Genomic DNA, 50,000 nt, shown 5'->3' on the forward strand with positions numbered 1-50,000 from the left:
TTCTCGCACCATCAAGATCTATTATACCCACGCAACTCATACTCAAATAAAAAAAGCTTTGGAGAAATCTCCAAAGCTTAGTCTTGTTTATGGCGCATAGCAGGGAATAATAATACATCACGAATAGATGGTGCATTTGTTAATAACATAACTAGACGATCAATACCAATTCCTAATCCACCCGTAGGAGGCATACCGTACTCAAGAGCTTCAATATAATCGTCATCCATCATATGTGCTTCGTCATTACCTTGTTCACGCTCTTTTAATTGCGCTTCAAAACGTTCTTTTTGATCGATCGGATCATTTAACTCAGTAAATGCATTTGCATGTTCACGTGCAACGATAAATAATTCGAAACGATCTGTGAATCGTGGATCTTCATCATTCTTTTTCGCAAGTGGCGAAATTTCTACCGGATGACCGTAAATAAATGTTGGTTGGATTAATTTATCTTCTACTTTTTGCTCGAAGAACTCATTAATAATATGACCAACTTCCATTGTATCCTTAATTTCTACATTATGTTCTTTCGCAAGCTCACGCGCTTCTTCTACACTCATCGGATTCCAGAAATCCGCTCCAGAGTGTTGCTTAATTGCATCTACCATATGAAGACGTGTCCATTCTGGTTCTAGATTAATTTCATAATCACCATATTGGATTGTTGTTGTACCCAATACTTTTTTCGCAATATGAGCAACCATATTTTCTGTTAGTTTCATAATATCATTATAATCAGCGTACGCTTCATATAATTCAATCATCGTAAACTCAGGGTTATGACGAGTTGATACACCCTCATTACGGAATACACGGCCAATCTCATAAACTTTTTCTAATCCGCCCACAATAAGACGTTTTAAATGAAGTTCAATTGCGATGCGCATATATAATTCCATATCTAACGCATTATGATGCGTAGTGAAAGGACGAGCAGATGCTCCACCTGCAATCGCGTGCATCATAGGCGTTTCTACTTCAAGATAACCGTTGTCATCTAAATATCTTCTCATTTCACGAATAATTTTACTGCGAGTAACAAATGTTTCACGACTTTCCATACTTGTAATTAAGTCTAAGTAACGTTGACGGTATCGTTGTTCAACATCTTTTAATCCATGATATTTATCCGGTAACGGACGGAGAGATTTCGTTAAAAGCGTAAATCCCGTTGCTTTTACTGAAAGTTCTCCAACGTTTGTTTTGAACACTTTACCTTCAATACCTACTAAGTCACCTAAATCTGCTGTCGTAAATAACTCGTACTCTTCATCTCCAACAGTATCTTTACGAACGTAAATTTGAACTTGTCCGTGTAAATCTTGAATGTGCGCGAATCCAGCTTTTCCTTTACCGCGTTTTGTCATAATACGACCAGCGATAGAAACAGTGATTTCTTTCTCTTCTAATTCTTCTTTAGAGAATTCTCCATATAAACTTACTAAGTCGGTCGTTGAATTTGTGCGTTCAAATCGTTTACCGAACGGATCGATTCCTTGCTCACGTAAATTATGTAGCTTTTCACGACGAACAAGCAATTGGTCGTTTAATTCTTCGTGGTTCATGTTATCCATGATATTGATATCACTCCAGCTCTATTAATTTTTACAATATATACAGTATAGCATTTTCTACTCAACTAGAAAAACTGCCAGCAACTAACTGGCAGTTCTTCTTTCTTTCACGTAATTATAGGAAGTGTATAGAAGAATGTCAATCTCCTATGTTCCTTATTAACCAACGTAAATTGTTTGTTGTTTCGCTTCTACTTCTTCTACAAATGCACCTAACACATTCGCAAGGTCTTCACGTGTGTTACAAGCATTAATACCATTACGTACACTCGCATTACCACGAACACCTTTTAAATACCAAGCTGCATGTTTTCTCATCTCTCTTACAGCGACACTTTCGTTCTTTAAGTCGATAAGACGATCTAGATGCAACATACATACATCAATTTTCTCGCGCACTGTTGGTTCCGGCATTAATTCACCTGTCTCTAAATACTTTACTGTACGATAAATCATCCATGGATCCCCAAGAGCCGCACGGCCAATCATAACACCATCTACACCAATCTCATCAAGCATTCGCTTCGCATCTTGCGGTGTTTCGACATCACCATTTCCGATAACCGGGATATTCACAGCTTGCTTTACTTGTTTAATGATATCCCAATCCGCTTTACCTTCATACATTTGCACTCGCGTACGTCCGTGAACCGCCACAGCTTGTCCACCAGCACGCTCAATAGCTCTAGCATTTTCTATTGCGAAAATATGTTCTTCATCCCAACCGATACGCATTTTAACTGTAACCGGCTTTTCAACAGCATCTACAACCGCTGCTACCATTTCATATATTTTATTGGGATCTAAAAGCCACCTTGCCCCCGCATCACATTTTACGATTTTCGGTACTGGGCAACCCATATTGATATCAATAATATCTGCTGTCGTATATTTATCTACGTATTTCGCAGCATCTACAAGAGTTTCTTTCTCTCCACCAAAAATTTGTAAACTTAATGGTTTTTCTCTCTCATCGATATATAACATATCTAATGTTCTTTTGTTATTCAGTAATATTGCCTTATCACTTACCATTTCAGCACAAACTAGACCTGCACCAAATTCTTTCACTGTTAAACGGAATGCAGAATTACACACTCCCGCCATCGGTGCTAATACAACCGGATTTTTCATCTCAATATTTGCAATCTTTAACAATCAACCTACTCCTTCCTGCACAGTCACTTTGGCATTAATTCATCTATCGAAACATTTAATGCCTTAGCAACTTCTACTACAAAATCTTGAGAAGGTGATCGATTCCCTCTCTCAACTTCACCTAAAACAGATACAGATACCCCTAATTCTTTAGCAAAACCTTCTTGCGTGTAGCCTTTTAGCTTTCGAAAAGCACGAATGCGTCTTCCCCATTTTTCTGCTTCCATACCGTTACTCCCTCTCGCCTTTTCATTTCTTCTACTTGTGAACGTGAAATGTTTTGTTTTATGTCTTGATTAATCTCTAACAACGGAACGATAACAAAAGCTCTTTCAAACATCCGCGGATGCGGAACAATAAGATTCTCTGCTTCAATATTCTCTTGATTATAAAGTAAAATGTCAAGGTCGATAGTCCTCGGCCCCCACCTAATTTCCCTTTTTCTTCCTAGGTCATTTTCTACTTTTTGTGTTACTTTCAATAATTCTTGTGGTGATAAATTGGTAGAAATTTTTATAACTAAATTTAAAAAGCAACTTTGGTCAGTATAGCCAACTGGCTCAGTTTCATATACAGATGAAATATCATCAACCTGAATATAAGGATTTTTATTTAAGAACTGAATCGCTTCGGTTAGATACGTATAACGCTCTCCAATATTTGACCCTAATGCAATGTATGCTATATTATTCATGGACGTTCTCTCGTAATTTCTACTGCTACAGCACGATAATGACCTGGTATCGGTGGATCCGGCTTAATTACCTTAATTGTACATCGTGAAATACTTTCATATTGTTTTAATATATCTGCAGCAATATTTTCAGCGATACTCTCCACAAGCTTATACTTTCTATCTTCAACAACTTTTCTACATAATTCGAAAAGCTCTCCATAATTGACCGAATGCTCTAATTCATCACTTTCCCCTGCACGCTTTAAATCCAACTCCACCGTTAAGTCAACTTTAAATCTCTGACCTAATTTATTTTCCTCCGGGAACACACCATGATAACCGTAAAACTCCATATCATGGATATAAATTTTATCCAATTACTTTACCCCCTTACCAATCATTGCATCCATCATTTTAGCCATACGCGCCATTTCTTGCACATCATGGACACGAACAAACTCACAACCCTTTTCAATACCAAGACAAACAGTAGCTCCCGTTCCCTCAAGGCGTTCCTCTACTGGCAAATCTAATACGTGCCCAATAAAGGACTTTCTCGATGTACCTAAGAGAACCGGATAACCTAGCACATTTAACTGTTCTAAATTACGCATCACCTCTAAGTTTTGCTTAGGTGTTTTAGCAAAACCGATACCTGGATCTAAAATAATATTCTCATCTCGCACACCAGCATTTTTAGCAATTTTGATACTATCATACAAATCAGCAATCATATCCGCCATTAAATTACGATAATTCATATTATCGCGGTTATGCATTAAAATGATAGGTACATCATAATGAGCTGCGACTTCAGCAATTATTGGCTCCGCCTTCGCTCCCCAAATATCATTAATAATATGAGCACCAGCCTCAATTGCTTGCTTTGCAACTTCAGCTTTATATGTATCGATAGATATAGGCAATTTCACTTCTTTTGAAACCGCTTGAATCATCGGGACAACTCGCTTTATTTCTTCTTCTACTGATACTTTAGCAAAACCCGGGCGAGTAGATTCGCCACCAATATCAATAATATGAGCACCTTCACCTTGCATTTCTTTTGCATGACGTACCGCAGCATCTACCTCGTTGTAACTCCCACCATCAGAAAACGAATCTGGTGTTACATTTAAAATCCCCATAATTAATGTCTTTTCATTTAAATTCAATGTATATTCGCCGCAGCGTAAATCATAATCCCACTTCAAACTACACATCTCCTCTTCGTAATTCATTTCTGCTCCATAATTTCTCTCTCTGCATTCCATAAAGGTACATTAAACTTTTTGTAACTACTCCTACTTTACCCGGGAAATCCTGCGCTTCTATACGATAAAGCGGAACAATTTCTTGAATTGAGTTTGTTACAAAGACTTCATCTGCTGAAAGTAATTCATCTTTTGTAAAGAAACCTTCCTTTACTTCTATATTCAATTCTTCAGCACTTTTTATAATAAACGCACGAGTGATACCATTTAAAATCCCTGTTTTTAACGAAGGTGTATATAAAACATCACCTTTCACAAAAAAGAGATTCGAAACAATCCCCTCTGCAACATAACCTGCTTCAGTAAGGAAAATACCTTCCTTGCTCACTACATTTCCAATTTCACGCTTCCCTAAAATATTATTTAGATAATGATGAGACTTCAGACGAAATGCTCCTTCTGGTGTATTTCGCACTTGTTTTAAAATAACCCCTTCTTTTTCTACTACATCTCCTGGAGCTGTTAAAGGTTTTATAAAAACAATAACCGAAGGGTCTTCATACATTTCCGTTTGTAATCCTATTTCATCTACACCTGCTGATACATTAAAACGTACATACGCATGTTCCAATTCATTCTTAGCGAGTAGATTTTTCAAAATAAGCATCACGTCATCTTTTGTCATTGTCCATTTAATTTGCAATGCATCTAGCGCACCTATTAAACGGTTATAATGATCATCTAACAAAAAAGGATGACCATTATAAATACGAAATGTCTCAAAAACTCCCAGCCCATATAAATAACCATGGTCATAAGGGGAGATTTTCGCTTCATTCGCTTCTACATACTCGCCATTTACGTAAATTAACATGATGTCACACTTGGACTATATTTACGAATGAAGTTCTGTAGTAACTCTTTCCCATGAGAAGTCATAATAGATTCTGGGTGGAATTGCACACCCTCTATCGGCAGTGTCTTATGACGAATCGCCATAATTTCCCCTTCCTCTGTCCAAGATGTTACCTCTAAACAATCTGGCAATGACTCTTTCTTAACAATCAGGGAATGATAACGCGTTGCAGTAAATGGATTAGGAATATCTAAGAAAATCGTTTTCCCATCATGATGCATAAGTGACGTTTTTCCATGCATTAATCGCTCTGCACGAACAACTTCTCCACCAAATACTTGTGCAATCGATTGATGCCCAAGACAAACTCCAAAAATCGGAATCTTCCCAGCAAAGTATTTAATAACTTCCATACTAATCCCCGCTTCATTAGGACTACATGGACCTGGCGAAATCATTAAGAAATCTGGTTTCATATTCTCAATATCTGCAATACTCACTTCATCATTACGCTTAACAACAAGCTCTTGTCCAAGTTCTCCAAGAAACTGTACTAAATTAAATGTAAAAGAATCATAATTATCAATCATTAATATCATTTCTCTCACCTAACCGTTTCTTCGCTACTTTCTTTTGCACGCCATAAAGCAATTGCCTTTTTTAACGACTCTTTATATTCATTTTTCGGATTTGAATCAATTACAATTCCCGCTCCAGCTTGCACATGTGCTTGCCCATCTTTCGCAAGAAGCGTTCTAATGACAATATTTAATTCCGTATCTCCAGAATAACCAATCCAACCAATTGAACCTGTATAAATCCCTCGACGAACAGGCTCTAATTCTTCTATAATCTCCATCGTACGTATTTTCGGTGCACCAGTAATTGTTCCACCAGGAAATACAGCTTTCACTAAATCGAAAGCATCCTTATCTTCTTCCACCTCACCACGCACATTGGAAACGATATGCATAACATGTGAGTACTTTTCAATTACCATAAATTCATCGACTTCTACAGTACCATATTTACAAACACGTCCTAAATCATTTCGCTCTAAATCTACAAGCATCACATGCTCTGCTCGTTCCTTTTCGTTCTCAATTAATTCCCTTGCTAAGTCTTGATCCTCTTGTTCATTTGCACCTCGGGATCTTGTACCTGCAATTGGTCGTGTACTTACTTCTTGCCCTTGTTTTTTAATCAGCAATTCAGGCGAAGCACTAACAATTTGAAAATCCCCAAGCTCTAAGTAACCCATATATGGAGATGGATTAATTTTACGAAGACTTGTATAAATTTCTAGTGGATGCGTTTGTAAAGTTCTTTCCTGTCTTGTCGACAAGTTTACTTGAAACACATCACCATTTCCAATATACTCTTGAATACATTCAACAGCCTTCATAAAGCCTGCTTCTGTAAAGGCAACCGCTTCATTTTTCTTTTTAGGACGTTCAAACGGCATAGTCACTTCAGGCACTTCTGCCGTCCAAAGATCCTTCCATTCATTTAAACGTTCTTCCGCTTCTGCATGCTTATCTACATAATGTGTAATAATCCACAATACCTTTTCTTTTTGATCATAGACAAACACATCATCAAATAATAAAAAGTATATATCGGGTATATTCAGATCATCCTCTGCAAGAGAAGGGAGTTTTTCAATATAACGGATACAATCATAACTAAAGTAGCCCATTGCACCACCTTGAAAAGGTGGGTACTCTGGATTGTAGTCTGTTTTCCATTTCTCCATATATTCTTGCATTAAATCTAATGGATTCCCTTTTTTTATTGTTTCCTTACCACTTTCACTTATATGTAACTTTACACCCTTTCCTTGGATTACCGCTACCGGGTTTAAACCCACTATGTTATAACGACCGCCACGTCCACTTTCCAGCAAAATATGTTGCGGCTTATCCTGAGAAAGAAATTTATATTGCTTAAAGAAATCTAACTGATATGGAATAGAAAGCGCTAAAGATTTTCTTCGTTGCATATCAACACCCCGTCTTCTTTTATCCCACCCTCTTAGATGAACCACCTCAAACTACATAAGTTATTTATATAGAGATTGATTATACTCGAAGGCTAGTGAAAATAATTTAATTATACTACCTCTTATTTTACATGAAGTTTTCTAGTCATTCACTCTTTTCCTATTTCCAATCCAAAAAGAAAAAGCATCCTTTTTCAAGGATGCTTTTTCAATCGCATTTAATTATGATTCAAATTGATAAAGTGGTGTACTTAAATAACGTTCACCGTTACTTGGAATAATAACGAGTACCTTTTTCCCTTTACCTAACTTTTTCGCAACTTCTGTTGCTGCATAAATAACTGCTCCTGAAGAGATACCAACTAAAATACCTTCTTCTTTAGCCACTCTTCTCGCATATTCAAATGCTTGCTCTGTTTTCACTTGAATAATTTCATCATATACTTCTACATCCAATGTCTCTGGGACAAATCCCGCCCCAATTCCTTGGATTTTATGTGGACCTGGTTTCCCACCAGATAACACTGGTGAATCCGCAGGTTCTACTGCATAAATTTTAATACCTTCATATGCTTCCTTCAGCACTTCACCAGCACCAGTAATTGTTCCACCTGTACCAATACCTGCAATAAACGCATCTAATTGATCACCCATTTGTTCAACAATTTCTGGACCTGTTGTTAAACGGTGAATTTGTGGATTCGATTGATTTTGGAACTGTTGCGGTATAAAGTAACCATGCTCTTTTGCTAATTCAGTTGCTTTACGAATTGCTCCACCCATCCCTTCAGGACCTGGAGTCAATACTAATTCAGCACCGTAAGCACGTAATAAATTACGACGCTCAATACTCATTGTTTCTGGCATTACTAAAATTGCATTATATCCTTTAGCAGCCGCTACCATCGCTAAACCAATACCTGTGTTACCACTTGTTGGTTCAATGATTGTATCGCCCTCTTTTAACAATCCCTTTTTTTCAGCATCTTCAATCATAGCTAGTGCAATACGATCTTTAACGCTACTCCCCGGATTCATAAATTCTAGTTTTAAGTATATATCTGCGCTGTCTGATTCTACGATGCGGTTCAACTTAACGATCGGCGTTTTCCCGATTAATTCTGAAACTGATTGTGCCACTCGCATTCCTGTCACTCCTAACACCGAGTATTTTTATTGGTTTTATCTATATTTAGATTTTGTCAGAAAATTCCCTGTTTGTCAATCTATTCGGAGGGTTAATCCCCTTATTACAAATTCTCAATTAAATTTGTAATATCTTCTTTAGAGAACTTGTAACGTTCATTACAGAAATGGCAATGAACTTCTGTCTCTTCTTCTTCTTCACGAATTTGCTCTAACTCTGTTTTACCTAAACTAATTAACACACTCTCAATACGCTCACGTGAACACGTACAATTAAATTGAACATCCATTGTTTCTAATACTTTTACTTTATCTTCTCCAAGGACTGCATATAGTAGCTCTTCTGGAGAAAGGCCTCGTTCAATCAATGTTGATACAGGCGGGATTTTTTGCAAACGATCTTCAATGAATGAAATTGTTTCTTCCTGTGCGCCCGGCATAATTTGAAGGATAAATCCACCCGCCGCTAATACGCTGTCATCTCCATTTACAAGGACACCGACACCAACAGAAGAAGGCGTCTGCTCAGAAACTGCGAAATAATACGTGAAATCTTCCCCTAGTTCTCCCGAAACGATTGGGGATTGACCGATAAACGGCTCACGCATACCAATATCTTTAATTACTGTTACAAAACCTTCTGTACCTACCGCTTGATATACACGTAATTTCCCTTGTTCCGTTCCTTCAAAATCAACATGTGGATTCGTTACGTAGCCACGTACATCTCCATTTGCATGAGCATCCACTAAGATAGGGCCAATCGGACCATTACCTTCTACCTTAATCGTTAACTTTTGATCACCTTTTAACATCGCACCCATCATTGTACCTGCAGTTAAAGAACGACCAAGTGCCGCCGAAGCTGTCCTCCATGTATCATGACGTCTTTGTGCCTCACTTACTGTATTTGTTGTACGTACACTATACGCACGTACTTCTCCATCAAACGCTAACGCTTTTACTAAATAATCTTTCATACTTATTTATTCACCTTTCTCCTGCTGTAAATTTGCATTACGCTCATATAACATATACAAGCCTTTTAACGTTAAAAATGGATCTACAATATCAATTACATTCGATTCCTCTGAAATTAATTTCGCCAATCCACCTGTTGCAATAACTTTCGGTTCTTGTTTAGCTTCCTCTTTCATACGCTTAACAATACCTTCCACTTGTCCTACATAACCATAAAGAATACCTGATTGCATCGCACTTACTGTATTCTTCCCAACAACACTGCTCGGTTTTGTAATTTCAATACGAGGAAGTTTTGCCGCCCTACTATATAAAGCCTCTGCTGAAATCATAATTCCTGGCGTAATAACTCCACCCATATAATGCTTTTCTTCATTAATATAACAATATGTAGTAGCCGTACCAAAATCAACAATAATAAGTGGACTTCCATACAATTGGATTCCTGCTACTGCATTTACAATTCGATCTGCGCCTACTTCACGTGGATTTTCATATTTAATATTTAGCCCCGTTTTTATTCCAGGTCCTACTACAAGCGGTTTAATTTTAAAATACTTTTCACACATACGTTCTAAAGCGAACATAATTGGTGGTACGACTGAAGACACAATAATACCTTTCACATCTTCAAACGAGAGACCCTCATGATCAAGTAACTGTTTTACAAGCATTCCATATTCATCTTCTGTCTTATGACGATCTGTTTCCATGCGCCAATGCTGACGAAGTTCCCCCTCTTCAAACACGCCTAGTACAGCATTTGTGTTCCCTACATCCAATACAAAAATCATATTCTCACCACTTATCTTATTTAATCTATATTTGTGTAGTATGTATAAAACTTATAAAAACATCATATCACACATACTTATATAATCAGCTTTCCTATCCTCATCATTTTACAAAAAGATTGCTCTCTATTTCAATTTTTAATACTAGTTTTACTTAAATTACTTTATCCACTAAGCCCTCAATAGTAATTAGCAAAAATCTTAACAAATAAAAAAGGAGTGACGATAGTCACTCCTTCATTTCTTACTTATCTTCTTTATCTTCATCGTCTTTCTTCATATTGATGTTTACTTTCACATCATCTGAAGATGTTGGACGCTCAGGTAATCTGCCATAATCATATAAATGATTAATTTGCTCTGCATCTAATGTTTCTACTTCAAGTAACGTTTTTGCGATAATATCAAGCTTATCTCGTTTTTCAGTAAGAATTTGTTTCGCACGAGCATAACAGTCTTTAATAATCGTTTGCATTTCCACATCAATTTCATGCGCAATTGCATCACTGTAGTTTTGTTCTGAATGGAAGTCTCTTCCTAAGAATACCTGACCACCTTGTGAGCTACCAAATTGCATCGGTCCAAGCTTATCACTCATACCGAATTCCGTAACCATACGTCTTGCAATACCAGTCGCACGTTGGAAGTCGTTGTGAGCACCTGTACTTGCTTCACCAAATACAATCTCCTCAGCTACTCGACCACCAAGTAAACCAGTGATTTTATCAAGTAACTCTGGCTTTGTCATGAAGTAACGATCTTCCTTCGGAAGCATTACCGCATATCCACCAGCTTGACCACGAGGGACAATTGTTACTTTATGAACGACATCAGCCTCATCAAGAACAACACCAATTACAGTGTGGCCTGCTTCATGGAAAGCAACGATATTACGTTCTTTTTCAGAGATAACACGACTTTTCTTAGCTGGACCTGCAATAACACGATCCGTTGCTTCATCGATATCACTCATATCAATTTTCTTCTTATCTCGACGTGCAGCTACTAAAGCAGCTTCGTTTAATAAGTTTTCAAGATCCGCACCAGAGAATCCTGGTGTACGAGTCGCAATTGCTCTTAAATTAATATGCTCATCAAGCGGTTTATTACGCGCATGTACTTTCAGTACAGCTTCACGGCCATTTACATCTGGACGATCTACTGTAATTTGACGGTCAAAACGACCTGGACGTAATAACGCTGGGTCAAGAATGTCTGGACGGTTTGTCGCAGCAATGATAATAATACCTTCGTTTGCACCGAATCCATCCATTTCAACAAGTAACTGATTCAATGTTTGCTCACGCTCATCATGACCACCACCAAGACCTGCGCCACGTTGACGACCTACTGCATCAATTTCATCAATGAAAATGATACAAGGAGCATTTTTCTTTGCATTTTCAAATAAATCACGTACACGTGATGCACCGACACCGACAAACATCTCTACAAAGTCAGAACCACTGATAGAGAAGAATGGAACGCCAGCCTCACCTGCAACAGCACGTGCTAATAAAGTTTTACCTGTACCTGGAGGTCCAACTAATAGGACACCCTTTGGAATACGGGCACCAACTTCAGAAAACTTACGAGGGTCTTTTAAGAATTCAACTACCTCAACAAGTTCTTGTTTCTCTTCATCCGCCCCAGCAACATCTCTGAAACGAACTTTTTTCTTTTCATCATTATATAACTTCGCCTTACTTTTCCCGAAGTTCATAACACGGCTACCGCCGCCTTGAGCTTGGTTTAATAAGAAGAAGAATAAAATGAAGATGATGACAAACGGAATGATTGAAGTAAAGAATGTTACCCAAGCACTTGTTTCTTCTGCTGGTTGATACTTAACTTCGGCACCTTTCGCTTTATCATTGATTTTCTTTTGTAATTCCTCAGTATTTGGTGCATAAGTAACAAATTGTTCTCCTTGGCTAGAGTTATTGAATTGTCCTTTTACCTCAAATACACCATTTTTCGGTTGAAGTTGCACATTACGCACTTCACCGCTTTCTAGTTTAGTAATGAATTTGTCGTAGCTAACTGATGTCGTTTTTTGTGTCGAACCATTAAAATAGCTCACGATTCCAATTACTACTAAGAATATCAGTAAATAAAAGATGGTATTACGGAAGATACGATTCATTCCTAACCTCCTCTCACGGCATAAACACTATAGTAAATCGTAACATAGAAAAACTTTCCTATACAATTGTAAAGCCTGTATTTAATTAATTTGAGTAAACGCTTGGTTTTAATACGCCTACATAAGGAAGATTACGGTACTGCTCTTTATAATCTAATCCATATCCTACTACAAATTCATGTGGAACAGTAAATCCAACATAATCCGCTTTCAGATCAACCTTACGGCCTGTTGGCTTATCTAATAATGTAACAATTTTTACAGACTTCGCTTTACGATATTTGAATAAGTCTACTAAGTAGCTTAGTGTAAGACCACTATCAATAATATCTTCGACGATTAAAATATCACGACCTTCTACAGAAGTATCAAGATCTTTTAAAATTTTCACTTCGCCTGTTGAAACTGTAGAGTGACCATAACTAGATACAGCCATAAAATCCATTTCAAGATATGTATCTGTTCTCTTTAATAAATCTGCCATAAATGGCATTGCGCCTTTTAATACACCAATTGCAAGGGGTACTGTGTTTTTATAATCCTCTGCAATAACTGCACCTAGTTCGCGCACCTTTTCTTGTATTTGTTCTTCAGAAATTAATACTTTTTCGATATCTTGATTCATCATTTCATTATCCTCCCGGAAGACTCCTTGCTTTTGTAGTGAATAATCATATATTTACCCTTCTTTGCCATCTCTTTCGAAATTGCAAATGCAGATCGCTTCAACAAGGGTACCCAAATAATGTTCCCACTTGCATCACAAACGACCGGCCATTCTTCCCTTTTTTCTTTTGGTACTTTCGCTTCGATAAAAATAGCTTTTATCTTTTTCGTGCCATCCATACCTTGTATTGACATGCGATCTCCATTTTCCCTAGAACGAATACGAAGTGGATATGATATATCATTATACTTAGCAACAAATACTGTTTCATTCATGTTACTTGGTATATCTTCGCTCACCTCTGTTACAAATTCATCCCCGTTCAATAGCGTAATGATCCCGGGTACTGATAAATCTTGCAAAAAAGGAGAGACAATTTCTTGTTTAAATCTAAAGCTACACTCCTCGTATGTACGAACAATTTTCAAATCACCTGGAAAATCAAGTGAACCTGAAGGTTGTGTCCGCTTAAAAAACTCAATCACCTTGTCAATATGTATAGAAGAAAGAGAAGATGGAATCTTATATTCATAAAGATAGTTTAATATTAGTTGAATCCCTCTTCTTTGTAAAGGCATAGACATGGATTCAAAGGCAGGAATTGATAAGCTAATTTGTTTATCACTTTTTTTTGTAATTACTTTATTCATTTTCTCAAAAGCTAATTCCTGCAAATAAGCCTCATCCTCTTGCATCTGCACGCTAAATTTTTGGAATTTCTCATGCATTTGTGGATTTTCTTCTTTTAAGTGAGGAAGGACATATTTACGTAATCGATTCCTTGTATATACTTCCTTTTTATTACTCGGATCTATACGTGGAATTAAATTTAGCTTATTACAGTAATCAACAATTTCTTCCTTCGTTACCCCAAGTAACGGCCTAATTAAATATCCATTATGAAAAGGACGCTTCACTGCAATTCCTGCATATCCTTTCGGAGTACTCCCTCTTACAAGACGCATTAAAATCGTCTCTACTTGATCATCTCCATGATGTCCAAGAGCAACATATCTTGCATCATATTTCTTCATTATTCTTTCCAAAAATGCATATCTGCATTCCCTAGCAGCAACCTGTGCATTCATCCCGTATTGCTGTTGATATTGTGATACATTAATTCTTATCGTTTCACAAATAATTCCCAGTTCTTCACAAAGGTCCTGCACAAACTGTAAATCCTCTTGAGATTCATCACCTCTAAACATATGATCCACATGAGCTACTACAATTTCCAACTGTTTTTCCGCTCTTTTTTCTAATAAATAATATAAAAGGGCTAACGAGTCAGGACCACCAGAAACTCCCACAACAATTGTTGAATCATTCTTTAATACATCATGCTGCTTTACAAAGTCATCTACTTTTTCAACAAATGTATCTTTCAACTTCGCAATCACCTTTCATTAAACAAGAACAGCAACATTAGTCGCCTTGTCTATAATGGTACAACTTTTACAAACATTGTGCAAAAAAAAGATATACAAAAATTACATTTTTATCTTACATCCTCCGTCTGTATTCACAAAATCAATAGCATTACCTTTTCCCACAAAAAAACCTAGGTATTCGCCTAGGTTTTTAAAATCAAATTTTAGATAAACATTCCACTTACATTTTACTGCGCCTGCATGCCTACAATCGGAATCGTAGCCCACTTCGGCATATTTTTCTTCACTTTTGCCACTACAATAGTCATATCATCATTTATATAACCATCACAAGAGCGAATCACTTCTTCCATAATGATATCAGCAATTTCTTGCGGGTCTTCGGTTTGCAATTCTTTAATTTTTCGTTTCATCCACAATTCATGATTCTCTACATGCTGCGCTCCCTCAAAAATCCCATCGCTCATCATAATAAGGATATCGCCCGTTTTTAATTGTTCACCCACCACATCAACTTCAACATCTTCGATGATTCCCATCGGCAAATTACTTGCTTCAATTTTCAAAATATTATTCGCGCGTTTAACAAAACTCGGCGTTGATCCGATCTTTAAAAACCTTGCACTCGCATCTCGCAAATCTACCATAGCTAAGTCTAATGTCGTAAACATCTCTTCCGTCGTTCTCAAAGAAAGAATTGAATTAATAGACTTAATCGCTATTTCTTCGTCAATACCGGATTGGAGTATTTTTTGTAATAATTTCACCGTTTCCTTACTTTCCATATGAGCTCTTTGCCCATTCCCCATACCATCACTAATCGCAAGTGCATATTTGCCAACACTTAAATCCATCATCGCATAAGAGTCACCCGAAACAAATCCACCGCCCTTTGCGGCTGTGGCCAATCCCGTATCAAGAGAATACGTCTTCGCCGAACCGAATGATATTAAACTGTGGCCATTCGGATAAGAAGACTTTTCTTCATGTTTAACGACAATATTTTCTTTAAGGATATCCGAAAGCATCGGTGCAACTAACTTTTCACATTCACCATGTTCATTAGATGCAACGGGAATCAACATTTCAATATCAATACTTCCTCTATCTAAACAATAAATATCAACATGCTCTACTTCGACACCAAAATCACGGAACGCTTGCATAATCTGTTCTTCCTGCACCTGATGATTTTCACGCTCTCGTTGTATCTCCTTAGCAAAATCCTCCATAACCTTTGATACACCTAATAGTTGCTCCGCAACTATTCTACGATTTTCCTTCATTTGTTTTCGTAATTTTTGTCCCTCATAGAAATGATCTAATTCACCCGCTACTAAATCCGTCACTTTTTTCCCTCTCACACAATGCTTGTCCCACTCACGAACTAATTTACGATTATGTTGCAGGGTTCCTTCTTCCGTTTCACTCATTATTTGTTTCATATAATCGTACGTTTTATCGAAATTCACTACCCAGCATTGATCCTTTTTAAAGCATGTTTGACATGTTTTCGCAGTAATTGTACTCAAAAACAAATCTGCTTCTGTCTCTTTATCTTCTTCCTCTACATACCCATATACAGAAAAGCTATTAGATAAAGCAGCAAATACATTTGCAAATTGGTTGATTTTGTTCGCTGTAACATCGCGCATCCTTCTTAAATATTGTTGTTGATCTTGCGAATGCTCTTGTGTACCTGGCATAAATTTAGCAATACGATCTAAAACAAGCTTTGGCGTTAATAAGAAGATAGCAATCGCTACGCCTGACTCAATTAAAGTCGTTACAATATTTGTCTGTTTGTCTACATATAATGTAATTAAGCTTGTCCCAATTAATAAACCTAAACTAACACCTAAACGCTTCCCTTCTTTTAACAACCCACCAAGCAATCCAGAAAAAGCAAGAAGGCTAAGCTGGGACAAGCTAGATACATTTGCTAAACTTAATATCAAACCTGTTACGACCCCCACTGTAGATCCTGTAGCAGCACCCGCAATAAATGCAAAGACTAGTACTAAATACCGTGTAAAAATATGTTGAATAGAAGCATCATATACAAACCAATCTGTTGTACCCGTTAAAACAGATGCTAGTAATATAATCAAACAAACAATTTCTTCCGTCTCTAACGCCTGTTGTTTTCCTTTCCTTTCTACTAAAAGCGGAACACTTTGTAAAAATATCATAGTTAATACAAAACTAAGCCCAGCCTCAATGGTACTAACGAGTAAATCGTACATGGTGACAGTTTGTTGTGCAAAATATACAACAACTAAGTGTGCGGTTAATGCGGAGATAAATACTTGAAATGGAACAAGTCCAACGGTTTTACGTGTGAATCTACTAAAGAAGATATTATAAATGAAGAAAGTAAAGATAGATGCAAAAGTAAAAAACAAATTATCTATCGAGACTGAAAGAGCTCCTCCCATTAGAGCTAAAAATGCTAGCGGCATCTTATCCCGCTTCATAACATAAACAGCAGCAAAAAATGGTAGTGCAAACGGTAAGATATTTGTTAATATATATGCTCTTCCCAAAAGAAAACCAATAACAACAATAATAAATCCCCATCTAAAGAAAACTTGTTCAAATTTCATTCGCAACTTACTCGTCCACTTTATTCCTCCAAGCTGACTCTCATTCATTGCCAATACACTTGTATTCATAGTATTCCTTCCTGCTTTAGGCATACTTTTAACACCACCTGCATAGTTTAATTACTGTCATTATAAAAGATGATTGTTGGGATTTTTGTCAAAACAACAGTTTTCACTTTTATAATCGTTCGACTTTTTATTCGAAATAACTCTACAGATATACACGGTATGTAAGTTATTTCGATTTTTTAATTAAATATTCAGAAAATATAGGGTGATTTTGTAGAAGTGTTGTATATCTTAATCCATTTAACAAAAAAAGATCATGCAAATTTGCATGATCTTTTTAGATGACCCGTACGGGATTCGAACCCGTGTTACCGCCGTGAAAGGGCGGTGTCTTAACCACTTGACCAACGGGCCGTTAAATTAAATATAGCGGCGGAGGGGATCGAACCCCCGACCTCACGGGTATGAACCGTACGCTCTAGCCAGCTGAGCTACACCGCCATGTCGTCGTATTTAACGGACAATTAGTATCTTACATCAGATATTATTTAAAGTCAACATATCTTGAAAACTTTTTTAAAATATATTTTCACATATAAAAAAGTACCCTGAGCCATCACTCTGGGTACCTCTCTATATGTTAAAAACTAAACGGTCTTATTATCCGCGACGTGCGCCACGGCCACCACGTTTAGACTCTGTGTTACGCTTTAAAGAAGTTAAACGATCTTCGCTATCCTTTAAGAAGCGTGCCATCTTTTGCTCAAATGTTTCTTTTGGAGCTCGGTCGTTACCGCCACCGCGATTATCTCTGTTGAAAGAGCGATTATTACGTTGTGGACGTCCAGAACGTTGTTGATCACCACCGCGTTGGTATTCACCGCGTGGACGATCTCCTTCTGTTTTTTCACGTTCTTTCGCTTTTTTGATAGATAAACCAATCTTTCCATCTTTTTCAACATTAATAACTTTTACTTCTACTTGGTCGCCCACTTTTAAGTGATCGTTAATATCTTTTACATAGTTATCAGCAACTTCACTAATATGAACAAGACCAGTTAAGCCTTCTGGCAGCTCCACAAAAGCCCCAAAATTTGTAATACCTGTTACTTTACCCTGTAACTTGCTGCCTACCTCGATTGACATAAAAAAAATGCTCCTCCTTAGTGGTTAAAAAGTCAAATTTTACTTTATTATATATAATCCTAAAATATAGTGTCAATAAGACATACTCTACTTCGAAACAGGAAAAATTATCTCCCCTTTACCAGAGAAGAAATAATCCCTTCTAGCAATCTTTAATACGTACTCTTCATCATTTAACTTTTGAACTTCGTCTTTTAGACTTTTTTCTTTATTCGTTAATGAATCCAGTTCTTTTTTCATGTCCTTAACTTTTGCTTCTTTTGCTTTAATGGAACTGTTTTGTTGATAAAACGTTACACTAATACTCGCAATAATTGTAAAAGTAAAGACAAGAAAAACCGCTAAACGGCGATAAAGTCGCTTCCTGTTCTCATCCGTTTGTATTATATGCTCTTTAACAGGATTTGGACTCTGTTTTTCGATTGTTCTTTGTCTCAGTTCCCTCATTTCCGAGGTCCCCCTAACTTCTTTTTTATACGCTCCCATATTTGGAAGATATGTCCCTTCAATTTTGCTATATATTGCAGGAACCCTATATGTTTCACTATAAAAAGTTTAACACGATTAGGGAGAAGTTTCCATATGAGCGAAGCAATAAATCGAACAGGCCAGAAAAAAACTTTCCATATGAAAAGTAATATCCAAATCACCATTTTCCATAACACATGTCCAATTGAAAGCAGTATACGAAATAAGAATAATATAAATGCAATAAATAGCTGCGCTATAATAATAACAGGTTTTATCATGAGTAGCTGTATAATTCGAACAAAAAAATATGTTGTTTGCATAAAAATATAGATGAGAAAATTTAACAGCTTCATGTATAGTGCTTTCAGTAAGCTTTGATATGCCGCAAAACCACATAATAATGCCAAAAACACATATATACGTAACTCAGCTTCATTTACGAGAAGCAATACATAAAAGACAAATAATGCTTGGACAATCCAAAATAGTATATCATGTATAAATACAAGCCAACGTTTACGTTCTTGACGCTTTAAAAAACGTTGATATGTATCTAAAGATGCTCCAATCCAAGCACCCATTCCAATCATTGAAAGCATTGTATACAACTGAATTGTTAAGCTCATTTAAACAACTTACTAAAGAAACCTTTAGTTTTTTCTCCTTGATTTTCATCAATATACAGCATCTCATGAACTTTCCCTTTAATCGACACAATACCTTTTTCTACATCTAAATTTTTCATTTGTAAATTTTGACCACGAATCGTTAAAAAACCCATTACGGTTTCGAGTAAAAACTCTTCGCTATCAAAACTCTCTACCTGCTTCACACCAGTAATATCAATTACACGCCTTCCACGCATAATAATATCATGCTCCACAGAAACATTTTGTTGATTAGAAGACGTAGGTGAGTAACCATTATTCACGTAAATCCCCCCATAGGTTTTTACTAGCTAATAGTAATGTATGAGGGGATAAATGATTTTAGAACAAGCCTTCTTCCGCTTTTACTTTTTCTTCGCGAACTAAGCTATACATATTTGCTGCATCTTCTTTTTTAGTTGTTTCTTTCAATTCATTTATTTTTACAGTCACTATTTTTTGACCAAAACGAATTGTTAATTCATCAGCTACTTTCACATCCGAACTTGCTTTTGCCACTTGACCATTAATAGATATTCTTCCTTGATCAGCTACTTCTTTCGCTAATGTTCTTCTTTTAATTAAACGTGACACTTTTAAAAACTTATCTAGACGCATCTCAAATCCCCCTATTAACGCTCTGTTTGTTTCGCTTCTTCCCATAAAACATCTAACTGTTCTAATGATAAATCTTCCATCTCTTTATTCATTTCAGCTACTTTTGCCTCCATGTATAAAAAACGACCAGTAAATTTCTCATTAGTTGAACGTAACGCCTCTTCTGGATCTATTTTATAATGACGAGCTATATTAACAAATGCAAATAGTAAATCACCAAACTCACCTAGCATCTTTTCCTCATCCATGTTTGTAACTTCTTGTTGGAACTCTTGCCATTCTTCCAAAGCTTTCTCTATCATAGGCTGCACATCAACCCAATCAAATCCAACCTTACCGGCTTTCTTCTGAATTTCATAGGCGCGTAGTAACTGCGGCAAACTTTTTGGAACGCCATTTAAAACAGATTCTTTCACGAATCCTTTTTCTTGTTTTTTAATTTCTTCCCAATTGGCAATCACTTCATCAGCATTGTTTACATCCGTATTTCCAAATACATGTGGATGGCGACGAACCATTTTCTCAGATAGAGTTCGAATGATTTCATCTATAGAAAACCAACCTTCATCTTCTCCAATTTGAGCATGAAGCATAACTTGTAATAATATATCACCTAATTCTTCTACTAAGTGATCATCATCCTCTTCATCAATTGCTTCCAATACTTCATAAGCTTCCTCAATTAAATATTTCTTTAATGATTGATGTGTTTGCTTTTTATCCCACGGACAACCATTTGGGCCTCGAAGTTCTGCAATAATTTCTCTAAGTACATCGAACTGTTGATACAAGGATGCACGCTCCTGAACTGGCGGCACATACACACTCGTTAAATTATTCAATTCCGTTTCATGATCTAACATATACAACGGTACCTTCTTTACTTGTTCAAATGAAGTTCCTGCAGCTGTTACGATATACACTTCATAATCATCCGGCAACATCTCCATTAATGTTAATTTCACATCAGATGCAACGAATGCATCATATACTTGGCAAAAGATTAGATGTTGACGTAATTCTAATTGTCCTCTTTTAAATGATGTAGCGTCAAGTAATTGAAATCCTTCAATTGGATCAATCTTTAGGCTTGCAAACATAGGATCAAGGAAACTTTGTCCACCCTCAATTCGCAATTCAACATTTGAATCTTCACCTTTTTCCAACAGTAGCTGAACTGTTCTTTCTGCTACAAGCGGATGCCCTGGAACAGCATAGATAATTTCTGTACCTTCAGCTTGTTCTAGCAATTTATTCGCAATTGTTTCATATACAATTTCAAACGTATCATGCGCTTCATATACATCATCAAAAGCCGTATATTGCACGCCTTCTTTCTCCAATTCTTCTATAACTGGATGTTCCTTCGTCCTAACAAACAGATGATCTGCTTCTTTTATCTTTCGATATACACCCATCGTTAGCTGATCTAATTCACCAGCACCTAAACCTAAAATAGTAATGATTCCACTCACAATCTGTCACCTCTATCCACTCTTCTTCAATGAACCTTCTTTTTTCTCTTGTTTCATAACGGTTCCTAATTCTTTTTTTGTAAATACACGTAATTTCAAAATTAAAAACATATATGTCAATCCGCCGACAACTACACCTAGCAACGCTTCAAGCGTCGCGATTCCTCTATGTTCCGTATCAATTACTAATCCAGACACCTGCAACACACGTGTGAACATCATTAATACAAATCCCATACAGATACCACTAATCACTACACCTAACATATTTCGCTTATTGATAAGCGATCCTGATACAGCTCTCATAAGCAACAAACTATTTAGCCCAGAAATTATAATTAACGCACACAAAGTCGCAAAGGCTGCCCCTTTCACACCAAAATAAGGCATAAATATATAATTTAACGCTAACTTTAAGCAACCTCCAAATACAACAAATAATGCTGGCTTAAATGTTTGTCCCAACCCTTGTAAAATAGAAGCCGTCGTAATTGACAACGAGCTAAATAAAATAGATAAAGATAAAATAGATAAAACATCTGATCCATCACTATTTTCAAACAACATAATATTCGTAGGTTGAATAATACAAGTTAGTCCAATAGCTGCTGCAAGTCCAATAACAAGTGTTATTTTCATTGCTAACTTTACCTTTTCTTGAATAAAGGAAAGATCTCCTCTTTCCTTCGCCGCTGTAATAATTGGAATAAGTGACAACGAGAAAGAAGTCGTCACAACAGTACCTAATTGCATTAGCGGAATACTTCTATCATAAACACCCTTTAATACCTTTGCACTTTCAACCTGTTCTCCCGCACCAATAAGTAAGGTGTACAAGGATATTGAATCTGCCATCTGTATAAAAATAAGCACTAAATTACTAACACAAATCGCTAACCCCTGCCAAAAAAGGATTTTAATTATCCTCCTTTTGCCCTTAATTCTCGCTACACTTTTGAAAAATATAGAACGAAAATCTCGACGCATATACAACATAAGTACAATAATCCCAATAAGTCCACCCGCAATTGAGCCTAACATAGCCCCTGCACCAACTGTATATAAATCAAATCCGTGAGCAATTAGGAATAGCGATAAAAATACAATAATAGAAACTCGAATTGTTTGTTCTATTACTTGCGAAACAGCTGTTGGCATCATATTATTGAAGCCTTGAAAATACCCTCTTGCTACAGACAAAAACGGCATCAATAAGAATGAAAATGAAATAACACGTAGTAACTTATCTAAGTATATATCGCCCATAGCTATCGCAATTGTTTTGGCCCCAAAAAACAATGTAAAGAAGCCTATAAAACCAATTCCCAATAAAAACCAAAAAGATACACAAATAATTTCTTCTGCTTCTTTTTGTTTTCCCCGCTCTAGTCGTTCTGCAACCATTTTCGAAATGATAATAGGAAACCCATAAGTAGCTAAAATTAAACAAAATCCATAAAACGGGTAAATTTGTTGATAAATATAAAAACCAATATCACCCGCTATATTTTGATATGGAATACGGTAAAAAGCGCTTAATACTTTTGTAACAAAACTTGCAATCGTTAATATAATAGCCCCACGCCAAAAGGCTTGATACTTCTTCGCTTCCATACAAGAAAACTCCTTTTTCTATTCTCACCTCTCGTATTATATCATAAAGAAATGAACAAGCTGCCTTACCACCACGGGTAATAATAGGTTCCTGCACCGTTAAAAATACTCAACGAAAAAAGGTAGCAAAGCGCTACCTTCATTCAATATACATATATCTCCAAATAATTGATTTCTCAAAAAGAAAGATCATAATTAGGAAAAATTGCTACTTCTAAAATTATACACCCTTACTGTTCCATTTGTTTCGCTAAGAAACTGGCAGCAGTATTAACCGCTTTATGCTCGATTTCGCTTATAATAGCTTCTTTCGAAAAAATAATGACAGCTCCAATCGGGTCTCCGTTTGCAACAATCGGTCCAACTGTATAAGAATGAACCTTTTCTGTTACACCATCGATAATGGAAATATCACTTTCGTCCGTCATAATAACAGACTTTCGTTCTTCCATCGTTTTTTCGATTAAATCGCCAACACTTTTATTTAAGTATTCTTTTTTCGATACGCCTGATACTGCGATGATAGAATCTCGATCACAGACAAGCACATTATGTCCTAAGCTGTCATATAAAGCCTCAGCATATTCTTTTGCAAAATCACCTAGTTCACTAATTGGAGAATACTTCTTTAAAATTACCTCTCCATCGCGATCAACAAATATTTCTAGTGGGTCTCCTTCTCGAATACGTAAAGTTCTACGAATTTCCTTCGGGATTACTACCCTGCCTAAATCATCAATTCGACGTACGATTCCAGTTGCTTTCATTCTAATGCTGCCTCACTTTCTACTGATGATCAAAGTGGTGAATTTACCTGTTCATGTAAAAATCACCAACTGTTAGACATAGTATTTTACACATTAGTTCTTCTATGCACGTCGAATTGTATTTTTTTATCTTATTTTAGGCATTTATTACTTCTTTTTTTACATCTGGTAAGCCTTTTAATAAATTTTCAGCAATTGTTAACCACTTCGATGTCTCTAAACCATTTGTTTTCATAACAATTTTCAATTGTGATCCTTCCATTCCTAAACCGATCATACGTCCAAAACTATTTCCAAGCATGAATAATTTTCCACCATCAATATTTTGACTTGCTTGTTCAGAAAACAGGAATGTTACTTCAAATTTATTCTGTTTAATTAACTCAATTTGTTCTTTCATTGCCAACACTTTAATATTTGCAATTTGTAATAAATAACCGACTTCTTGTGGATAATCACCGAATCTATCGATCATTTCTTCCTGCAATTCTTCAATATCCTCAATTGCAGAAACACCTCTAAATTGTTTATACATCATAATTTTTTGCTTACTATCTGAAATATAAGCATCTGGTAAGTATGCATCTACCTCTAAGTCAATTTCAACATTAACTGTATTTTCAGCCCCATCTGTTCCTCTACGCTGTTCAATTGCATCTTTTAACATTTGAGAATATAGATCAAATCCGACAGAATCAATAAATCCATGCTGCTCTGCCCCTAACAAATTACCTGCTCCACGAATAGATAAATCTCTCATCGCAATTTTGAAACCAGATCCAAGTTCCGTGAACTCTTTAATTGCTTGCAGACGCTTCTCTGCAACCTCTGACAGCACTTTGTCACGTTTATAGGCAAAGTATGCATATGCAACACGATTAGAACGTCCAACACGCCCACGAAGCTGATACAACTGTGATAATCCCATACGATCTGCATCAAATACAATTAACGTATTTACATTCGGAATATCTACACCCGTCTCAATAATTGTTGTACTTACAAGAACATCATGCTGTCCTTCTAAAAATGATAGCATAACAGACTCTAATTCACTTTCGTTCATTTTCCCATGTGCGTATGTTACACGGGCATCTGGAACTAACATCGAAATTTCATCTGCTTTTCTTTCAATATCCTCTACACGGTTATATAAGAAGTAAATTTGACCGCCTCTTGCAAGCTCTCGCTCTATCGCCTCTCGCATTAATGCTGGATTATACTCTACTACATACGTTTGGACTGGGAAACGATTTTCTGGCGGTGTCTCAATAACAGATAAGTCGCGCACACCAAGCATAGACATATGAAGCGTCCGTGGAATCGGAGTTGCCGTTAATGTTAATACGTCAACATTCGCCTTCAATTGTTTAATTTTCTCTTTATGCGTCACACCAAATCTTTGTTCTTCATCAATAATAAGAAGCCCTAAATCTTTATAAGTAACATCTTTAGATAAAATACGATGTGTTCCGATTACAATATCTATTGTGCCATCCTTTAAACCCTTAATCGTTTCATTTTGTTGTTTTCTCGTACGGAATCTACTTAATAATCCTATATTGATTGGATAATCTTGAAAACGCTCTCGAATTGTTTCATAGTGTTGCTGCGCAAGAATCGTTGTCGGTACTAAAATTGCAACTTGTTTTTCATCCATAATTGCTTTAAATGCCGCACGAATAGCCACTTCAGTCTTTCCATACCCTACATCACCACAAAGGAGCCTATCCATCGGGCGTCCGCGTTCCATATCTTTTTTAATCTCGTCAATAGAACGTAACTGATCCTCTGTCTCTTGATATGGGAAAGATGATTCGAACTCTTGTTGTTCTGCTGTATCTGGCGTATATGCATAGCCTTTTGAAGCTTCGCGTTCAGCATATAGTTTAATTAGGTCATCCGCAATGTCTTGTACAGATTTTTCAACTTTCGTTTTAACCTTCTTCCAATCATTACCACCTAATTTGTAAACTTTTGGATCCTTACCTTCAGACCCTACATATTTTTGGACTTGATCAATTTGTTCAATTGGAACGTATAACTTATCATTACCTTGATATTTAATATTTAAATAATCTTTATGAACACCATTAATCTCTAATGTCTCAATACCTAAAAATTTACCTATACCATGATTTACATGAACTACATAATCTCCAACTTTTAATTCCGAATAACTTTTAATACGTTCAGCATTCGATAACTTTTGTTTACGTTGTGATTTTTTAACTTTCTTATGAAAAAGCTCCTTTTCAGTAATGACAACAAGCTTTTGCATCGGCATTTCAAATCCTGCATGTAAATCACCTACAGCAATTTGTAACCTTCCAGACAATAAGATATCTGTACCTTCCACAATATCTGCCTCAATATCATAATCACTTAAAATATGTTGTAATTTTTTCACACGTTCATCATCTGTTCCAAGTACAACAGTCGTAAAATGCCCTTCATTCCATCTATCAATTTCTGTTTTTAACAAATTCATCTGTCCATGGAAATCTTGCATTGTTTTACATGTTACATTCACAATATTTTGCGGATGTGTGTGTGCAATATGACGCAAGAATAACGTTAAATATACAAAATTTCTTTTTTTATGATGAAGAAATCCCTCGAATGCGTGAGAGAAAGATAAATCTTGAATAATTGTTCCTTCACCAAGAAGTGATATATACCATTCCGCCTCTTCTGTTTCCAGATGTGATGCTGTTTCTTGAATACGGGAAATCTCATCTAAAATTACAACACCGTCTTCTGGTAAATAATCTATCAGACTAGCAGGTTCTTTATAGAAAATAGATAAGTATTTAAACATCTGTTCTATACTTTGCCCGTTTTTCAACATCTCAATTTCATGACTTACCGTCTCAAGTACTGTAGTCTTTAGTTTATCATCAGAAAGTTTTTGCATCGTCTTAGTCAAACCTTCTTCAAGATGCTGAATTCCTGATTTTAATTCTTCCTGTGAAAATAAAAACTCTGTTGCCGGACCAAACTTAACGCTTTCTTTTTTTCCTTGAGAACGCTGTTCATCCACATCAAATAATCGAATAGAATCGACTTCTGTATCGAAGAATTCAATACGAAATGGTAGTTCTTCAGTTAAAGGATAAATATCTAATATTCCCCCGCGCAAACTGAACTCCCCTGGAGCTTCTACCATCGACTTACGTTCATAGCCAATATGATGTAAAGTATGCAAGAGCGCATCTAAATCAATCTCTTGCCCTAGATTGATTTCAACTTGCTTTTGCTTCCACAATTCTTTTATTGGTAAAAATCTACGCAATCCTGCCACTGGAGCTACAATGATTCCATTCTCTCCAGCAGCCAAGCGATTTAACACTTCTATACGTTGCGCCTTCAATTCTGGACTTGCAACCCCAATTTCCGATGCTATAAGTTCATTCACTGGATATAGCCACACATCTTTTTCACCAAGTAACGCCACTAAATCTTCATGTACTTTTTGCGCTTGGTATAAGTTATGTGTCACGATTAATTGTGATTTTTTTGTTTTTTTATATAAAGCCGCCATTAATAATGAACGAGAAGACGTTGCCATCCCTGATATAAGTTGTTCCTTTAACCCATCTTCTAATCCATTAATAACTGATTGTATCTCTTTATTTTTATAAAATTGCTCTAATAAACCTATCATTTTTAAAACTCCTCTCAACATAAAGAGCAAGCCATTCTATTTTATGCAAATATTTCGGAAAAGGAAAACAGAAAAATGCTTTGGACATGCCAAAGCGACAACATTTTATTGCAGAAATTTTTCATATTCATAATACTCAGGATAAGATGCGAGCGTTTCTTGACACGATTCACAAATCGTTTTTATATATATATTTCCATTCTCATGAAAATGAATCATCTCTACTACTTCTTGCTCTGTTAGTTGAAATAAAACGTCGCTATATACTTTTTCTGCGTTAATGGAGCCTACATTACCTCCGCAGTGTCTGCAATAATAATACCCTTCCATACTAGCCTCCTAAAAATTAAATTACTACTAGTATGGGTAAAACAAAAAAGAAATATTCCTAATCTCATTTTTAACTATTGAAAGTATTCATGATTTGGAGAAAAGGCTTATTTAGCCACTCTTCACATGCATCCGCTGCTTTTTCAATAGAATGGTTAACATCCGGAATCTCTTCAGATGTAAAGCGTCCTAATACATAATCGACTACCTTCATTCCATTTTTCGGGCGATCAATTCCCATACGGATACGTTGAAATTCTTGTGTTCCTAGGTGTGAAATCATTGACTTTACACCATTATGTCCACCAGCACTACCTTTCATGCGAAGACGCAATTTACCTACAGGAATGTCTAAATCGTCGTACATAACAACGAAGTCCTCAACATCAATTTTATAATAATCCATGAGTGGACGAATACTTTCTCCAGATAAATTCATATATGTTAGCGGCTTTAATAAGATTACCTTTTCTCCATTAACAAAACCTGCACCAAATACACCTTTAAATTTTTGTTCATTCAAAGAAATGTTCCAACGCTTCGCAAGTTCATCAATGGCCATAAATCCAATATTATGCCTTGTTAATTCATATTCTCTACCTGGGTTCCCAAGTCCTACTATCAATTTCATTCTTGTACCACTACTTTCTTTTTTCGATACGAAAAGACGTAACCAATTTTGGTTACGTCTCATTCTATCCAATTAATTGAATAATACACTCACAGATTCTTCTTCGTATACACGAATGATTGCTTCTCCGATTAATGGAGCAACTGAAAGTTCATGTACTTTGTCGATTTTCTTCTCTTCCGGTAATACGATAGAGTTCGTTACAACTAACTCTTTAATATTTGAATTTTGAATACGTTCAATTGCTGGACCAGATAATACTGGGTGTGTACAGCAAGCATATACTTCAGAAGCACCGTTCTCAACAAGAGCGTTTGCTGCTAATGTAATTGTACCAGCTGTATCAATGATGTCATCAATTAAAATCGCTGTTTTGCCTTCAATATTACCGATAATGTTCATTACCTCTGATACGTTCGGGCGAGGGCGACGCTTATCAATAATAGCGATTGGCGCTTTTAGACGATCTGCCATTTTTCTTGCACGAGTTACACCACCATGATCAGGAGACACGATTACGATATCTTTAAGACCTTTTGTTTCAAAGTAATCAGAAAGAATCGGTACACCCATTAAGTGGTCGATTGGGATATCAAAGAACCCTTGAATTTGTGGAGCATGTAAATCTAGAGTGATTACACGAGTTGCACCTGCTGTTTCAAGCAAGTTTGCTACAAGTTTCGATGTAATTGGTTCACGAGAACGCGCTTTACGGTCTTGACGCGCATAACCATAATAAGGAATAACAATATTAATTGTTTTCGCAGATGCACGTTTTAATGCATCGATCATAATAAGTAATTCCATGATATGTTCGTTTACTGGGAAGCTTGTAGATTGAATAATGAATACATCGCAACCACGGATACTTTCTTCAATGTTAATTTGAACTTCTCCATCACTAAAACGATCAACAGAACATTTTCCTAGTCCTACTCCAATATGCTTTGCAATCTGCTCAGCAAGTTCCTTATTAGAGTTTAAAGAGAATACTTTCAAATTAGAATTTAGATATTGAGTCGACATCTAGATTAACCCTCCACATTATGATTTTTTCTTATTCAGCAATTGATCAACATAGTCTTCTTTGTTAACTTGACGTGCACGTGCTACCGATAATGCTTTTGATGGAACATTCTCTGTAATTGTAGAGCCTGCTGCCACATAAGCACCATCTTCAACTGTTACTGGAGCAACAAGGTTTGAATTACATCCAATAAATACCCCATTACCAATCACAGTTTTGAATTTATTCTTACCGTCATAGTTCACCGTAATTGAACCACAACCAAGATTCACGTCTTCTCCAACTTGTGCATCCCCGATATAACTCAAGTGTGAAGCTTTACTTCTATTACCAAAGACAGTTTTTTTGATTTCCACGAAGTTTCCAACGCGTACTTCGTCTCCAATAACTGAATCTGGGCGAATATGTGCAAATGGACCAACCGATACTTCTGTACCAAGTTTACTATCATGTACAGTAGATTGACGAATTGTCGTACGATCTCCAATTTCACTATCACGAATTACTGTATGCGGTCCAATTTCACAATCAGAACCAATTACAGTGTTCCCCTCAATAATTGTTCCTGGATGAAGAACTGTATCACTACCGATAATTGCATCAGCAGAAATATAAGTGTTACTTGGATCAATAATTGTAACACCATTTACCATGTTCTTTCGGTTGATACGGTTTTTCATAATAATTTCCGCTTGCGATAGAGCGACTCTGTCGTTAACACCTAACGTTTCATCGAACTGCTCTGTTTGATAAGCTGATACGATATGACCTTCATTTTTTAAAATCTCAATAACATCTGGAAGGTAATATTCACCTTGTACGTTATCATTTGAAACTTTAGAAAGTGAAGCAAATAAAGCCTTATTATCAAAACAATACGTACCTGTATTGATTTCTTTAATAGCTAATTCTTTCTCATTTGCATCTTTATGCTCAACAATCTTTTCAACATGACCATTCTCATTACGAACAATACGGCCATATCCAGCAGGTTCTTCTATGTACGCTGTTAGCACCGTCGCCATTGCTCCTGCTTCTTTATGTTGCTGAAGTAATGCTTCCATCGTTTCAGCAGTTATTAGCGGCGTATCACCACAAATAACTAAAGTTGTTCCTTCTTCATTTGCAAGTACACTTGCAGCTTGATCTACAGCATGTGCTGTACCAAGTTGTTCTGCTTGTAATGCAAACTCACTTACGTTTCCTAGCTGTTCTTGTACCATTTCAGCACCATGTCCAACAACCGTTACAAGTTTCTGCAATCCTAATTGAGATACTTGATCGACTACGTGTTGTACCATGGGTTTTCCACATACAGGATGCAGCACTTTGTATAGCTTAGACTTCATACGTGTGCCTTTACCTGCAGCTAGAATCACTGCAAATCTGTTTGACATATAGACCCTCCATCGCAACCTATTTATCCATTAAAGATATTATCCTAAATCATCATATATTTCAAGAAACACATTTTAACTATTAAATTTTACCATAATTCTTATAAGATGTTTTACTCTTTAGTATCTTTTTTAAGAAATAAGCTATACTATTTAAAATGATTTTGAAAAAATTAGTAGTTTCTTCTTTTTATATTAATGAATTATGAAATTTACAAATATAAAGTAAAAAAAACAAACTCCTGTAAATGCTTACAGGAGTTTGCTACAAAATTATAAGGCTTTTCGTCAAAGCCCTTTTCATTCGAATTTTACGAAGCACCTGCTTCTTCAAACTCAACCTCTTCTAACTCGCCTAAACGATGATACTCTGTTAAAACCGCATCTTGAATTTTAGAGCGTGTACCAGAATTAATCGGATGTGCAATGTCACGGAACTCTCCATCTGGAGTACGTTTACTTGGCATTGCTACAAATAATCCATTATTACCATCAATTACACGAATATCATGAACAACAAATTCATGGTCCAAAGTAATAGAGGCAATTGCTCTCATGCGGCCTTCTGTGTTTACGCGGCGTAATCTTACGTCAGTCACTTCCATCTTGTGTTCACCACCCTTTTCTAAATAAGCGATATATTTGTATAAATTCCACAAATTTTCTATTTTCCCTTTAATTTTTTAAAAATTTTTAAGATAAAAATTTTTAATGTAGTTGAATATAGAGATTAGTGGAGGTTATCGCTTACAAAAGGTTACTTAACTAGGGCGATTACTTCAATTTCAACGGAAACATCTTTCGGTAATTTTGCTACTTGCACACAAGATCGAGCTGGTTTATGAGTAGAGAAATAAGAGCTATATACTTCATTCACTGCATTAAAATCATCCATGTCCTTTAAAAATACTGTTGTTTTTACGACTGTATCAAATGAAGCACCTGCTTCCTCTAATACCGCTTGTAAATTTTGAAATACTTGTTCTGTTTGTACTGTTACATCTCCTGTTACAAGCTCCCCATTTTCCGTTAATGGAATTTGTCCTGAGCTATAAAACATATTATTTACAATAATCCCTTGTGAGTAAGGTCCAATCGCTTGTGGTGCCTTGCTTGTTTGAACAACTTTCATACTTTTCACCCTTTTATTATTTATTTTACTCTTTAAAAATAGTGTACGAAAGGCAGTTTGTCCATCTATTTTATAATCTATAAATAAAATAAAAAAAGATAGAGCTATCTGCTCTACCTTTTATTCAGCCTCTACAAGCCCTTCATCAAATGGTGCAAGAGAATAATTCCCTTTTTCCACTTGAATCGTTTTTTCTTTCACATCAACTTCCGATAGACGAATTAATGATACAAAATTATTAATTAGTCGTTCTTCAATATCTGTGGATTCTACTAATACACCAATACCAACAACATTAGCCTTGAACTCTTCTAACATACTCATCATACCTTGAATCGTTCCACCAGCTTTCATGAAGTCATCAATAATTAAAACATTCGATCCTTCTGGAAGGCTGCGTTTTGCTAATGTCATTGTTTGAATTCGTTTAGAAGAACCCGACACATAGTTAATACTAACAGTCGGACCTTCTGTTACCTTATTATCTTTCCTTGCAATTACAACTGGTACATCTAAGTAATTTGCCACTGCATAAGCAAGTGGAATCCCTTTCGTTGCCACCGTCATAACCGCATCAATTGATTGCCTAGCAAAAACAGAAGCAAACAAACGACCTGCGCCATTAATATGGCGAGGATTACTCAATAAATCTGTCATGTATAAGTAACCGCCAGGCAAAATACGATCTGGATTTTCAAATAAGCCACAAAGCTCATCAATAATTAGATCTGCCTCTTCTTCACTTATATACGGTATATATTTCACTCCTCCTGCTGCTCCTGGTATCGTTTGCAATGTGCCGACCCCTTGTTGTTCAAACGTTTGCTTAATAATAACTAAATCTTCACTAATGGAAGACTTAGCCGATTGATACCTTTCAGCAAAAAAAGTGAGAGATACTAGCTGACGAGGGTTTTGTAGCAAGTAATAAGTCATATCGACTAATCTTGTACTTCTTCTAATTTTCATACTCTCACCTCAAATCACGAATATTCTAAACAAATCATAACGTATTATACGTCTTTATTCAAGCGTTTCTCGCTCTCCTAATAAACGTACCGCATAGACCTGTTCACAAAATCCTTTTAACCCGTTATAAATGCGATGCATTCGAGAATCATGGTGTACAAGTCCAAATACAGTTGGACCACTTCCACTCATCAATACAGCATCCGCTCCGAATCGCTTCATCTGTGATTTAATACGTGCAACTTCAGGATGCATTCCAAATGTTACATCTTCTAAAACGTTACCAACAGTATCACAAATCCCTTTATAATCTCCAGAATTTATGACATCAACCATTTTATCTACATTTGGATGTGTAACTCGATTTAACTTTAAATTTCCATACACATCAGCAGTAGATACACCTATATGTGGTTTCGCTAAAATAACCCAACAAGAAGGCGGAGTCTTTATATGCTCAATTTTCTCTCCTCTTCCAGTGGCAATTGCTGTGCCGCCGTATACACAGAACGATACATCTGATCCAATTTCTGCGCCAAGCTCTGCTAACTCATCAATTGTAAGCCCTAAATTCCATAATTTATTAAGACCACGTAATGTCGCTGCTGCATCACTACTTCCACCTGCTAATCCAGCTGCTACTGGAATCGTTTTTTCAATAGTAATAGATACACCTTTTTTTACATTAAACTTCTCTTTTAATAATTTCGCTGCCTGATAAGCTAAATTTCGTTGGTCGTCTGGGACATACCGATTATGGGATAAAATTTCAATACGGTCTTCTGCTAATTCCGTTAGTTCTAGACGATCTGCTAAATCAATGGTTGTCATAATCATTTTCACTTCATGATATCCGTCTTGTCTTTTTCCCAGTACATCTAACGACAGATTAATCTTTGCTGGTGCTTTCACTAGTAGCTTCAATCTATTCACCCACTCTATGTACTCAATCTTTTATCGTTTATTTTACCATAAATTTATAGTAAGACGATGACACTTCCCTAATTATAACGAAAAGCATTCAGAATGAAACTACTTATGTAAAATGATGGCACCTTTTAGAGTACAAAAAGCCGAGGAATGTCTCCTCGGCTACCGTAGCATAGAAAGTATCTTACAACTACTGGTTTCGTTTCATTAATTGCTGTTCTGCAATTTCTATAGCACGTTTCACCATGTTACCAGCATCTTTCGCACGAATTCCGCCCCATCCTTCTTTCTGAACAACATCATAAAAGCCAAGCTCTTTTGCTAGCTCTTCTTTAAATTGGTTTGACATGACACCTCTTCGTCTACTCAATGCAGAGTCCCTCCTTATTTTGCTACGGTATAGTTAGTATGCAAAATAATATAGCTTTTCATTTATGGGAATATATGTAATGATATATGGATTATAAAATGACCTCATTATGAGGGTCTCCATAAAATGTTAACTCTACTGTCTCTGTTAAAACATCTGCATAACTATAAGATACACGTTGCAACGCATCTTCTTGTTGATCCAATTGTACAACAAAAACAGAACGGTATGTTTCTGCTAGTACACCTGATTGCTCCACAGTTTTTCTTCTTCCACTATTTGCTTTTAACATAAGTCGCTGTCCAAGATGGTGATCTAATTCGCTTTTAATTTCATCTAAACGTTTTGACATATACTTCGCTACACCTCGCTGTAATTTAGATTGAACACTTAAAGCACTATATATCTATCCTAATTATTAACCGCGATTCACAGCTAATATCATCTTGCGTTTGAATAGATAGAAGAAATACTATATTGTAAAAGTATCATTACGTAGTCTGTACGTTCTTGCCTCTTTTTATCCAAATTCATTTAAATCCTTCCATACAAAAAAGCAAGATACATATGTACCCTGCTTACTCTTCGTAATGTTGAAAAGGTAATCCCGTTCGTAAAATCCCTCTCGTTTCAATTCCACCTAGTCCCTTTTCACCAGTAATTGTATTACGTACGACATCCCATACATTGACTCTCTCCATAAATGAAGTAAAACTAATTTTACCAACTACATATACGGGATCTAGTGCATGAATATTAATTCTAGATGGTGAACTAGCGAAATTGGCCCCTGCACGAATTAGTGCCTCAAAGTGCGATTGACATGCCCCAGCAAAAATAACAAGTTGATCCAATGATGGATATTTTTTTCGCACTTCTCGAACAGCCTGTACAAAATGCCTTGAATGCCTATATGCCGCTAAATCTCCCTTCACTCCTTTCGATTTTGTATATGCATCATGCCCCGTAATAACGAGAATGTCTGGGCGAAAGTGATCTATTAAGTCTACTACTTTTTCATGCATCTCCGTTTCTTTACAATGAATACCTTGTACAGGAACGCCAATCTTGTTATATAAGTCTAAGCACTTGCGCAAATATAAAGGGTCTCCATCTATATGCAATACACGTCCCGGCATTTGAAAATAATTCACCTCACTTGTGTATCCACCAGTTGAAGTATGTTCATGCCTTTGTTTCATTAACACATAATCTTGTTGAAACAAACGATACGTGCGCTCCATTGTTTCTTTCTCACGCTTCACCCTTTTTTTATGTTCTCGTTGATCTATACTAATTAAATCTTCAAGTGGCGCATCCGCCACCAGTCTAATTTCCTCTCCAAACAATATAGCTATCTCGCCTTTTATTTCTATAATACGAAAAAGAATATCCCTCTTATGAGAATATCGTTCCACTAATTCTCCAACATGTAAAGCCATTCTCCTACCTCCAAACTCATTAGGCCATCTTACCTGTTTTTAAAATATGAATTTAGAGGGAGAAAGGTGACAAAAGGGACAGTTCAAGTTGAACTGTCCCTTTCATATTCTTATGATAATTTATGAAGAACCAATGCATTACTTAATGTTGCAAACTCTTCAATAGATAGCGTTTCGCCTCTTCGCTTTGGATCAATTCCTACTTCTGTTAAAATTCGATCCAATAATTCCTTATCTTTCGGGAAACCATTTAAATTATTTGATAAATTATTCATTAAAGTTTTACGGCGCTGTGCGAAACTTGCTCGTACTACTTCAAAGAAGAATGTTTCATCTGTCACCTCTACAACCGGTTTCGGACGCTTTAGAAGGCGAATAATTGCAGAATCAACATTTGGCTGTGGTACAAACACTGTACGCGGTACAGTCATAACTGTTTCAACTTCTGTATAATACTGAATGGCAATCGATAAAGAACCATACTCTTTCGTTCCAGGTTTAGCAGCTAAACGATCTCCAACTTCTTTTTGCATCATAACAACAAATCCACGAACTGGTAACTTTTCTTCAAGCAATTTAAATAAAATTGGCGTTGTAATATAGTATGGCAAGTTAGCTACTACCATTACATCTTGCCCTTCTTCAAATTGCTCATTAAATACTTCATGTACATCCGCTTTTAGTACGTCTTTATTAATAACTGTAACGTTACCATATGGTGCTAACGTCTCATCTAAAATTGGTAATAGTCTTTGATCAATTTCAAAAGCCACTACTTTTTTAGCACGCTTCGCTAATTGCTCTGTTAATGCACCGATACCTGGTCCAATTTCAATTGCACCACTTTCTGAACCAATTTCAGCATGATCGACAATACGATTTAATACATTTGTATCAATTAAAAAGTTTTGTCCTAAACTTTTTTTGAATGAAAATCCATACTTTTCAACAATGTCTTTTGTACGATTTGGCGTTGCGATATCCTTCATTTTTTTTCCTCCTGTATTACTTGCTTATAAGCTTCTCCAAATGATTCCTTTGAAACTTGAAACATCTGTAATCGTTTATGTAACTGTTTTGCATTTGTATAACCAATCTTTAATAGCTTACCCATTCTTTCTCTGCGGCTCTTTGCCATTTCTCCGCCCACTAAGCCTGCATCGACTAAATCACTCCAACTAATTTCACTTGTATAAACTTCCATTTCTTCATGTATATTCTCTAGAGCACGGCGGATCGACTCATTAGAAGCATGTTCGATCCCAACTCCCTTTTTCCTTTTAGCAAGCGCTTCTTCCTTCGGTAAAAAGGCATGCTTACAGCCGGGAACCTTGTCAGAAATAATTTTTCGAATACGCTCTCCAGGATAATCCGGATCTGTGAAAATAATAACGCCCCTTTTTTGTTGCGCTAATTTAACTTGCTCAATAACATGATCACCGATTGCTGAACCGTTCGTTTCAATTGTATCCGCATCAACAGCACGCTTAATCGCAACTGTATCATCTTTACCTTCTACAACGATAATCTCTTTTATTTTCATGCTTGCCTCCACACTCGTTTCGTCTCTACTTAGTAAAACAAAAAAATGACGACTTTTCCATTATTATTTTCCCCATTCTTATATTTTAAAAAATAGAATAGAAAAATCTTTGTTCTCTGTCCTTATTGTAACACTTCATCATTCACATTTATTTTCTTCATCACTTCTACTAGTGTTTTTTCAAAATAAAAAAGAACAGGTTTCCCCATTCTTTTTTATTCAACACCAAATAAAAATTTTGCATTTTTGGTTGTCATTTCTGCTACTTCCTCATAAGAAATTCCTTTTAAATTCGCAATTTCTTCTGCTACGAGTTTTACATAACTCGGTTCATTTCGTTTCCCTCGAAATGGATGCGGCGTTAGATACGGACAATCCGTCTCTATTAACAATTTCTCTAATGGAATCTCCGTAGCAACCTCTTTCGGCTTCTTAGCATTTTTAAATGTAACTGGTCCGCCTAACGAAATTAAAAAGTTCATATCAACACATCGCTCTGCTACTTCTACGCTGCCGCTAAAGCAATGCATAATGCCTCCTACTTCAGCTGCATTCTCTTCTTCTAGAATATCAACAATATCTTGAGTTGCATCGCGGTTATGTATAATAATCGGCAATTTCACTTTTTTAGCTAATGTAATTTGTTTACGGAATACTTCTTTCTGTATTTCTTTTGGAGACTTATCCCAGTGATAATCTAAACCCATTTCTCCAAGTGCAACGACTTTAGGATGAGAAGCAAGTTCTTCTAACCAAGCTAAATGTTCTTCTGTCATGTCAATTGCATCAACTGGATGCCATCCAACCGCAGCGTAAATAAAATCATAGGCTTCAGCTAATTCCATCGCCTTTTTTATCGTTACTTCATCAAAACCAACAACAACTGTATAAGTAACTCCCGCTTCTTTCATTCGGGCAATAACTTCTTGCAAATCTTCTTCGAATTGCTCTGCATTCAAATGTGAATGTGTATCAAACAACATAATACATAACTCCTTTTATATTGAAATCAAGTTTATTCTACAAAAATAAGTTCTTTAATAACTTAACGATAACAATACTACAATCTTAATGCAAAAATAGAGAGTGTAAAAAGAAAAAAGACGCTTCACACATGTTACACGTGAAACATCTCTTTTCTTGTCTTAATTACTTGATTTTTGTACCATTTGGTAGATTTTGATCAATTGATGCTAATGACAATACGCCATTCTCTTCACCCGCTAAAATCATACCTTGCGATAATTCACCGCGTAATTTTACAGGTTTTAAGTTTGTTACACAAATAACCTTTTTACCTTTTAGGTCCTCTGGCGAATAGAATTTCGCAATTCCAGAAACAACTTGACGCTTTTCTGTGCCTAAGTCTAGTTGAATTTTTAACAACTTGTCTGCTTTTTTCACAGGTTCAGCAGATAGTACTTCTGCTACGCGTAATTCTACTTTAAAGAAATCATCAATTGTAATTTCTTCTGCCTTCGGTTCTTCTTCTTTTTTCTCTTCTACTTTAGGAGCAGAGCTTTTCATTTGTTCCTTAATGTACTCTACTTCCACTTCCATTTCTAAGCGAGGGAAAATTTGGTTTCCTTTTTCTACTTTTGTTCCAGCTGGAATACAGCCAATTGTAGATAGACTTTCCCAAGATTTATGAGCCTCATCAGTAAGGCCAAGCTGAGCGAACATCTTGCTTGGTGCTACTGTTAAGAATGGCATAAGCATAATACCTGTTTGACGAAGTACTTCTGCTAAATGAGCCATTACAGAAGCTAACTTTTCACGATCATTCTCATCTTTCGCTAATACCCATGGTTGTGTTTCATCAATATATTTGTTCGTACGACTAACCAATTGCCAAATAGATCCTAACGCTACAGAGAACTCCATATTCTCCATTGCCTCTTCTACTTTTTTCAATGTATCTTTTGCAAACGTTACTAACGTTTCATCAAATTCCGTTACATTCGCTTTAAATGCAGGGATTTCTCCGTTAAAGTACTTATCAATCATAGCTACTGTACGATTTAATAAGTTACCTAAGTCATTTGCTAGATCGAAATTAATACGCTCCACAAATCCTTCTGGTGTGAATACACCGTCAGATCCGAATGGAACTTCACGAAGTAAGTAATAACGTAATGCATCTAATCCGTAACGATCGATCAATGTAACTGGATCTACTACGTTTCCTTTTGACTTACTCATCTTTCCATCCTTCATTAAAATCCAGCCATGAGCAAAGACTTTTTTCGGAAGAGGTAAATCTAATGCCATTAAAATGATTGGCCAATAAATTGTATGGAAACGAACGATTTCTTTTCCAACTAAATGCACATCTGCCGGCCAGAATTTCTTATACATCTCTTCATTTTCTGTTCCATAACCTAATGCTGTAATGTAGTTAGATAATGCGTCAACCCATACGTAAATAACGTGTTTCGGATTACCTGGAACACGAACTCCCCAGTCAAATGAAGTACGAGAAACTGCTAAATCTTCTAAGCCTGGTTTAATGAAGTTATTAATCATTTCATTCTTACGAGACTCTGGCTGAATGAAATGTGGATTATCTTCATAGAATTTTAATAGTCTGTCGACATATTTACCCATTCTAAAGAAATATGATTCTTCACGAACAAGTTCTACATCATGACCACTATCTGGACTTTTTCCTCCAACTACTTTGTCACCTTCCATAATTGGATCTACTAATTGATGCTCCGTATAGAATGTCTCATCTTGTACAGAATACCAACCTTCATATTCATCAAGATAAATATCACCTTGATCTACTAGTTGCTTAAAGATTTTTTCAACAACATCTTTATGACGATCTTCAGTTGTACGAATAAAATCATCATAAGAGATATCCATCTTCTCCCAAAGTTCTTTAATTCCTGCAACAATATTATCCACATATGCTTGTGGTGTAATATTTAATTCTTCTGCTTTTTTTTGGATTTTCTGTCCATGCTCATCAGTTCCTGTTAAATAATGAACATTGTATCCTTGCATACGCTTATATCGTGCCATTGCATCTCCTGCTACTGTCGTATAAGCATGTCCAATGTGTAATTTTCCACTTGGATAATAAATTGGGGTAGTAATATAAAAGGACTTATTTTCCTCTGTCATTGTTTTGGACCTCCCGAATAACCTCATATGTATTTATAAACAGTATATCAAAAACTCATATATAAAGTGAAACTTTAATCAGCGGGGTTTTTGTTCATCCCCACTGATTATTAGCCCACATCAATCGGGCTTTTACGAGCAGCCCGAATCTCACTTATCTTCTTTACCCCAACCTAATTTTGAATTTGGGTTCTTAATGCTCGATATCTTTATCATCTATTGCTCATATTCCAAAAAAATATACAATCTCCACTTAAAATTTGTTAATTTTTCAGAAAACAATGTAAATAATTGTGGAATTTCCTCTCAATCTATTATATATAAGAAATAAGAAATCTATAAATCTTTTTAAAAAATATAGAATTTAAGAATTGACGGAAATGTAAATGATTGGTATCATATGTCCATAGGGTATTTTGTCGAAAAATGACGAATCTAAAAATAGACTCGAAACTTATAAACTATTTATTTAGGAGGAAAAAAATTATGAAATCTACTGGTATTGTTCGTAAAGTTGATGAATTAGGTCGTGTAGTAATTCCAATCGAATTACGCCGTACTTTAGGTATTGCAGAAAAGGATGCTCTTGAAATCTATGTTGATGACGAGAAAATCATCTTAAAAAAATATAAACCAAACATGACTTGCCAAGTAACTGGTGAAGTATCTGACGGTAACCTTTCTTTAGCTGAAGGTAAAATCATCTTAAGCAAAGAAGGCGCTGAGCAAATCTTAAACGAACTTCAAGATTATATCGAAACAGCAAAATAAGCTTCTCAATTATGAGAAGCTTATTTTTTATCGACATGATAGATTTGATATACATCTCTTTTCGACAAATCTCGATCTTTAGCGACTGTTTTAATCGCTTCTTTTGAATTCATACCTTTTTCATTTATATAGTGTTCAATATGATCATATACTGAAAGAGATTCCCACCATTGTTCTTCTGGAGCAGGTTCTTCTGTCGAACCAGCTACTAAAATACAAAACTCACCACGTACCTCATTTTGCTTCGTCCACTCAATTGCTTCTTCGACTGTTCCTCGAATAAATTCCTCAAATTTTTTCGTTAACTCCCGACATAATACAATCTCTCTATTTCCCAACACTTCCTGCATCGAAATTAAAGTATCATCTAAACGATGAGGCGCTTCATAAAACATCATTGTAGTTTGTACATAACGAAGCTTTTCTAACTCCATCTTTCGTTCCTTTTTATTTCTCTGCAAGAAACCATAGAAATAAAACTGCTTTGTTTCAAGACCAGATGCAATTAATGCTGTAAGGGCTGCATTTGCTCCAGGAAGCGGAATTACATGATATTGCTCAGCTACTGCCTCAACAACAATATCGTAACCTGGATCAGAAATACACGGCATACCAGCGTCACTAACAAGTGCTACATTCTTTCCATCCTCTAATTTCTCTAATATTTTCTTCCCACTTACTTCTTTATTGTGCTCATGATAACTCGTGACAGGTGTTTCAATTTCAAAATAATTACAAAGTTTTTTCGTTTGTCTCGTATCTTCAGCAGCAATTAAATCAACTTCTTTTAAAATTCGGATTGCACGAAATGTCATATCTTCTAAATTTCCAATAGGAGTTGGTACTAAATATAAAACTCCCTTTTCATTTTGTTGAAAGCTTTTTTGTTGCCACATAGCGTTCTCCTTTTTGCATATATGCCTCTTTTTGTTTTCTCGTTAATTGCTTAAAGTAATACTCCGCTTGCATAGCTGTACGTTTATCATCATGGGTCTCTACATATTTTAAAACGACAGGAAGCCTGACGCGTGTATACTTAGCTCCTTTGCCGCTATTATGAGTCTGTATTCGTTTTTCTATATGGTTTGTATATCCAGCATAATAACTTCCATCAGAGCACTCTACCACATAAAAAAAATGCTTATTCTTCTCCATATAAAATTGAACGTATCTCCTTTGTATATTCGTTATTGTTCTCATATACAACGAGAGGTGGTAAAATTTTTAAATCTGCATTTCCATCCTTAATTCCTTCAATTAACAATGTATTTGCTTCTTTTCCAACCTTAGGATAAACAAATCGCACACGCTTTGGTTCAATTTTATATTTACGCATTAATGTGACAATGTCGAGTAATCGCCCTGGACGATGTACAAACGCCACTTTCCCACCTTGTTTTACTAACTGACTACTTGCAGATACAACATCTTCTAATGTACACATAATTTCATGACGAGCTATCGCTAAATGTTCATTCATATTTTTCTCTGAAGTTTGAGGTGTTTGAAAATATGGTGGATTACATGTAACAACATCATATTGATGACGTCCGAGTTTCTCTGGCATATCTTTCAAATCTCCATGTATGAGGTGAATTCTTTCTTCCAGCCCATTATATTGAACACTTCTTACTCCCATATCATATAAGCGTTCTTGAATTTCCACACCAGTAATCTTTCCTTTTGTTCTTGTACTTAATAGAAGGGGGACAACTGCGTTACCTGTACACAAATCAAGTAAATTCCCCTCGTATATTAATATTTAAGCCCTATCTCAGGCTTAGTTTTTCTCTCTAATAAGAGTCCAGTAATAAAGAAAATACTTGGACGTCTCAAGATATTTCTAGATAATGGTCTTAGGATCATTTGGGACAATTCTGTATTCCCCTGTGGATTTACCACACGAAAAGAGTGTTTCTCAGTGAACGCGCGGGGCTCCCTACTCGCAGGCTGAGCAGCCTGATCCTCGAACCTAGATGTTAGTAGCTCTAGGGCGGCTTTCGATTCAGGACTAGCTCTTATACACGAGGTTGTTGGTCGGCGTACACACTAGAGATATCTCGAGACGTCCAAGCAATGATTCTAAATCGAAAGGAGGTCTCTTACGTGAGATTATTTGTTGGTCTAGATGTAAGTTCGTTTGATATGAAAGTTTGCTTTTTAAATGGTGAAGGAGAAAAGCTAGATTCTTTTTCAGTCAGTAATGACTTACCAGGTGCACAGGTACTTAAAGAACGATTATTACAGTGCACAACCAATCAAGAGGTTGAAACTTTAAAAATCGGCTTAGAATCTACATCTGTTTACAGTTTTCACCCATCCATGTTTCTCCATCATGACGAAGACTTAAAAAGATTTGGCACAAAGGTATTTCTTCTAAATCCAAAACAAGTCGCAAACTTCAAGAAAAGTTATTCAGACATGAATAAGACTGACGAAATTGATGCCTTTGTCATCGCTGATTATTTACGATTTGGGCGAAATCAAATGTCCATCGTGAAAGAAAGTCAATACGTGGCATTACAGCAATTAACAAGAGCTCGTTATCAACTCGTTAGAATGTTGACAAAGGAGAAACAACATTTTCTACAACACCTAAGTTATAAATGTAATACGTTCTCACAAGAAGTCGATTCTTCTATATTTGGTAACGCCATGATGGAATTGTTCCTTGAAAAATTCAGTCTAGAAGAGCTAGCTGACATGCCTTTAGAGGAACTCGCTGAGTTCCTACAGGAAAAGAGTAAAAATCGATTTGGTGACCCGAAATGTGTCGCATCAACCATTCAAAAGGCTGTTCGCACGTCGTACCGTTTAGATAAGGTGGTAGAAGACTCAATCGATATTCTTTTAGGAACATCAATCGAAATCATTCGTACCTATCAAAGACAAATTAAAGAACTAGAAAAATCTATTAAGCGGATCATGGCTGGATTAACGCAAACATTAGAATCCATTCCTGGAATCGGGCCTATATATGCCGCTGGTATTATCGCTGAAATTGGCCAAATCGAAAGATTTGACGATGAAACCAAAATCGCAAAATATGCCGGGTTATATTGGCGTACATACCAGTCTGGCCGGTTCACCGCTGAAAATACTTCATTATCTCGTAATGGGAATCATTACTTGCGGTATTACTTAGTTGAAGCCGCCAACTCTGTAAGAAAGCATGTATTGGAATACCAAGAATATTACGCAAAAAAGTATAATGAAGTACCAAAACATCAACACAAACGTGCACTCGTTCTAACCGCAAGAAAATTTGTGCGATTGGTGGATGCGCTACTACGTAATCACCAACTCTTTACGCCTGAAAGGTGTGTGAAAGTGTGACATAAAACTTGTCATCGCTACCTTTCAATCAATTCCAGTATTTTACATGCGGTGCTGGTCTAGTTTCGTGATGTCTTTTTTAAGCAATTTGTCCTTTGATAACTTCAAAATATATTATTTTTCAGTTGACATACTACCGCAGGTCTTTTGAATTGGTACCCATGCAAAATCTGCCAGTAAAACAGCATCTAAAGAAAAATTAAATACTGATGGGCTTTGTATAATCTTCATGTCTTGCGCTAATAAGTAATCTAAACGTTCATCTTCATATAAATTCATATACTGCTCCTTTTCTTACCCTTAACCTACCCTATTTCATGTATAAAAAATTACCTTTCCAATTATAATTGGAAAGGTAATTTCACTTTTTATTTAAGAATGACAGACAGAACAAACAATCTCCCTCTTTACGTACACTTCCATAATGTAGATTGCAAATATGAAAACCTTCTTGATACAGTCTCGCTAAATTGTCATAGCCTTCACCAATATCTGTCTTCGGCTTCACTTCTTTACGCTTTTGAGTTTTTTGTTTTTCTTTATTCTGCACTTCTTCAAAACGGTGTCGCAAATTGTTATTTTCCATTTTTATATGCTGGTTTTCTTCCAACAACTCTGCAAGATGCTGTTTTAACTCTCCCAACTGTTTGTATAAATGTCCAATTTGCTCTTCCATACTAGAAACCGATTCAAAAATATCTTTTTTCTCCACAAGCACCCACCTCATTAATCTGTGGTTTGACTCGAAACGACCCCTTTATTCACTAACTCATCTAACGTATATTCTACTATCCGTTCCTTGTCTACTAGTTCCACTTGAATTAATCTTTCTAAAATATTTAATCCGATAACACGGCCAGTACCATGCGGGGTTTGTATACGTTGATCTAAATCAGGAAGTTGTTCCTTTGCTGCCTCATATTCATCATTCTCATATTTTAAGCAACACATTAAGCGACCACATAAACCAGAGATTTTTGCAGGATTTAATGATAAATTTTGATCCTTTGCCATTTTGATGGATACAGGTTCAAAATCTCCTAAAAAAGTAGAACAACAAAGCATACGACCACATGGACCAATACCACCTAGCATCTTCGCTTCATCACGAACACCAATTTGTCTTAGTTCAATTCTTGTTCTAAAAATTGCCGCTAAGTCCTTCACTAGTTCGCGGAAATCGATCCGACCATCCGCAGTAAAATAGAAAATAATCTTATTACGATCGAATGTATACTCTACATCTACAAGTTTCATATCAAGATTATGCTCTACTACCTTTTGTTGACAGACTTGATATGCTTCTTTTGCAGCATGTTTGTTCTCTTCAACAATGGTACGATCATTTTCATTTGCAATACGAATAACCTTTTTTAGCGGTAATACAACGTCGTTTTCATCAACTTGCTTTTTGGTAATAACTACTTTTCCGTATTCAATACCTCTTACCGTTTCTACAATGACAAACTCATTTTCAGAGATATCGAACTGATTTGGATCAAAGTAATATACCTTTCCGGCCTTCTTAAAGCGAACACCTACTACATCATACAAAACGGTCATCCCTCCTGCAACCGCAACACTAACTGTTCGAACACAAGCTGCGCATTTACATTAGCGTTGATTCTATTTTTTGCCTCTAATATATTAAAGAGAGCTGATACAATGCGCTTCTGAGCATAGGAAAACGATTCAAACATCTCTTTCTGCTCATGAAAAACAAGACGATCTTCTTCTCCAAGTTGAACATATAGTAAATCCTTATAAATAAGGAGTAACATATCTAAACCTTGTTGTAATTGTTCTTTCTCTCCAAAGTGTTTTCCCCATTTTTCTTGTACAAAAAAAATAGAGGTTTTATCTTTTTCGAGCGCTTCACATAATTTTATCACTAAAGCTCGTGCTTGTGCAAACCATTCATCACTACATAAAGCTAAAGCTTCATCAAAACTATTTGTGAGTTGAGCAGCAAGTGTCGATAAAGATGCTGTAATACCTTCTTCCTGTAATCTTCTAATTAAAGATTCCGTAGGTAACGGTCTAAACGTAACAACTTGGCAGCGAGATAAAATCGTATTTAAAATTTGATGACTTTGTTCAGTAAGTAAAATAGCGGTTGTATCACTACTTGGTTCTTCTAAAAATTTCAAAAGTGTATTTGCCGCATTTGCTGTCATACGATCTGCGTGCTCAATAATATATAATTTTTTATTTGCCTCTAATCCTGTTTTTGAAAACTCTTCTTGTAAATCATGAATTTGCTGCTTCTTAATAGATAATCCGTCTGGTTTTACAATATGTAAGTTAGGGTGGTTACCTGAATCAATTCGCTTACAATTTGTGCATACATGGCAGGGCTCTACTCCATTCCGCTGAGAACAGAGGAAACTCTTTGCCATTTGAATTGCTGTCGCAAACTTTCCCGTACCTTTCCCTCCCTCTAACAAGTAAGCGTGGGATATACGCTCTTTTGCAATGCTATTCATCAACATTTTTACACCGATGGGTTGTATAGCAGAAAGCTGCTCCCACGTCTTCATCATAATGCATACCTCACTTATTTCATTCTTTCCTTCTATTATAACAATTTATCTTCTATAATCTGAACAACTTCTTCTATAAGTTTTTCCATCGGCTGATCAGCATTTACCAATACAATACGATCCGAGAAACGTTCTACAACTTGTAAATACCCTTCGCGCACACGTTTATGGAAAGAGATATCTTCCATATCTAGTCGATTTACTTCACGTCCTGCATCTTTTTCAATTCGAGCCAAACCAACCTCAGGCTCAATGTCTAGATAAATTGTTAAACTAGGCATACAGTCCTCTGTTGCGAAACGATTTATTTCAAATACCTTATCCATACCCAACCCTCTTGCATAGCCTTGATATGCTAAAGAACTATCTATAAAACGATCACATAGCACGAGATAGTTCTCATTAAGTGCTGGCATAACTTTTTCTACTAAATGCTGTCTGCGCGCAGCAGCATAAAGAAGCGCTTCTGTACGTGCTTCCATCATCGTATATTCTTGTTTATGTAAAATCGTCCTAATGTCCTCAGAAATTGCAATACCACCTGGTTCCCTTGTCGCCATTACCTTTTGTGCTTTTTGTTCAAAATATGGTAATAAGCTTTTAATTAACGTTGTTTTACCTGAACCTTCTGGACCCTCAATTGTTACAAATAATCCCTTCATCCTAAAACCTACTTTCTATATCATACACTTTCATATATTTCGTATTACCTTGAAAACGAGCTCCTGCTCTCTCTAAATACATAATTTGCTCTTTATGCTCTGAAGTAATTCTCTCTCCATACATAACCAATGGAATTCCAGGTGGATACGGAATTACCATTTCCGCCGCTATCATTCCAACAGCCTCTTCTATAGATACTATCTTTGTTCCATATCCTTCTAGTTGTTTATACGTATACGGCAAAGGAGAGAATTCACCTTTATAAGTATAACGAATAGATTCCCTCTTGTCTTTCACGTCATAATGTTGCAATGCTACTCGGATCATCTCTATAACCTTCATATACTCCTCATTTACTTGCAGGGGTAAAATAAATAGGACATTGTACGGATCAGCCATCTCTGTATATATACCGACATTTTCAAATACGGACTGTAATTCGTACCCTGATAACTGACAACGAGTTTGTACGGTAACCTTTAGCTCGTCTTGCAACGGATATTCTAAAATGGCGATTTGTGGAATAGAACGTAACTGTTCCTTAAATCTCCGTAAAAACTCAACAATTTCACCATGTCCTTCTTCTTTTATACGCGCCATTGTAAAGCGTGCTATATCCAAGGAAGCCATAATTGGATACGATGGACTACTAGATTGTAGCATACTTAAATAAGTAGTAACCTTCTCTTCGTCTACTAAGTGACCATTTATATGTAAATAGGAACCCATTGTCATTGCGGGTAATGTTTTATGTGCAGAATGAACTACAATATCTGCACCATATGTTAACGCTGATTTTGGGAATGGTTCTCCCAAACAAAGATGTGCCCCATGTGCCTCATCTACCAAAACAGGGATTTTATGTGCATGTGCAAAAGCGATGCTTGCCTCTAAATCCATCCCCATACCATAATAATTAGGATGCGTTAAAATGAGTGCTTTCGCATTTGGATATTTTCCAATTGCTTTCTTAATAATTTCATTACGAACTCCCACTGGTACGTTATAAGCTTCATCAATCCATGGATCTAAAAAAATGGGATTTGCTCCCGCTAGTTTTAAACCATTAATAATTGATTTATGACAATTTCTTTGTACAAGAACAATATCATGTTCCCTGCAACAAGACAAAATCATTGCTAAGTTCCCGACTGTTGAACCATTAATTAAAAAATAACTTCTCTTTGTATCATACACTTCAGTCAATAATTGTTGTGCCTCATCTATACATTCAAACGGACTATGCAAATCATCCAGTCCTGCTAACTCAGTTACATCAATAGATAGAATATCTTTAAACTCTCTTATTGCCTTCTGAGGGAAGTTTAAACCATTCTTATGACCTGGAACATGAAAAGATAACGCCCCTCTTTCTTTAAACTCTATTAACGCCTCATATAAAGGCATATGATTTTGATTCATCTACATCTCTTCCTTATAATTCATTCTCCATCTATTATACAGAACAAAAAAAATAATAGGCATATGCCTATTTAAAAATATGATACTTCTAATTTTCGAAGTTGCTTTAAATAATGTATATATTTTGGATCATCTGTCTCTGTGTTCACCATATCCTTTTCACATTCATAACATATTAAATTATTATAAACATATATACCTTCTTTTCTTTTTGTCTCACAAACAATACAAACTTCACTTTGTAATTTCATAACCTTCCCTCCCTATTTAAGTGAACCTATTTTATACTTCTAATCCTTAACAATTTCCAGAAAAATATACACCCATCTCTTATATAATATGATTAACTCTTGGGCAACGTGTTTGTATTACCATTACTTCTTTCCCATTCTTTTTAACAATACAAAAAAACACGAGTCAAATGACTCGTGTTTTAGTTGCTTGGCGACGTCCTACTCTCGCAGGGACAAGGTCCCAACTACCATCGGCGCTAGAGAGCTTAACTTCCGTGTTCGGTATGGGAACGGGTGTGACCTCTCTGCCATCATCACCAAACTATTGAAGGCATATTCCTTCAAAACTAGATAACATTTGCTACATATTATATGGTTAAGTCCTCGATCTATTAGTATTCGTCAGCTCCACATGTCACCATGCTTCCACCTCGAACCTATCAACCTGATCATCTTTCAGGGATCTTACTAGCTTACGCTATGGGAAATCTCATCTTGAGGGGG

General features: G+C 36.1%; 50 protein-coding genes, 2 tRNA genes, 2 rRNA genes and 2 pseudogenes (1 of these 56 cut by a window edge). 2 read left to right on the forward strand and 54 right to left on the reverse strand.

Going from position 1 to position 50,000, the window contains the following annotated elements:
* Nucleotides 1-77: 77 nt before the first annotated feature.
* From lysS to metG, 42 genes are all read right to left on the reverse strand, one after another.
* On the reverse strand, nt 78-1,577 hold the full coding sequence (gene lysS, locus MHI28_RS17695) for a lysine--tRNA ligase (protein WP_000369685.1): 1,500 nt from the start codon (nt 1,575-1,577) through the stop codon (nt 78-80).
* Nucleotides 1,578-1,736: 159 nt separating this feature from the next.
* The gene (dusB, locus tag MHI28_RS17700) at nt 1,737-2,735 is read right to left on the reverse strand and encodes a tRNA dihydrouridine synthase DusB (RefSeq protein ID WP_000912244.1); all 999 of its coding nucleotides are present in this window, start codon (nt 2,733-2,735) and stop codon (nt 1,737-1,739) included.
* A 23-nt stretch (nt 2,736-2,758) separates the two neighbouring features.
* A complete protein-coding gene (locus tag MHI28_RS17705; RefSeq protein WP_000387030.1) occupies nt 2,759-2,962 on the reverse strand; it encodes a helix-turn-helix domain-containing protein in 204 nt (67 codons plus the stop codon).
* The gene (folK, locus tag MHI28_RS17710; protein ID WP_001059450.1) at nt 2,914-3,429 is read right to left on the reverse strand and encodes a 2-amino-4-hydroxy-6-hydroxymethyldihydropteridine diphosphokinase; all 516 of its coding nucleotides are present in this window, start codon (nt 3,427-3,429) and stop codon (nt 2,914-2,916) included. Before folK ends, MHI28_RS17705 begins: the two co-directional genes overlap by 49 nt.
* Nucleotides 3,426-3,788, reverse strand: a complete 363-nt coding sequence (gene folB / locus MHI28_RS17715; RefSeq protein ID WP_000358066.1) for a dihydroneopterin aldolase — start codon at nt 3,786-3,788, stop codon at nt 3,426-3,428. The genes folK and folB overlap by 4 nt, the downstream gene beginning before the upstream one ends.
* A complete protein-coding gene (folP, locus tag MHI28_RS17720; protein ID WP_002162959.1) occupies nt 3,789-4,649 on the reverse strand; it encodes a dihydropteroate synthase in 861 nt (286 codons plus the stop codon).
* The gene (pabC, locus tag MHI28_RS17725) at nt 4,624-5,496 is read right to left on the reverse strand and encodes an aminodeoxychorismate lyase (protein ID WP_000909860.1); all 873 of its coding nucleotides are present in this window, start codon (nt 5,494-5,496) and stop codon (nt 4,624-4,626) included. The genes folP and pabC overlap by 26 nt, the downstream gene beginning before the upstream one ends.
* Entirely contained in the window at nt 5,490-6,077 is a 588-nt protein-coding gene (pabA, locus tag MHI28_RS17730; RefSeq protein WP_000602284.1) for an aminodeoxychorismate/anthranilate synthase component II, read from the reverse strand. Before pabA ends, pabC begins: the two co-directional genes overlap by 7 nt.
* A 5-nt stretch (nt 6,078-6,082) precedes the next feature.
* Complete coding sequence (gene pabB, locus MHI28_RS17735; RefSeq protein WP_001189711.1) at nt 6,083-7,480, reverse strand: aminodeoxychorismate synthase, component I; 1,398 nt, start codon at nt 7,478-7,480, stop codon at nt 6,083-6,085.
* A 222-nt stretch (nt 7,481-7,702) separates the two neighbouring features.
* On the reverse strand, nt 7,703-8,626 hold the full coding sequence (gene cysK, locus MHI28_RS17740; protein ID WP_001261716.1) for a cysteine synthase A: 924 nt from the start codon (nt 8,624-8,626) through the stop codon (nt 7,703-7,705).
* A 104-nt stretch (nt 8,627-8,730) separates the two neighbouring features.
* Nucleotides 8,731-9,606 carry a redox-regulated molecular chaperone HslO gene (gene hslO / locus MHI28_RS17745; protein WP_000656369.1) on the reverse strand — a complete coding sequence of 292 codons (876 nt, stop codon included), beginning with the start codon at nt 9,604-9,606 and terminating at the stop codon, nt 8,731-8,733.
* 6 nt (nt 9,607-9,612) lie between these two features.
* The gene (locus MHI28_RS17750; RefSeq protein ID WP_000578366.1) at nt 9,613-10,401 is read right to left on the reverse strand and encodes a type III pantothenate kinase; all 789 of its coding nucleotides are present in this window, start codon (nt 10,399-10,401) and stop codon (nt 9,613-9,615) included.
* A 244-nt stretch (nt 10,402-10,645) separates the two neighbouring features.
* Nucleotides 10,646-12,547 (reverse strand): ATP-dependent zinc metalloprotease FtsH, encoded by a 1,902-nt coding sequence (gene ftsH, locus MHI28_RS17755; RefSeq protein ID WP_001079668.1) that lies wholly within the window; start codon nt 12,545-12,547, stop codon nt 10,646-10,648.
* Nucleotides 12,548-12,632: 85 nt separating this feature from the next.
* On the reverse strand, nt 12,633-13,175 hold the full coding sequence (gene hpt / locus MHI28_RS17760; protein ID WP_000981846.1) for a hypoxanthine phosphoribosyltransferase: 543 nt from the start codon (nt 13,173-13,175) through the stop codon (nt 12,633-12,635).
* Nucleotides 13,172-14,602: a tRNA lysidine(34) synthetase TilS gene (gene tilS / locus MHI28_RS17765; protein ID WP_340828130.1), complete on the reverse strand. Its 1,431-nt coding sequence runs from the start codon at nt 14,600-14,602 to the stop codon at nt 13,172-13,174. Before tilS ends, hpt begins: the two co-directional genes overlap by 4 nt.
* Nucleotides 14,603-14,832: 230 nt before the next feature.
* The gene (spoIIE, locus tag MHI28_RS17770; RefSeq protein ID WP_001123558.1) at nt 14,833-17,304 is read right to left on the reverse strand and encodes a stage II sporulation protein E; all 2,472 of its coding nucleotides are present in this window, start codon (nt 17,302-17,304) and stop codon (nt 14,833-14,835) included.
* A 258-nt stretch (nt 17,305-17,562) separates the two neighbouring features.
* Nucleotides 17,563-17,634: transfer RNA gene (locus tag MHI28_RS17775), tRNA-Glu, on the reverse strand.
* Between the two features lie 13 nt (nt 17,635-17,647).
* Nucleotides 17,648-17,721, reverse strand: a tRNA-Met gene (locus tag MHI28_RS17780).
* Between the two features lie 159 nt (nt 17,722-17,880).
* Nucleotides 17,881-18,366 carry a S1 domain-containing RNA-binding protein gene (locus tag MHI28_RS17785; RefSeq protein WP_000021451.1) on the reverse strand — a complete coding sequence of 162 codons (486 nt, stop codon included), beginning with the start codon at nt 18,364-18,366 and terminating at the stop codon, nt 17,881-17,883.
* Nucleotides 18,367-18,453: 87 nt separating this feature from the next.
* Nucleotides 18,454-18,813 carry a cell division protein DivIC gene (gene divIC, locus MHI28_RS17790; protein ID WP_001208739.1) on the reverse strand — a complete coding sequence of 120 codons (360 nt, stop codon included), beginning with the start codon at nt 18,811-18,813 and terminating at the stop codon, nt 18,454-18,456.
* A complete protein-coding gene (yabQ, locus tag MHI28_RS17795) occupies nt 18,810-19,463 on the reverse strand; it encodes a spore cortex biosynthesis protein YabQ (RefSeq protein WP_000059770.1) in 654 nt (217 codons plus the stop codon). The genes divIC and yabQ overlap by 4 nt, the downstream gene beginning before the upstream one ends.
* A complete protein-coding gene (yabP, locus tag MHI28_RS17800) occupies nt 19,460-19,768 on the reverse strand; it encodes a sporulation protein YabP (protein WP_001059105.1) in 309 nt (102 codons plus the stop codon). Before yabP ends, yabQ begins: the two co-directional genes overlap by 4 nt.
* 58 nt (nt 19,769-19,826) lie before the next feature.
* A complete protein-coding gene (locus MHI28_RS17805; protein ID WP_001234876.1) occupies nt 19,827-20,102 on the reverse strand; it encodes an RNA-binding S4 domain-containing protein in 276 nt (91 codons plus the stop codon).
* A 14-nt stretch (nt 20,103-20,116) separates the two neighbouring features.
* Nucleotides 20,117-21,577 (reverse strand): nucleoside triphosphate pyrophosphohydrolase, encoded by a 1,461-nt coding sequence (gene mazG, locus MHI28_RS17810; protein WP_000014233.1) that lies wholly within the window; start codon nt 21,575-21,577, stop codon nt 20,117-20,119.
* A 12-nt stretch (nt 21,578-21,589) separates the two neighbouring features.
* Complete coding sequence (locus MHI28_RS17815; RefSeq protein ID WP_000387575.1) at nt 21,590-23,191, reverse strand: putative polysaccharide biosynthesis protein; 1,602 nt, start codon at nt 23,189-23,191, stop codon at nt 21,590-21,592.
* A gap of 230 nt (nt 23,192-23,421) precedes the next feature.
* Nucleotides 23,422-23,958: a stage V sporulation protein T gene (gene spoVT, locus MHI28_RS17820; RefSeq protein ID WP_000648306.1), complete on the reverse strand. Its 537-nt coding sequence runs from the start codon at nt 23,956-23,958 to the stop codon at nt 23,422-23,424.
* A gap of 136 nt (nt 23,959-24,094) precedes the next feature.
* Nucleotides 24,095-27,625 carry a transcription-repair coupling factor gene (mfd, locus tag MHI28_RS17825; RefSeq protein ID WP_000579722.1) on the reverse strand — a complete coding sequence of 1,177 codons (3,531 nt, stop codon included), beginning with the start codon at nt 27,623-27,625 and terminating at the stop codon, nt 24,095-24,097.
* A 105-nt stretch (nt 27,626-27,730) separates the two neighbouring features.
* Nucleotides 27,731-27,955 (reverse strand): anti-sigma-F factor Fin family protein, encoded by a 225-nt coding sequence (locus MHI28_RS17830; RefSeq protein ID WP_000399438.1) that lies wholly within the window; start codon nt 27,953-27,955, stop codon nt 27,731-27,733.
* 70 nt (nt 27,956-28,025) lie between these two features.
* The gene (gene pth / locus MHI28_RS17835; protein ID WP_014894852.1) at nt 28,026-28,586 is read right to left on the reverse strand and encodes an aminoacyl-tRNA hydrolase; all 561 of its coding nucleotides are present in this window, start codon (nt 28,584-28,586) and stop codon (nt 28,026-28,028) included.
* 72 nt (nt 28,587-28,658) lie between these two features.
* Nucleotides 28,659-29,612 (reverse strand): ribose-phosphate diphosphokinase, encoded by a 954-nt coding sequence (locus tag MHI28_RS17840; protein ID WP_000107420.1) that lies wholly within the window; start codon nt 29,610-29,612, stop codon nt 28,659-28,661.
* Between the two features lie 18 nt (nt 29,613-29,630).
* Nucleotides 29,631-31,010: a bifunctional UDP-N-acetylglucosamine diphosphorylase/glucosamine-1-phosphate N-acetyltransferase GlmU gene (gene glmU, locus MHI28_RS17845; RefSeq protein ID WP_000071039.1), complete on the reverse strand. Its 1,380-nt coding sequence runs from the start codon at nt 31,008-31,010 to the stop codon at nt 29,631-29,633.
* Nucleotides 31,011-31,321: 311 nt separating this feature from the next.
* Nucleotides 31,322-31,615, reverse strand: a complete 294-nt coding sequence (spoVG, locus tag MHI28_RS17850) for a septation regulator SpoVG (RefSeq protein WP_000454041.1) — start codon at nt 31,613-31,615, stop codon at nt 31,322-31,324.
* Nucleotides 31,616-31,767: 152 nt separating this feature from the next.
* Nucleotides 31,768-32,142 carry a RidA family protein gene (locus MHI28_RS17855; RefSeq protein WP_000869823.1) on the reverse strand — a complete coding sequence of 125 codons (375 nt, stop codon included), beginning with the start codon at nt 32,140-32,142 and terminating at the stop codon, nt 31,768-31,770.
* A 120-nt stretch (nt 32,143-32,262) separates the two neighbouring features.
* Nucleotides 32,263-33,111, reverse strand: coding sequence for a pur operon repressor (gene purR / locus MHI28_RS17860; RefSeq protein ID WP_000702467.1), 849 nt, complete (start codon nt 33,109-33,111; stop codon nt 32,263-32,265).
* Between the two features lie 54 nt (nt 33,112-33,165).
* Nucleotides 33,166-34,035, reverse strand: a complete 870-nt coding sequence (gene ispE / locus MHI28_RS17865; RefSeq protein ID WP_000772104.1) for a 4-(cytidine 5'-diphospho)-2-C-methyl-D-erythritol kinase — start codon at nt 34,033-34,035, stop codon at nt 33,166-33,168.
* A 196-nt stretch (nt 34,036-34,231) separates the two neighbouring features.
* Nucleotides 34,232-34,411, reverse strand: coding sequence for an acid-soluble spore protein SspF (sspF, locus tag MHI28_RS17870; protein ID WP_002094215.1), 180 nt, complete (start codon nt 34,409-34,411; stop codon nt 34,232-34,234).
* A gap of 91 nt (nt 34,412-34,502) precedes the next feature.
* A complete protein-coding gene (gene veg, locus MHI28_RS17875; RefSeq protein WP_000044347.1) occupies nt 34,503-34,763 on the reverse strand; it encodes a biofilm formation stimulator Veg in 261 nt (86 codons plus the stop codon).
* 226 nt (nt 34,764-34,989) lie between these two features.
* Nucleotides 34,990-35,853: a sporulation peptidase YabG gene (gene yabG, locus MHI28_RS17880; RefSeq protein WP_001173734.1), complete on the reverse strand. Its 864-nt coding sequence runs from the start codon at nt 35,851-35,853 to the stop codon at nt 34,990-34,992.
* Between the two features lie 110 nt (nt 35,854-35,963).
* Entirely contained in the window at nt 35,964-36,842 is an 879-nt protein-coding gene (gene rsmA / locus MHI28_RS17885) for a 16S rRNA (adenine(1518)-N(6)/adenine(1519)-N(6))-dimethyltransferase RsmA (RefSeq protein ID WP_000651548.1), read from the reverse strand.
* On the reverse strand, nt 36,839-37,396 hold the full coding sequence (gene rnmV, locus MHI28_RS17890) for a ribonuclease M5 (RefSeq protein WP_000692842.1): 558 nt from the start codon (nt 37,394-37,396) through the stop codon (nt 36,839-36,841). Before rnmV ends, rsmA begins: the two co-directional genes overlap by 4 nt.
* Before the next feature lie 215 nt (nt 37,397-37,611).
* A complete protein-coding gene (locus MHI28_RS17895) occupies nt 37,612-38,379 on the reverse strand; it encodes a TatD family hydrolase (RefSeq protein WP_000895845.1) in 768 nt (255 codons plus the stop codon).
* Between the two features lie 166 nt (nt 38,380-38,545).
* On the reverse strand, nt 38,546-40,528 hold the full coding sequence (metG, locus tag MHI28_RS17900; RefSeq protein ID WP_418921913.1) for a methionine--tRNA ligase: 1,983 nt from the start codon (nt 40,526-40,528) through the stop codon (nt 38,546-38,548).
* Between the two features lie 486 nt (nt 40,529-41,014).
* Between metG and MHI28_RS17905 the strand changes: the two genes are divergently transcribed.
* Entirely contained in the window at nt 41,015-41,299 is a 285-nt protein-coding gene (locus MHI28_RS17905) for an AbrB/MazE/SpoVT family DNA-binding domain-containing protein (protein WP_000843036.1), read from the forward strand.
* Between the two features lie 20 nt (nt 41,300-41,319).
* On the opposite strand, the gene rsmI is transcribed toward MHI28_RS17905, so the two are convergent.
* The 3 genes and pseudogenes from rsmI to MHI28_RS17920 form a co-directional block, all read right to left on the reverse strand.
* Nucleotides 41,320-42,195, reverse strand: a complete 876-nt coding sequence (gene rsmI, locus MHI28_RS17910; RefSeq protein WP_000267816.1) for a 16S rRNA (cytidine(1402)-2'-O)-methyltransferase — start codon at nt 42,193-42,195, stop codon at nt 41,320-41,322.
* Nucleotides 42,164-42,454: a GIY-YIG nuclease family protein gene (locus MHI28_RS17915; protein ID WP_000414350.1), complete on the reverse strand. Its 291-nt coding sequence runs from the start codon at nt 42,452-42,454 to the stop codon at nt 42,164-42,166. Before MHI28_RS17915 ends, rsmI begins: the two co-directional genes overlap by 32 nt.
* A pseudogene (locus MHI28_RS17920) lies at nt 42,441-43,055 on the reverse strand (tRNA1(Val) (adenine(37)-N6)-methyltransferase); the annotation flags it as partial. The pseudogene MHI28_RS17920 and the gene MHI28_RS17915, both read right to left, overlap by 14 nt.
* A 350-nt stretch (nt 43,056-43,405) precedes the next feature.
* Between MHI28_RS17920 and MHI28_RS17925 the strand changes: the two are divergent.
* On the forward strand, nt 43,406-44,635 hold the full coding sequence (locus tag MHI28_RS17925) for an IS110 family transposase (protein ID WP_100909797.1): 1,230 nt from the start codon (nt 43,406-43,408) through the stop codon (nt 44,633-44,635).
* 144 nt (nt 44,636-44,779) lie between these two features.
* On the opposite strand, the pseudogene MHI28_RS17930 reads toward MHI28_RS17925, so the two are convergent.
* The 9 genes and pseudogenes from MHI28_RS17930 to MHI28_RS17970 all read right to left on the reverse strand — a co-directional run.
* Nucleotides 44,780-44,914: pseudogene (locus tag MHI28_RS17930) on the reverse strand (hypothetical protein); the annotation flags it as partial.
* A gap of 82 nt (nt 44,915-44,996) precedes the next feature.
* Complete coding sequence (gene yabA, locus MHI28_RS17935; RefSeq protein ID WP_000412063.1) at nt 44,997-45,347, reverse strand: DNA replication initiation control protein YabA; 351 nt, start codon at nt 45,345-45,347, stop codon at nt 44,997-44,999.
* 14 nt (nt 45,348-45,361) lie between these two features.
* On the reverse strand, nt 45,362-46,189 hold the full coding sequence (locus MHI28_RS17940; protein ID WP_000272429.1) for a PSP1 domain-containing protein: 828 nt from the start codon (nt 46,187-46,189) through the stop codon (nt 45,362-45,364).
* A gap of 5 nt (nt 46,190-46,194) precedes the next feature.
* Entirely contained in the window at nt 46,195-47,178 is a 984-nt protein-coding gene (gene holB, locus MHI28_RS17945) for a DNA polymerase III subunit delta' (protein WP_000978578.1), read from the reverse strand.
* A 35-nt stretch (nt 47,179-47,213) separates the two neighbouring features.
* The gene (tmk, locus tag MHI28_RS17950) at nt 47,214-47,840 is read right to left on the reverse strand and encodes a dTMP kinase (RefSeq protein WP_000677218.1); all 627 of its coding nucleotides are present in this window, start codon (nt 47,838-47,840) and stop codon (nt 47,214-47,216) included.
* Nucleotide 47,841: 1 nt separating this feature from the next.
* Nucleotides 47,842-49,263, reverse strand: a complete 1,422-nt coding sequence (locus tag MHI28_RS17955) for an aminotransferase class I/II-fold pyridoxal phosphate-dependent enzyme (RefSeq protein WP_001073003.1) — start codon at nt 49,261-49,263, stop codon at nt 47,842-47,844.
* A gap of 71 nt (nt 49,264-49,334) precedes the next feature.
* Nucleotides 49,335-49,514 (reverse strand): sigma factor G inhibitor Gin, encoded by a 180-nt coding sequence (locus tag MHI28_RS17960; protein WP_000776279.1) that lies wholly within the window; start codon nt 49,512-49,514, stop codon nt 49,335-49,337.
* 188 nt (nt 49,515-49,702) lie between these two features.
* Nucleotides 49,703-49,818, reverse strand: a 5S ribosomal RNA gene (gene rrf / locus MHI28_RS17965).
* Between the two features lie 50 nt (nt 49,819-49,868).
* A 23S ribosomal RNA gene (locus MHI28_RS17970) occupies nt 49,869-50,000 on the reverse strand; it runs 2,790 nt beyond the window's last position.

The sequence above is a fragment of the Bacillus sp. FSL K6-0268 genome (assembly GCF_038005425.1).
GTDB lineage: Bacteria > Bacillota > Bacilli > Bacillales > Bacillaceae_G > Bacillus_A > Bacillus_A thuringiensis_S.

Bases quoted from the DNA above. Each gene is read 5' to 3' on its own strand.
- pth (WP_014894852.1), bottom strand. From the start codon at position 28,586: ATGAAATTGATAGTAGGACTTGGGAACCCAGGTAGAGAATATGAATTA.
- MHI28_RS17955 (WP_001073003.1), bottom strand. From the start codon at position 49,263: ATGAATCAAAATCATATGCCTTTATATGAGGCGTTAATAGAGTTTAAA.
- spoIIE (WP_001123558.1), bottom strand. From the start codon at position 17,304: ATGCCTAAAGCAGGAAGGAATACTATGAATACAAGTGTATTGGCAATG.
- spoVG (WP_000454041.1), bottom strand. From the start codon at position 31,615: ATGGAAGTGACTGACGTAAGATTACGCCGCGTAAACACAGAAGGCCGC.
- pabB (WP_001189711.1), bottom strand. From the start codon at position 7,480: ATGCAACGAAGAAAATCTTTAGCGCTTTCTATTCCATATCAGTTAGAT.
- rsmA (WP_000651548.1), bottom strand. From the start codon at position 36,842: ATGAAGGATATCGCAACGCCAAATCGTACAAAAGACATTGTTGAAAAG.
- MHI28_RS17905 (WP_000843036.1), top strand. From the start codon at position 41,015: ATGAAATCTACTGGTATTGTTCGTAAAGTTGATGAATTAGGTCGTGTA.
- MHI28_RS17785 (WP_000021451.1), bottom strand. From the start codon at position 18,366: ATGTCAATCGAGGTAGGCAGCAAGTTACAGGGTAAAGTAACAGGTATT.
- tmk (WP_000677218.1), bottom strand. From the start codon at position 47,840: ATGAAGGGATTATTTGTAACAATTGAGGGTCCAGAAGGTTCAGGTAAA.
- MHI28_RS17895 (WP_000895845.1), bottom strand. From the start codon at position 38,379: ATGTTGTTTGATACACATTCACATTTGAATGCAGAGCAATTCGAAGAA.
- rsmI (WP_000267816.1), bottom strand. From the start codon at position 42,195: ATGTGGCAACAAAAAAGCTTTCAACAAAATGAAAAGGGAGTTTTATAT.
- spoVT (WP_000648306.1), bottom strand. From the start codon at position 23,958: ATGAAAGCAACTGGAATCGTACGTCGAATTGATGATTTAGGCAGGGTA.
- divIC (WP_001208739.1), bottom strand. From the start codon at position 18,813: ATGAGGGAACTGAGACAAAGAACAATCGAAAAACAGAGTCCAAATCCT.
- veg (WP_000044347.1), bottom strand. From the start codon at position 34,763: ATGTCAAAACGTTTAGATGAAATTAAAAGCGAATTAGATCACCATCTT.
- MHI28_RS17830 (WP_000399438.1), bottom strand. From the start codon at position 27,955: ATGGAAGGGTATTATTATTGCAGACACTGCGGAGGTAATGTAGGCTCC.
- MHI28_RS17840 (WP_000107420.1), bottom strand. From the start codon at position 29,612: ATGTCGACTCAATATCTAAATTCTAATTTGAAAGTATTCTCTTTAAAC.
- MHI28_RS17705 (WP_000387030.1), bottom strand. From the start codon at position 2,962: ATGGAAGCAGAAAAATGGGGAAGACGCATTCGTGCTTTTCGAAAGCTA.
- cysK (WP_001261716.1), bottom strand. From the start codon at position 8,626: ATGCGAGTGGCACAATCAGTTTCAGAATTAATCGGGAAAACGCCGATC.
- hpt (WP_000981846.1), bottom strand. From the start codon at position 13,175: ATGATGAATCAAGATATCGAAAAAGTATTAATTTCTGAAGAACAAATA.
- metG (WP_418921913.1), bottom strand. From the start codon at position 40,528: ATGACAGAGGAAAATAAGTCCTTTTATATTACTACCCCAATTTATTAT.
- MHI28_RS17805 (WP_001234876.1), bottom strand. From the start codon at position 20,102: ATGCGTCTAGATAAGTTTTTAAAAGTGTCACGTTTAATTAAAAGAAGA.
- mfd (WP_000579722.1), bottom strand. From the start codon at position 27,625: ATGATAGGTTTATTAGAGCAATTTTATAAAAATAAAGAGATACAATCA.
- pabA (WP_000602284.1), bottom strand. From the start codon at position 6,077: ATGATATTAATGATTGATAATTATGATTCTTTTACATTTAATTTAGTA.
- rnmV (WP_000692842.1), bottom strand. From the start codon at position 37,396: ATGAAAATAAAAGAGATTATCGTTGTAGAAGGTAAAGATGATACAGTT.
- glmU (WP_000071039.1), bottom strand. From the start codon at position 31,010: ATGTCAAACAGATTTGCAGTGATTCTAGCTGCAGGTAAAGGCACACGT.
- yabQ (WP_000059770.1), bottom strand. From the start codon at position 19,463: ATGAGCTTAACAATTCAGTTGTATACAATGCTTTCAATGATTGGAATG.
- purR (WP_000702467.1), bottom strand. From the start codon at position 33,111: ATGAAAATTAGAAGAAGTACAAGATTAGTCGATATGACTTATTACTTG.
- lysS (WP_000369685.1), bottom strand. From the start codon at position 1,577: ATGGATAACATGAACCACGAAGAATTAAACGACCAATTGCTTGTTCGT.
- MHI28_RS17750 (WP_000578366.1), bottom strand. From the start codon at position 10,401: ATGATTTTTGTATTGGATGTAGGGAACACAAATGCTGTACTAGGCGTG.
- pabC (WP_000909860.1), bottom strand. From the start codon at position 5,496: ATGTTAATTTACGTAAATGGCGAGTATGTAGAAGCGAATGAAGCGAAA.
- MHI28_RS17855 (WP_000869823.1), bottom strand. From the start codon at position 32,142: ATGAAAGTTGTTCAAACAAGCAAGGCACCACAAGCGATTGGACCTTAC.
- folP (WP_002162959.1), bottom strand. From the start codon at position 4,649: ATGAATTACGAAGAGGAGATGTGTAGTTTGAAGTGGGATTATGATTTA.
- MHI28_RS17960 (WP_000776279.1), bottom strand. From the start codon at position 49,514: ATGAAATTACAAAGTGAAGTTTGTATTGTTTGTGAGACAAAAAGAAAA.
- MHI28_RS17915 (WP_000414350.1), bottom strand. From the start codon at position 42,454: ATGGAGAAGAATAAGCATTTTTTTTATGTGGTAGAGTGCTCTGATGGA.
- hslO (WP_000656369.1), bottom strand. From the start codon at position 9,606: ATGAAAGATTATTTAGTAAAAGCGTTAGCGTTTGATGGAGAAGTACGT.
- yabG (WP_001173734.1), bottom strand. From the start codon at position 35,853: ATGGCTTTACATGTTGGAGAATTAGTGGAACGATATTCTCATAAGAGG.
- MHI28_RS17815 (WP_000387575.1), bottom strand. From the start codon at position 23,191: ATGGAAGCGAAGAAGTATCAAGCCTTTTGGCGTGGGGCTATTATATTA.
- holB (WP_000978578.1), bottom strand. From the start codon at position 47,178: ATGATGAAGACGTGGGAGCAGCTTTCTGCTATACAACCCATCGGTGTA.
- folK (WP_001059450.1), bottom strand. From the start codon at position 3,429: ATGAATAATATAGCATACATTGCATTAGGGTCAAATATTGGAGAGCGT.
- ftsH (WP_001079668.1), bottom strand. From the start codon at position 12,547: ATGAATCGTATCTTCCGTAATACCATCTTTTATTTACTGATATTCTTA.